The sequence below is a fragment of the Actinomadura fulvescens genome (assembly GCF_039533225.1).
GTDB classification, from domain to species: domain Bacteria; phylum Actinomycetota; class Actinomycetes; order Streptosporangiales; family Streptosporangiaceae; genus Spirillospora; species Spirillospora fulvescens.
The window spans coordinates 115,344-172,674 of record NZ_BAAATD010000012.1 but is presented as its reverse complement, the minus strand read 5'-3'; the positions used below and the strand labels follow the sequence as shown (position 1 = coordinate 172,674).

The 57,331-nt window shown below is 67.4% G+C and carries 50 protein-coding genes and 2 pseudogenes (1 of these 52 running past the window's edge); 22 read left to right on the top strand and 30 right to left on the bottom strand.

Going from position 1 to position 57,331, the window contains the following annotated elements; translation table 11 throughout:
- From ABD333_RS35975 to ABD333_RS35945, 7 genes are all read right to left on the bottom strand, one after another.
- Positions 1-409, bottom strand: partial view of a GMC oxidoreductase gene (locus ABD333_RS35975; RefSeq protein ID WP_344547042.1) — the beginning only. 1,127 nt of this gene lie to the left of the window's left edge; only the first 409 of its 1,536 coding nucleotides appear in the window; it begins with the start codon at positions 407-409; the stop codon falls past the left edge of the window.
- Positions 406-1,431 (bottom strand): sugar phosphate isomerase/epimerase family protein, encoded by a 1,026-nt coding sequence (locus ABD333_RS35970; protein WP_344547041.1) that lies wholly within the window; start codon positions 1,429-1,431, stop codon positions 406-408. Before ABD333_RS35970 ends, ABD333_RS35975 begins: the two co-directional genes overlap by 4 nt.
- Positions 1,428-1,886: a C-glycoside deglycosidase beta subunit domain-containing protein gene (locus ABD333_RS35965; RefSeq protein ID WP_344547040.1), complete on the bottom strand. Its 459-nt coding sequence runs from the start codon at positions 1,884-1,886 to the stop codon at positions 1,428-1,430. The genes ABD333_RS35970 and ABD333_RS35965 overlap by 4 nt, the downstream gene beginning before the upstream one ends.
- 86 nt (positions 1,887-1,972) lie before the next feature.
- On the bottom strand, positions 1,973-2,689 hold the full coding sequence (locus ABD333_RS35960; RefSeq protein WP_344547039.1) for an ABC transporter ATP-binding protein: 717 nt from the start codon (positions 2,687-2,689) through the stop codon (positions 1,973-1,975).
- The gene (locus ABD333_RS35955) at positions 2,682-3,581 is read right to left on the bottom strand and encodes an ABC transporter ATP-binding protein (RefSeq protein WP_344547038.1); all 900 of its coding nucleotides are present in this window, start codon (positions 3,579-3,581) and stop codon (positions 2,682-2,684) included. The genes ABD333_RS35960 and ABD333_RS35955 overlap by 8 nt, the downstream gene beginning before the upstream one ends.
- Entirely contained in the window at positions 3,578-5,617 is a 2,040-nt protein-coding gene (locus tag ABD333_RS35950) for an ABC transporter permease (RefSeq protein ID WP_344547037.1), read from the bottom strand. Before ABD333_RS35950 ends, ABD333_RS35955 begins: the two co-directional genes overlap by 4 nt.
- Positions 5,618-5,682: 65 nt before the next feature.
- A complete protein-coding gene (locus ABD333_RS35945; RefSeq protein ID WP_344547036.1) occupies positions 5,683-7,005 on the bottom strand; it encodes an ABC transporter substrate-binding protein in 1,323 nt (440 codons plus the stop codon).
- 282 nt (positions 7,006-7,287) lie between these two features.
- On the opposite strand from ABD333_RS35945, the gene ABD333_RS35940 reads away from it, so the two are divergent.
- The 6 genes from ABD333_RS35940 to ABD333_RS35915 all read left to right on the top strand — a co-directional run bounded on the left by ABD333_RS35940 (position 7,288) and on the right by ABD333_RS35915 (position 13,314).
- A complete protein-coding gene (locus ABD333_RS35940) occupies positions 7,288-8,577 on the top strand; it encodes an ROK family protein (protein WP_344547035.1) in 1,290 nt (429 codons plus the stop codon).
- 471 nt (positions 8,578-9,048) lie between these two features.
- The gene (locus ABD333_RS35935) at positions 9,049-10,104 is read left to right on the top strand and encodes a quinone oxidoreductase family protein (RefSeq protein ID WP_344547034.1); all 1,056 of its coding nucleotides are present in this window, start codon (positions 9,049-9,051) and stop codon (positions 10,102-10,104) included.
- Between the two features lie 346 nt (positions 10,105-10,450).
- Positions 10,451-11,305, top strand: coding sequence for an RNA polymerase sigma factor SigJ (gene sigJ, locus ABD333_RS35930; protein ID WP_344547033.1), 855 nt, complete (start codon positions 10,451-10,453; stop codon positions 11,303-11,305).
- Positions 11,306-11,372: 67 nt separating this feature from the next.
- Positions 11,373-12,536, top strand: coding sequence for an NAD(P)/FAD-dependent oxidoreductase (locus ABD333_RS35925; protein WP_344547032.1), 1,164 nt, complete (start codon positions 11,373-11,375; stop codon positions 12,534-12,536).
- Between the two features lie 88 nt (positions 12,537-12,624).
- Positions 12,625-12,876, top strand: a complete 252-nt coding sequence (locus ABD333_RS35920) for a DUF2568 domain-containing protein (RefSeq protein ID WP_344547031.1) — start codon at positions 12,625-12,627, stop codon at positions 12,874-12,876.
- Positions 12,877-13,113: 237 nt separating this feature from the next.
- Positions 13,114-13,314, top strand: coding sequence for a hypothetical protein (locus ABD333_RS35915; RefSeq protein WP_344547030.1), 201 nt, complete (start codon positions 13,114-13,116; stop codon positions 13,312-13,314).
- 613 nt (positions 13,315-13,927) lie between these two features.
- On the opposite strand, the gene ABD333_RS35910 is transcribed toward ABD333_RS35915, so the two are convergent.
- Complete coding sequence (locus ABD333_RS35910; RefSeq protein ID WP_344547029.1) at positions 13,928-14,359, bottom strand: hypothetical protein; 432 nt, start codon at positions 14,357-14,359, stop codon at positions 13,928-13,930.
- Between the two features lie 536 nt (positions 14,360-14,895).
- On the bottom strand, positions 14,896-16,317 hold the full coding sequence (locus ABD333_RS35905) for a hypothetical protein (protein WP_344547028.1): 1,422 nt from the start codon (positions 16,315-16,317) through the stop codon (positions 14,896-14,898).
- Positions 16,318-16,626: 309 nt separating this feature from the next.
- On the opposite strand from ABD333_RS35905, the gene ABD333_RS35900 reads away from it, so the two are divergent.
- From ABD333_RS35900 to ABD333_RS35890, 3 genes are all read left to right on the top strand, one after another.
- Entirely contained in the window at positions 16,627-16,851 is a 225-nt protein-coding gene (locus ABD333_RS35900; RefSeq protein ID WP_344547027.1) for a hypothetical protein, read from the top strand.
- Between the two features lie 410 nt (positions 16,852-17,261).
- The gene (locus ABD333_RS35895) at positions 17,262-17,561 is read left to right on the top strand and encodes a hypothetical protein (protein ID WP_344547026.1); all 300 of its coding nucleotides are present in this window, start codon (positions 17,262-17,264) and stop codon (positions 17,559-17,561) included.
- Between the two features lies 1 nt (position 17,562).
- A complete protein-coding gene (locus ABD333_RS35890) occupies positions 17,563-17,736 on the top strand; it encodes a hypothetical protein (protein WP_344547025.1) in 174 nt (57 codons plus the stop codon).
- Between the two features lie 164 nt (positions 17,737-17,900).
- Here the strand turns inward: ABD333_RS35890 and ABD333_RS35885 are convergent, their stop codons facing one another.
- Positions 17,901-19,343: a DEAD/DEAH box helicase gene (locus ABD333_RS35885; protein ID WP_344547024.1), complete on the bottom strand. Its 1,443-nt coding sequence runs from the start codon at positions 19,341-19,343 to the stop codon at positions 17,901-17,903.
- Positions 19,344-19,559: 216 nt separating this feature from the next.
- A complete protein-coding gene (locus tag ABD333_RS35880; RefSeq protein WP_344547023.1) occupies positions 19,560-19,763 on the bottom strand; it encodes a cold-shock protein in 204 nt (67 codons plus the stop codon).
- 266 nt (positions 19,764-20,029) lie between these two features.
- Between ABD333_RS35880 and ABD333_RS35875 the strand changes: the two genes are divergently transcribed.
- Positions 20,030-20,251, top strand: coding sequence for a hypothetical protein (locus tag ABD333_RS35875; protein ID WP_344547022.1), 222 nt, complete (start codon positions 20,030-20,032; stop codon positions 20,249-20,251).
- 221 nt (positions 20,252-20,472) lie between these two features.
- Here ABD333_RS35875 and ABD333_RS35870 read toward each other — a convergent pair whose 3' ends face one another.
- The 5 genes from ABD333_RS35870 to ABD333_RS47660 all read right to left on the bottom strand — a co-directional run bounded on the left by ABD333_RS35870 (position 20,473) and on the right by ABD333_RS47660 (position 24,953).
- Positions 20,473-22,161: an ABC transporter ATP-binding protein gene (locus ABD333_RS35870; RefSeq protein ID WP_344547021.1), complete on the bottom strand. Its 1,689-nt coding sequence runs from the start codon at positions 22,159-22,161 to the stop codon at positions 20,473-20,475.
- Positions 22,162-22,164: 3 nt separating this feature from the next.
- Positions 22,165-22,581: a lasso peptide biosynthesis B2 protein gene (locus ABD333_RS35865; RefSeq protein ID WP_344547020.1), complete on the bottom strand. Its 417-nt coding sequence runs from the start codon at positions 22,579-22,581 to the stop codon at positions 22,165-22,167.
- The gene (locus ABD333_RS35860) at positions 22,578-22,859 is read right to left on the bottom strand and encodes a lasso peptide biosynthesis PqqD family chaperone (RefSeq protein WP_344547019.1); all 282 of its coding nucleotides are present in this window, start codon (positions 22,857-22,859) and stop codon (positions 22,578-22,580) included. The genes ABD333_RS35865 and ABD333_RS35860 overlap by 4 nt, the downstream gene beginning before the upstream one ends.
- Positions 22,840-24,693, bottom strand: a complete 1,854-nt coding sequence (locus ABD333_RS35855) for an asparagine synthase-related protein (protein WP_344547018.1) — start codon at positions 24,691-24,693, stop codon at positions 22,840-22,842. Before ABD333_RS35855 ends, ABD333_RS35860 begins: the two co-directional genes overlap by 20 nt.
- A gap of 149 nt (positions 24,694-24,842) precedes the next feature.
- The gene (locus ABD333_RS47660; protein WP_410557084.1) at positions 24,843-24,953 is read right to left on the bottom strand and encodes a keywimysin-related RiPP; all 111 of its coding nucleotides are present in this window, start codon (positions 24,951-24,953) and stop codon (positions 24,843-24,845) included.
- Positions 24,954-26,709: 1,756 nt separating this feature from the next.
- Between ABD333_RS47660 and ABD333_RS35850 the strand changes: the two genes are divergently transcribed.
- Positions 26,710-26,994, top strand: coding sequence for a hypothetical protein (locus tag ABD333_RS35850; protein WP_344547017.1), 285 nt, complete (start codon positions 26,710-26,712; stop codon positions 26,992-26,994).
- On the opposite strand, the gene ABD333_RS35845 is transcribed toward ABD333_RS35850, so the two are convergent.
- Entirely contained in the window at positions 26,983-27,630 is a 648-nt protein-coding gene (locus ABD333_RS35845) for a class I SAM-dependent DNA methyltransferase (RefSeq protein WP_344547016.1), read from the bottom strand. The two genes, ABD333_RS35850 and ABD333_RS35845, sit on opposite strands and share 12 nt — an antisense overlap.
- A 213-nt stretch (positions 27,631-27,843) precedes the next feature.
- On the opposite strand from ABD333_RS35845, the gene ABD333_RS35840 reads away from it, so the two are divergent.
- Positions 27,844-28,683 carry a tyrosine-type recombinase/integrase gene (locus ABD333_RS35840; protein WP_344547015.1) on the top strand — a complete coding sequence of 280 codons (840 nt, stop codon included), beginning with the start codon at positions 27,844-27,846 and terminating at the stop codon, positions 28,681-28,683.
- A gap of 97 nt (positions 28,684-28,780) precedes the next feature.
- Here the strand turns inward: ABD333_RS35840 and ABD333_RS35835 are convergent, their stop codons facing one another.
- From ABD333_RS35835 to ABD333_RS35825, 3 genes are read right to left on the bottom strand one after another with little or no spacing between them, the layout of a single operon-like run.
- Complete coding sequence (locus tag ABD333_RS35835; protein ID WP_344547014.1) at positions 28,781-29,674, bottom strand: Crp/Fnr family transcriptional regulator; 894 nt, start codon at positions 29,672-29,674, stop codon at positions 28,781-28,783.
- Positions 29,667-30,188, bottom strand: a complete 522-nt coding sequence (locus ABD333_RS35830; protein ID WP_344547013.1) for an RNA polymerase sigma factor — start codon at positions 30,186-30,188, stop codon at positions 29,667-29,669. The genes ABD333_RS35835 and ABD333_RS35830 overlap by 8 nt, the downstream gene beginning before the upstream one ends.
- Positions 30,178-30,465: a hypothetical protein gene (locus ABD333_RS35825; protein WP_344547012.1), complete on the bottom strand. Its 288-nt coding sequence runs from the start codon at positions 30,463-30,465 to the stop codon at positions 30,178-30,180. The genes ABD333_RS35830 and ABD333_RS35825 overlap by 11 nt, the downstream gene beginning before the upstream one ends.
- 1,092 nt (positions 30,466-31,557) lie before the next feature.
- On the opposite strand from ABD333_RS35825, the gene ABD333_RS35820 reads away from it, so the two are divergent.
- Positions 31,558-33,198, top strand: coding sequence for an outer membrane protein assembly factor BamB family protein (locus ABD333_RS35820; RefSeq protein ID WP_344547011.1), 1,641 nt, complete (start codon positions 31,558-31,560; stop codon positions 33,196-33,198).
- A 919-nt stretch (positions 33,199-34,117) separates the two neighbouring features.
- Here ABD333_RS35820 and ABD333_RS35815 read toward each other — a convergent pair.
- Positions 34,118-35,311, bottom strand: a pseudogene (locus tag ABD333_RS35815) (IS256 family transposase); the annotation flags it as partial.
- A 661-nt stretch (positions 35,312-35,972) separates the two neighbouring features.
- Here ABD333_RS35815 and ABD333_RS35810 point away from each other — a divergent pair.
- The 6 genes and pseudogenes from ABD333_RS35810 (at position 35,973) to ABD333_RS35785 (ending at position 43,719) form a co-directional block, all read left to right on the top strand.
- Complete coding sequence (locus ABD333_RS35810; protein WP_344547010.1) at positions 35,973-36,314, top strand: hypothetical protein; 342 nt, start codon at positions 35,973-35,975, stop codon at positions 36,312-36,314.
- A 2-nt stretch (positions 36,315-36,316) separates the two neighbouring features.
- Positions 36,317-38,856 (top strand): annotated as a pseudogene (locus ABD333_RS35805) (caspase, EACC1-associated type).
- Between the two features lie 648 nt (positions 38,857-39,504).
- On the top strand, positions 39,505-40,704 hold the full coding sequence (locus tag ABD333_RS35800; protein ID WP_344547009.1) for a hypothetical protein: 1,200 nt from the start codon (positions 39,505-39,507) through the stop codon (positions 40,702-40,704).
- Between the two features lie 290 nt (positions 40,705-40,994).
- Entirely contained in the window at positions 40,995-41,291 is a 297-nt protein-coding gene (locus tag ABD333_RS35795; protein ID WP_344547008.1) for a tyrosine-type recombinase/integrase, read from the top strand.
- 901 nt (positions 41,292-42,192) lie between these two features.
- Entirely contained in the window at positions 42,193-42,840 is a 648-nt protein-coding gene (locus tag ABD333_RS35790) for a hypothetical protein (protein ID WP_344547007.1), read from the top strand.
- Positions 42,841-42,852: 12 nt separating this feature from the next.
- Complete coding sequence (locus tag ABD333_RS35785) at positions 42,853-43,719, top strand: shikimate dehydrogenase family protein (RefSeq protein WP_344547006.1); 867 nt, start codon at positions 42,853-42,855, stop codon at positions 43,717-43,719.
- A gap of 737 nt (positions 43,720-44,456) precedes the next feature.
- Here ABD333_RS35785 and ABD333_RS35780 read toward each other — a convergent pair.
- From ABD333_RS35780 to ABD333_RS35760, 4 genes are all read right to left on the bottom strand, one after another.
- On the bottom strand, positions 44,457-44,873 hold the full coding sequence (locus ABD333_RS35780) for a hypothetical protein (protein WP_344547005.1): 417 nt from the start codon (positions 44,871-44,873) through the stop codon (positions 44,457-44,459).
- Positions 44,874-45,530: 657 nt separating this feature from the next.
- A complete protein-coding gene (locus ABD333_RS35775) occupies positions 45,531-46,322 on the bottom strand; it encodes a lamin tail domain-containing protein (RefSeq protein WP_344547004.1) in 792 nt (263 codons plus the stop codon).
- Between the two features lie 215 nt (positions 46,323-46,537).
- Positions 46,538-46,765 (bottom strand): hypothetical protein, encoded by a 228-nt coding sequence (locus tag ABD333_RS35770; protein WP_344547003.1) that lies wholly within the window; start codon positions 46,763-46,765, stop codon positions 46,538-46,540.
- Positions 46,766-48,247: 1,482 nt separating this feature from the next.
- Positions 48,248-48,850: a hypothetical protein gene (locus ABD333_RS35760; protein ID WP_344547002.1), complete on the bottom strand. Its 603-nt coding sequence runs from the start codon at positions 48,848-48,850 to the stop codon at positions 48,248-48,250.
- 112 nt (positions 48,851-48,962) lie between these two features.
- Here ABD333_RS35760 and ABD333_RS35755 point away from each other — a divergent pair, with 112 nt between their 5' ends.
- The gene (locus ABD333_RS35755; RefSeq protein WP_344547001.1) at positions 48,963-49,424 is read left to right on the top strand and encodes an Lrp/AsnC family transcriptional regulator; all 462 of its coding nucleotides are present in this window, start codon (positions 48,963-48,965) and stop codon (positions 49,422-49,424) included.
- Positions 49,425-50,349: 925 nt separating this feature from the next.
- Here the strand turns inward: ABD333_RS35755 and ABD333_RS35750 are convergent.
- From ABD333_RS35750 to ABD333_RS35740, 3 genes are read right to left on the bottom strand one after another with little or no spacing between them, the layout of a single operon-like run.
- Complete coding sequence (locus ABD333_RS35750; protein WP_344547000.1) at positions 50,350-51,579, bottom strand: MFS transporter; 1,230 nt, start codon at positions 51,577-51,579, stop codon at positions 50,350-50,352.
- Positions 51,580-51,621: 42 nt separating this feature from the next.
- Positions 51,622-53,292, bottom strand: a complete 1,671-nt coding sequence (locus tag ABD333_RS35745) for an FAD-dependent oxidoreductase (protein ID WP_344546999.1) — start codon at positions 53,290-53,292, stop codon at positions 51,622-51,624.
- 49 nt (positions 53,293-53,341) lie between these two features.
- On the bottom strand, positions 53,342-53,500 hold the full coding sequence (locus ABD333_RS35740) for a hypothetical protein (RefSeq protein WP_344546998.1): 159 nt from the start codon (positions 53,498-53,500) through the stop codon (positions 53,342-53,344).
- A gap of 76 nt (positions 53,501-53,576) precedes the next feature.
- Here ABD333_RS35740 and ABD333_RS35735 point away from each other — a divergent pair, with 76 nt between their 5' ends.
- Complete coding sequence (locus ABD333_RS35735; protein WP_344546997.1) at positions 53,577-53,939, top strand: ArsR/SmtB family transcription factor; 363 nt, start codon at positions 53,577-53,579, stop codon at positions 53,937-53,939.
- 124 nt (positions 53,940-54,063) lie between these two features.
- Here the strand turns inward: ABD333_RS35735 and ABD333_RS35730 are convergent, their stop codons facing one another.
- Complete coding sequence (locus ABD333_RS35730; RefSeq protein ID WP_344546996.1) at positions 54,064-55,185, bottom strand: flavin-containing monooxygenase; 1,122 nt, start codon at positions 55,183-55,185, stop codon at positions 54,064-54,066.
- A 95-nt stretch (positions 55,186-55,280) separates the two neighbouring features.
- On the opposite strand from ABD333_RS35730, the gene ABD333_RS35725 reads away from it, so the two are divergent.
- Positions 55,281-55,664 carry an ArsR/SmtB family transcription factor gene (locus tag ABD333_RS35725; protein WP_344546995.1) on the top strand — a complete coding sequence of 128 codons (384 nt, stop codon included), beginning with the start codon at positions 55,281-55,283 and terminating at the stop codon, positions 55,662-55,664.
- 104 nt (positions 55,665-55,768) lie between these two features.
- On the opposite strand, the gene ABD333_RS35720 is transcribed toward ABD333_RS35725, so the two are convergent.
- The gene (locus ABD333_RS35720; protein WP_344546994.1) at positions 55,769-57,247 is read right to left on the bottom strand and encodes an alkaline phosphatase PhoX; all 1,479 of its coding nucleotides are present in this window, start codon (positions 57,245-57,247) and stop codon (positions 55,769-55,771) included.
- Positions 57,248-57,331 lie beyond the last annotated feature (84 nt).

Here is a 57,331-nt window from a genome sequence, read left to right as displayed (position 1 = left end):
CGGGGATGAAGGGGATGCGTTCGCTGCCGCCGGGAGGTGGGACCGCGCAGGTCCAGTGGGCGCCCATGCCGCCGACGTTGGCGGAGTAGGCGGCGGCGGGCATGCCGTTCTGGCCGTCGCCGCTGCCGTCGTCGGGAGTGAGCAGGACGGTGCCCGGCCGGGCGTGCAGGGGGCGGGCGCCGAACGGCCGGAATCCTTGGGGTTGGGGGCCGCTGACGCGGGCCTGCAGTTCGATGCGCTGGGACGGGGGCAGGTTGCGGATGTTGTGGCCGGGAGCGGCGGTCAGCCACGGGCCGGCCTCGACGATGAGGACGGTGGCGTCCGGGACGGTGTCCAGGGTGCGGCGGGCGAACGCCGCGCCCGCGGGGCCACTGCCGATCACCAGGAGATCCACGCGCGTGGCGGTCATGCTGCGCCCAGCGAGGCCAGGACGCGTTCGCTGAGACGGTGCTGGGCGGCGACCATCTCAAAGGGGTCGTCGGTGTCGTTCCAGTGCCAGCCCTCCCATTCGGTGGAGATGTAGCCGTGGTAGCCGGCCTGGACCAGGTCGCGCAGCAGGATGTCGTGCGGGACCGAGGGCTCGTTGCCGTCGGCGTCGATGTCGTAGAACTTGCCGTGGACGTGCACGACCCACGGCATGATCGTCTTCCAGTCGGCGGGGTCCATGTGTCCGAACAGCCCGACCGAGTTGGTGCCGATCCGGACCGAGACGTCGTCCCCGCCGTGTCGCTCGTTGATCTCGCGCATGCGCGCGAAGCGGGCGCCTTGCTCGGCGTCGTCACGGATGAGCGGCTCGCGGTGGAAGGCGTTCCACTGGTCGTCGAAGGCTTCCAGCAGTGCGGCGGGTACTCCCTTGGCACGGTAGGTCGCCAGCAGGCTGGGCGGCAGCCGGGTCAGTGAGGCGCCCCAGTCGGGGATGAACCCCAGGCGGGGTGAGTCCAGCTTTTCGTAGCGGTCCAGCAGGGCCTGCATCTTCGGGTGGTGCACGCTGTGCGGGCTGTGGATCTCCATGCCGAGGGTGAGACCGAGGCGTTCGGCGTGCGGCAGCAGCCGTTCCATCAGATCCGGCGTCACCGAGTGCTGGACGCGGACGACCGGGAATCCGAGCGTGTGGGCGGCCTCCATTTGGGCCAGCATGTACTCCACCAGCTCGTCCTCGGTGAGCAGCCGGTCCTGGCGCAGGGCCGCGTCGGCGTTGGCGCCCAGGCACGACAGCTCCAGTCCGGCGTCGTCGACCAGCCGACGGAAACCGGCGGCGAATCCGTCGGGGAGCTTGGGGAACCCCTTGATGCTCTGGAACCCGACGATCTCCAGGCCCGGTCCCAGGCCGCGGTCGCCGACGATGCGGACCAGGTCCTCGAAGCCGTAGTCGCGGGCATGGAAATACGGCGTGAAGCTGTACAGCGTGACGCCGAGTTTGGGCAGGCTCACTTCGCGGTCTCCTTGGACGGCTCGAAAGCGGATGCGGGGGCGACCACGGGTTCGGGGGCTTGCTGGAGGGCGGGCATGGTCTTGACGCAGCGTTCGGTCATGATCAGCGGCCGTCCGGCCACCGGCAGGTACGGGATGCGGACGCCGAGGGTCACCTCGATCTCGTGCCGGTCGCCGCTGAACGGCGTTCGCGGCGCCTCGACCCGGACGATCGCGTCGTCCAGCACGTACCAGACCTCGTCCCAGTCTTCGGCGGCGTCCTGCAGGGAGCGCTGGTGACCGTTGATGTCGATGGTGATGGCGTGCGCGGGCGCCGGTACGCCGTCGAGACCGATGTCCAGTTGCTCGATCGAGCTGACCGGCAGCGCCCGGTACCAGGGCAGCCGGACGGCCACCCGGTAGCCGGTCGCGGTGACGGCCAGCGAGCCGTCGACGATGATGCGTTCGCGGAACAAGTAGGGACGCTCCTTAGAGAACTGACTCGATAACCACTGCCTGGGCGGGGGCGGGGGCGGGGGCGGGGGGGGGAGGGGTGCGCGGGTCAGGGGGTGGCGGCGCCGAGATATGAGGAGACGAGCACGTCGCGGTCGGCCAGCAGGTTGGCGGCGGTGTCGTGCTCGACGAGTTCGCCGTGGGCCAGTACGTAGCCGCGGTCGGCGACCTGCAGGGCGAGCTGCACTTGCTGCTCGACCAGCAGGACACCCGCACCGGACTCGTCGGCGTAGCGGCGCACGACGGGGATGAGCCGCTCGACGATGACCGGCGCGAGACCTTTGCTGAGTTCGTCGATCATCAGTACGGCCGGGCGGCGGGCCAGCGCGCGAGCCAGACCGAGCATCTGTTGTTCGCCGCCTGACAGCAGCCCGGCGCGGCGGTACCGCAGCGCCTTGAGTTCGGGGAAGTAGCCGTAGCCGGTGGCCGGGTCGAGTTTGTGCAGGCGCAGGTGTTCCTCAACGGTGAGGCCGTAGAAGATGCCGCGGCGCTCGGACATGTGCACCAGCCCGGCGCGGGCGATGTCCTGCGGCCGGTGCCCGGTCACGTCCCTCCCATTGAGCGTGACTGTGCCGGTCATTGGGGTGAGGGTCCGCGATATCGCGCGCAGGGTCGTCGATTTCCCGGCACCGTTGGGGCCCAGCAGCGCCACGACCTCCCCTGGCCCGACGGTCAGGGTCAAATCACGCACCACCGCGGCGCCGAAGTAGCCCGCCGACAGCCCGCGAATGTCCAGCGACGGCGGGGCTGGAGTCTGGTCAGTCACGGTTGACCTCCGGTGACGCGGTGTCGGATTGGGCGGTGTCGAGTCCGGGAGTGTCGGGTTCGGGAGTGTCGGGTTGTGCTGTGGTGCCCAGGTAGGCGGCGACGACGTCGTCGTTGCGCTGGATCTGCTGGGGTGTGCCTTCGGCGAGAACCCGGCCGAAGTCGAGCACGACAATGCGGTCGCAGACGGTCAGGACCAGGCTCATGTCGTGGTCGACGAGCAGGACGCCGGTGCCGGCGTCGACGACGCCGCGCAGGCGCGTGGCCAACTGGCGGCTCTCGTCGGTGTTGAGCCCCGCGGCGGGTTCGTCGAGCAGGAGGATGTCGGGCCTGCCCGCGAGCGCGCGGGCGACGTCGACGAGCTTGCGCTGGCCGGAGGGCAGGCCGTCGCAGGGCCGGTCGAGCAGATGGGTGATGCCGAGCAGGTCGGCGACCTCAGCGTCGTGGTGGGCCCGGCCCCAGAAGACCTCCTTGAGGGTCTGCCGCCAGTTGGGGGTGTAGGCGCCGACGGTGAGGTTCTCGCGTACCGTCAGGTCGTCGTAGAGATCGGCGGCCTGCCAGGAGCGGCCGAGCCCGGCGCGTGCGCGTGCGCCGGCCGACAGTCCGGCCAGGGACCGGTCGCCCAGCCGGATCTGCCCGGTGGCTTTGGTGAATCCGCAGACCGCGTCGATGAGGGTGGTCTTGCCGGCGCCGTTGGGGCCGATCAGCCCGACCAGCTCGCCGGGATCGACGGTGAGGCTGACCTGGTTCAGGGCCGTCACGCCGCCGTACCGGACGGTGAGGTCGGTGATCGACAGCGCCGACCGTGATGGGGGCGCCGTCACCGCCGTCAGCGGCGTCACCGGCGTTGCCGCAGTGGCCTCCGTGGCGGAGGTGGTGTCCGGGGTCGTCATCGCGCCACCTCCACTACGGCCGCGCTGGTGCCGGGGGCGCCAGAGCCGCTGCCGGTGCCGCCACCGGTGTGGTCGGCGCTGGTGGGTGCCGGTTCGTCCTTGAGGCGTGTTCTGCGATGGGCCAGGGCGATGCCGCCGGGGGTGGTGGTGACGGTGAGGATCAGGGAGATGCCGGCGAACAGCAGGAGGTAGTCGGCGGGCAGGCCGATGTAGTCCTCCATGATCGTGGCGGCGACGCCGCCGGACATGAGCATGCCGCCGATCACTGCGCCCTTGATCACCGAGATGCCGCCCAGATAGGCCAGGGCGATCAGGACGAGGGTGTTGACGATGCCGAAGTTGGCGGGGTCGACCGACCCGAAGTTGTAGGCGGTCAGCACGCCGACGATGCCCATGATGAACGCCGACATGACAAACGCGGTCACCTTGATGCCCGGAACGGAGATGCCTGCGGCGGCCGCGGCTCGTTCGCTGGAGCGCACCGCGAGCATGCGCTGGCCCAGGCCGCTGCGCCGCAGGTTGGCCACGGCGACGCACATCAGCGCGGTGACCGCCAGGCACACCAGGCCGAACAATGCGCTGGGCGGATGGCCGCCGCCCAGCGGGAACGATCCGGACGGCCCGAGGTTGATCCCGAAGAAGACCGGTGGTGACACCGGCGACCCCAGGCCGCTGGCGCCCCAGGAGGGGTTGTGGAATCCGAAGTTCTGCAGCGCGACCGCGGCGGCCAGGGTGAGGATCGCCAGATGTACGCCACGTACGCGCATCGCGGGCAGCACGTCCACCAGCCCGAACAGCGCCGCCGCCGCGATGCCCAGCAGCGGCGCCCACGGCAACCCGAGGCCGAGGTGGATGCCGAGCTTGGACACCACCAGGCCCGACAGGCCGGCGAAGGCGAACTGGGCGAGCGACACCTGCCCGACATAACCGGTCAGCACGACCAGCGACAGGCAGGCGATCACCGCGATGAGGGTGTTGATGAAGCCTTGCCGCAGGTCGAACGGCAGCACCAGCAGGGCGACGACGCCGATCGCCACGCCGATCGCGGTGGGCCGGGCGATGCGTTGCGGCGCTGGTGCCGGTGGGAGCCGCGGTTCGATGTGGCTGCCGCGGTCGGGCAGGCTCTTGCCGCGCCACATCAGCGCGGCGGCGATGACGACGAAGAACAGCACGTCCGGCAGGCCCGGCATCGGCAGCCCCTTGGACTTGGGGAACCACTCCAGCGTCTGCAGGTACAGCGCCACCGACTGCAGGGCCCCCATGCCCAGCCCGGCGAACGCCGCGACCGTGAACGAGGTGAACCGGGCGATCAGCGCGGCGCCCAAAGCCGGGACGACGGCCAGCGCCAGGGTGATGGGGTCGAGCTGGGTCATCGGGGCGACCAGGATGCCGACCACGCCGGCCAGAGCGCTGGCGAAGGTGGTGTTGAGCAGCGACAGCCGCCGCGGCGACAGGCCCGACATCATCGCCTCGGCCTCGTCCTCCTGCGCCGCGCGGGTGGCCAGGCCGAACCGGGTGTAGCGGTAGGCCAGAGTGAGTGCCACCCCGGCCGCCACCGCGATGGCCATGACCTCCAGCCGCACGACCGGGACGGTGCCGCCGAAGACCTGGATGCTGCCGCCGGCCAGTACCGGCGGCGCGGTCTGTCCGGTGCCGCCGAACCGCAGCACGATCAGCGCCTGGATGGTCAGCAACAGGCCGACGCTGGCGACCAGCTTGGCCAGCGGCGCGGACTTGCGCAGCCACTTGAACACCGCGACGTCGATCAGCGCGCCCAGCGCCGCCGACAGCAGCACCGCCAGCACGAACGCCGGGGCGACGCCCAGTGGACCGCCCAGGTCGGGGTAGAAGAAGGGCAGCAGCAGATGCCCTTCGCGCAGCCCGTAGAAGGTGTAGGCGCCCCACATCGCCATGGCGCCGGCGCTGACGTTGATGATGCCTGAGCCGCGGTGGGTGAGCACCAGGCTCTGGGCGAGCCCGGCATACAGCGCGCCGGGCCCCAAACCCAGCAGGATGAACAGGATCAGTTGGTCCACGTGACTCCTCCGCTCATTGTTTCCGCTCTAGGAGGCCGCTCTAGGAGGCGTCCTAGGAGGCCGTCCTAGGAGGGGAGGTTGATCCAGCCCTGGGACACATCGACCCACTTGCCGTTGCCGTCGTAGCGGTAGTAGTGCGCGGACTGCGCGCCGAGCGTGGGCATCTGCGGGTTCATGCCGAACTTGAGCTTGGGCGGCCCCATGAGCAGCGGCCCGGTGTAGGCCTTGGCCGCTTTGGAGATCTTCTCGACCGACAGCTGGTCGGGCCCGGCCGCGTGCAGAACCTTGGCGGCGGCAAGGACGGCGGAGAATCCGGCCGGTGCGTTGATGCCCAGCTCGGCTCCCTTGGGCGCGTACTTGCCCATCACCGCGCGGTAGAACGCGACGTGCCCGGTCGGGTCGGGGGCGTGGATGTTGAGCAGCGACCCGCTGAAGATCCACTTGGGTAGGTCGCCGAGTCCCTTCTTCACGGCGCCGGAGGCGCACAGCCCTGAGGCGGCGAGGGGAATCTTGATGCCGCTCTGCTCGTAGGCCTTGGCCATCGCGATGCACGCGGTCGGGGTGACCGCGATCGGCATGATGACGTCGGCGTCGCCGGCACCGACGGCGGTCATCGGGCTCATCAGGTCGGCGCTGCCGGCCGGGTAGGTGGTCAGCTTGACCGTCATGCCGCGGGCCTCGATGCCCTCCTTGATGCTCTTGGCGATCTCCTGGTTGCCGGGGTTGTCGTCGGCGATCATCGCGACCGTCTTGGCCTTGAGCTTGGTGTCCAGGAAGATCGGCGTGGAGGCCTTGCCGGCCAGCGCACTGGCGTTGAGGGCGTAGGCGTTCTTGGCCGACACGTCGGGCCCAGGGTTGGCGACGGCGATCAGGTCGGGCTTCTTGCCGGCCAGGGTGGCGTGGAACGACTGCGTGCCGACGTTCAGCCCGCCCTGCACGATCAGCTTGATCTCCTCGTTGGCCAGCATCTGCTGCCCGCATCGCTGGCCCTGGGACTCGGCGGAGACGATGTTGCAGACCTCCAGCTTCAGCGGATGCCCGCCGACCCCGCCGAGCTCGGCGTTGAGATAGCCGACCGCGGCCTGCGCGGCGACGGTGAACTCGGGATTGGACACCGGCCCGCCCTGCTGGTTGATCAACCCGAGCGTGATCGGGGAACCGGTCGCCTTGCCCGAGCCGGCGCTGCCGCTGACCGCCTTCCCCAGGACGCCATCGATCTTTGTCGGCGTAACCTCCTGCTGTCCGGCGCCAGGTCCGCTGTCATCACTCGCGCAGCCCGTCAGGCTCCCGCCGATCAAACCCGCTGCCAGGGACATCGCGACGACGCCCGATTTCTTGGGGATGCCCGGCCTTGTGATGCCCGACGCCCGCGTGGGGATGGCGCTCATACTCAGCTCCTGCTCTGCCGCGGCTACCGGGGTGAGCGGTGGCCGGCCTGGGGGTGGGTGCGTCTCGGCTGGGTCAGCGTGCATACGGCGGACCTGCGTACATGCGGTCTGGCGCGACTGCCAGGTCTGTCATGCAGGCCGAGAGGGGTGGACGAGGAGGATGGGTGCTGATCACTCGGAACCGACTCTTACGCCGGAATGAGTTGAACTTTTATCGGATTGCGAGGAAACTAAGCGCACGGCGCAAACAAGTCAACCCTTTCGAGACGAAAGGAACCGTGGTTGAAACCCCCCACGATGGCCCGCGGAGCTGTGCCGCCCCCCTCGCCGCGGCCTCAGCGACCTGCATCAGCGGACCTGGCGGCGACGCTGGTGGACCTGGTCCGCTCACACGCCCTGACCACCACCAACGACCTGTGCGACGCGACCGGCATGGGACGCACGGTCGTCGCACAGCGCATCAGCCAGCTGGTACGGACCGGGCTCCTGGCCCACCGGGGCAAAGGCCGGTCGACCGGCGGTCGCGCCCCGCGTGAGCTGCGCTTCCGGCACGAGGCGGGCACCGTTCTGGGCGTGGAGGTCGGCGTCACCAGCCTGGCCGTGGCCCTGACCGACCTCAGCGGCGAACCGCTGCAGATCGATGAACGGCCCTGGCGCAGCACCAACGGCCCAGATGCCACCTTTGACGAACTCGAGCGGATGATCGACCAGATCCTGGCCGCGATGCCCGACCGGGCACCGCTGGTGGGTATCGGGGTCGGCCTTCCCTGCCCGGTCGAGTTCAGCAGCGGCCGCCCCGTCTCGCCGCCGATACTGTCGGGCTGGGACAACTACCCGGTCCGCGAACGCCTCACCGCCCGCTTCAACGTCAGCGTCTGGGTGGACAACGAGGTCAACGCGATGGCCCTCGGCGAACTGCGCACCGGCCTTGCCCAGGGCCGCGACGACTTCATCTACGTCAAGGTCGGGACCGGGATCGGTGCCGGGCTGGTGTCGGCGGGTCGCCTGCATCGCGGCGCCCAGGGCTGCGCGGGCGACATCGCCCACCTGTGCATCGATCCGCACTCCACCCGGACCTGCCGGTGCGGCAAGGTCGGCTGCCTGCAGAGCTACGCCAGCGGGATGGCGCTGGCCCGCGAAGCGGCCGCGCTCGCCGAAAGCGGCGAAAGCCCCGAGCTGGCGCGCCGCGCCGCTGAGGGCCGGCAGCTCACCGCAGCCGACATCAGCGAAGCCGCGGCCGCAGGCGACACCGCCGGCATCGAACTGCTGGCCTCCGCCGGTCACCACCTCGGGCACGCGCTGGCCAGCCTCGTCAACGTCTTCAACCCCTCCCTGATCGTCATCGGCGGCGGCGTCTCCCTGGCCGGTGACCTGCTGCTGCCCTCCCTGCGCAAGGTCGTCTACGAACGGTCATTGCCCCTGGCCACCCGCGACCTGGCGGTCGTGATCTCGGCACACGCCGACCGCGCCGGCATGGTCGGTGCCGCACTGACCGCCGTCGATGGGCTGCTGTCGGCCGATCACCTGGAGACCTGGAGTCACCTGCTGGAACCCCAGGTGGAGGACGCATGAGCCCATCCGCGGGCGGTGCCCCGCAGCGTGGCGCCCCCTGGCGGCTGCGCGCTGGGCTCGTCGGCGCCAGGACGCGCGGCGTGCGCCCCACTCGTCGGTGCATCGGGCGGCCTGCGCCTGATCCTCGGCGGCTGTCTGTGGGCCTGGCTGCTGAAACAGTACGACGACAACCAGCGGGTCGACGCGACCCTAGGCGGCGCCTCCCTGCGGGCGGCGGTTTGAGGCCTGCGCGCACGACGTCCACGCCGTGTGCGCGGTGTCGGCGGCGTGATGCCCACATTCGATGACGGTCTGGCCGCGGCCAGGCTTGCCGCCGCCCTCCTGCGATCCGCAGCGACAGGGGAGTGGCCCGAGACCTCGCCGACTGCCGCGTTCTAAACCATCTCGCGCTTCCACATTTCCCACTCTCCCGTCCCCTGCCTGCACATATGCAAAATACAGGACACATGTCCCTAATGTCAGGAGTAGTTCATGAGCGAGATGACGGCCGTGCGTATCTACGAGCACGGTGGCCCCGAGGTACTCAAAGTCGAGCGGGTGCCGGTGCCCGCCCCCGCAGTTGGCGAGGTCCTCGTCAGAGTCCGCGCCACCTCGGTCAACTGGTGGGACGCCGGCTACCGCAAAGGCATCGTCCAGCCCCGCCCGGGCGTGCCGGCGCTGCCGCTGCCCTTCCAGCTCGGCCGCGAGGCCGCCGGTGAGGTCGCCGCGATCGGCGACAACGTTGAGCACTTCGCCGTCGGTGACCGCGTCGTGGTGATGACTTGCCCGGCCTGCGGCCGCTGCGCCTCCTGCCGCCGTGGTGACGACAACCTGTGCCAGGACACCGAACTACCCGGCCACCAGCGCTTCGGCGGCTACGCCGAGTACGTCACCGCCCCGCAGCACGGCTTGCTGCAGGCGCCCGACGGCGTCGACTTCGAGACGCTGGCCTGCGTGCTGTGGTCCTACGGCACCGTTCTGCACATGGTCAACGCCCGCGCCAGAGTCCAGCCCGGTGACATCGTCCTGGTCACCGGAGCATCCGGCGGCATGGGCACCGCCGCGCTCCAACTGTCCAAACTGGCCGGAGCCCGGCAGATCATCGCCCTCACCGGCTCCCCCGGCAAACGTGACGCGCTTCTGGCCGCTGGCGCCGACATCGCGCTTAACTACAAAGACACCGACATCCTCGACAAGATCCGCACGCATACCGGCGGCGCCGGAGTCGATGTGGTCCTCGACAACGTCGGCGGCCCCATGGTCGCTCTGGCGATCAAAGCCGCCAGACTCGGTGGCCGGATCGTGCTGGCCGCGGTGATGGGCGGCCGGACCGCCGAAATCCACATCGGTGAGATCTTCGCCAAGCACCTCGACATCCTGGGCACCCGCGCCTCCACCCGCCGCGAGCAAGAACTCGTCCTGCAGTTCGCGGCCGGCAGGAAGATCGCCCCCGTCATCGGTGCGCGCTACCCGTTGACCGAAGCCGAGGCGGCACATAGAGCTCTGGACGCCGGCGAACACATCGGCAAGATCGTCCTCGTGCCCTGAATCCATCGCCTCCGGCCCCGCAGCTGATTCGGTCGAACGGTGAATTCCAACGCTGGCCACATCGCCTGGTCCTGCTCCGCAGGCCGATATCCCCGCCGTCCACCGCGTTACCGGCTCGGCGGGATGGGGGCGCGCTGGTCGGGTCCAGGCGCCCTGCCCGCCGACCCGGTGGCGGCCGATCGTGCAGGTCGCCGCTCTGCCCGAAGGAGCTGACGCCGAGGTGGGTGGCGCGGACACGGCGGACTCCCGCGGAAAGGCCAGCGTATGCGGGTGCCCGTCCGGGACTGAGTATTCGGTGATCGAAAAGGGTCATCCGGGTACGCGGAGTGCCGATAATGTCGTCGGCATGAGCGAGGCCGGGGAGTTCGGCGACCATCGCGGCCATCTGTGGGGCGTCGCGTACAGGATCCTCGGGACCGTCTCCGAGGCCGACGACGCGGTCCAGGAGGCGTGGCTGCGCTGGCGGGGGGTCGACCGGGAAGACGTCGACGACGCCCGTGCATACCTCACGACGATCGTGAGCCGGGTCTGCTACGACATGCTCTCCTCGGCGCGTTCGGCCCGGGAGTCCTACATCGGCGAGTGGCTCCCGGAGCCGGTGGTCCAGGAGCCGGGGCCGGAGGAACGGGCGACCATGGACGAGTCGGTCGGGCTCGCCCTCCTCGCCGTCATGGAACGGCTCTCGCCGGCCGAACGGACCTCGCTGGTCCTGCACGACGTCTTCGCGCTCACGTTCGAGGAGATCGCGGAGATCGTCGGCCGGACGCCCGGCGCGGTGCGGCAGCTCGCGTCGAAGGCCCGGCGGCGCGTGCAGGAGTACGCGCCGCGCCGTACGCTCGACCGTTCCGTGCAGGTGAAGGTGGTGGAGGCGTTCGCCACCGCCGCGACCACCGGTGATCTGCCGGCGCTGGTCTCGGTGCTCGACCCGGACGTGGTGTGGCGCGCGGACGGCGGCGGCGTGGTCACCGCGGCGCTCGTGCCCGTCCGCGGCGCCGGCAGGGTCGCCGCGCTCGTGCTGGGCATGGTCGAACGGTGGTTCGACGGGATGTCGGCGGAGTTCCGTGAGGTCAACGGCGCGCCCGGGGTCGTGATCCGCAACGCGGCCGGTGCCGTCGACAGCGTGCTGGGCTTCACCGTCTCCGACGGCCGGGTGACCGAGGTGGACGTCATCCGCAACCCCGACAAGCTCCGCCATTTGTGACGCACCTCACGCAGACACTTCGCCGCGCGGACCGGTCCTCCTTGTGACGACCGATCAGGAGGCGGACATGGACATCGTGGTCATCGGGGCCGGGTACGCGGGCATGACGACGGCACTGCGGCTCGACCGGCGGCATCGGGTCACCCTGATCAGCGCTGACGCGCACTTCACCCAGCGCATCAGGCTGCACGAGCTGGTGGCCGGGCGGCAGAGCGTGACGGTCCCGCTGGCCGAGCTGACCCGCGGCACCGGGATCACCACGGTCACCGCGCGGGTGACCGCCCTCGACCCTGCGACGAAGATCGTACGGACGGCCGACGGGCGCGAGTTCGGCTACGACACGCTGGTGTACGCCCTGGGCAGCCGCACCGATCTGAGCGTGCCCGGCGTGGCCGAACACGCGAGCACGGTCGAGCAGGCCGGGGAGTTGCGCGCGCGGCTGGCGTCCGGAAGCGGTGATGTGGCCGTCGTCGGCGGCGGGCTGACCGGCATCGAGCTGGCGACCGAGATCGCCGAGACGTACCCGGCATGGCGCGTCCGCCTGGTCAGCGGCACCGAACCCGGCGCCACCCTCTCCGCCAGGGCGCGCGCGCACATCGAGGAGGCGCTGACCAGGTTCGGCATCACCGCGCTCAACGGCGCCCGGGTCGAGGCCGTCCAGCCGGGCCTGCTGCGCACCGGCCGTGGGGAGGTCACCGCCGACGTGATCGTTTGGGCGGGCTCGTTCGCCGTGCCCCCGCTGGCCGCGAAGGCCGGGCTGGCCGTGGACGCCCGCGGCCGGATGCTGGTGGACGGCACGCTGCGGTCGGTGTCGCATCCCGACGTGTACGCCGTCGGCGACGCGGCGGCGGTCGACATCCCCGGCGCGGACGTCTCCCGCATGTCCTGCGCGGTCGGCATGCCGATCGCCGCGCACGCCGCCGACGTCATCAACGCCCGCGCCCGGGGCCGTACGGCCGAGGACTTCCGGTTCCGGTACTTCATCCAGTGCATCAGCCTGGGACGCCGCGACGGCGTCATCCAGGCCGTCCGATCCGACGACTCTCCCATCGAACTGATCCTGCCCGGCCGGCTCGGCGCTTTGGTCAAGGAACTGGTCTGCCGCTTCACCGTCGCGTCCCTGCGACTCGAACGCCGCTTCCCCGGCAGCTACGTGTGGCCGAAGGGCTCCAGGAAGTCCCGGGAAGCCGTCGTCACGCGCGTCGCCCGCCGGGAAGGATCCTCCCGATGATCGCCGGAGGGCTCTTCCTCAACCCCGCGATGCTGCTCCTGCGCTTCGCCTTCGAACTTCTCGCCCTGGCCGGGTACGCGCTCTGGGCATGGCGCAAGACTCCCGGCCACTGGCGCATCCTGACCGCCGTCGCGCCCCCGGCGACGAGTCACGCTCCGGCGAGACCGACGTCGACACCCCCGGCCCCGTGCGGCTCGTCCTCGAACTCGCCGTCTTCGGAGGCGGAGCGGCGGCCTTCTTCGCGGCCGGGTTCCGCCGCACGGCGATCACGTTCCTGGTCGCCCTCGCGGTCTACCACCTGGCCGCGTACGACCGCATCTGGTGGCTCCTCCACCACTGACCTCGACCGCGCGGCGATCGCTCTCCCTCCAGAGGCAGCTGACGGCGCAGCCCGCCTGTCCCGCGCTGGGAACGGATGCCACGGCTGGTGTCCATCTGCGGCCCTTGTGGGTCGGGGAGGCGTCGCTGGCTCCGCAGCCATCATCCGATTCGGCGAGGAAGCCGACTTGGCCAATTTCGGTGTCACCGACCACCAGGCGCGGGTTATGGCCCTCGGGCAGATCGACGCCGCGCCTTCGTGCCGGAGGAGGACACGCTGCTCCAAATCGAAACGGGCAGTTGGGAGCTACTCGGCCTCGTCACTGCGGACCCGCACCAGCTGATCGTGCAGGGGAGCCTCGAACCTGTTGAAATTCCCCTGGCCAGCGCGATGAACGTCGTGAAGGGGGCGCTCGCGCAGCTGGGCGCTGCACGGCCGGCCTCTGGAGGAGGAACCTAGCAACCCCAGAACCATCCCGGGTCGTCGAGCCTTGAGCGGGAAGGTCCGGCCGCCTCTCCACTCGCCCGGCCTAGCGGCTGGGCGCGCCCTCACCCGCGAGCGTTCATTCTGCGGTCATCGGCTCGGCCGACTGGCGGACGGCGGCGAAGTCTTTCCAGCTGTTGGTGATGGCCATGCCCGCACGCTACTCGCGACCACCGACGAGCGATCCTTAGCGTGAAACCTCGGGCGGATAGTCCCAGCGCCCCCTGGAGGCAGCGCGCACTCGCCTGGCTAACTTGGAGGGCGACGAACTCGCGGCCGGCCGCGCCATACGACGCCGCCCGCCACCACCTCCGCGCCCGTGCCAGCACCGGCCCCGGCGGCAGCGGGAGCCGAGCAGCAGATCCGCGCAGCCTACGCGCGGCTTGCCAGCCGCCCCAGAAGCGGGTCACGCTAAACCGCCCGGCAAGGGCGTAGCTCGGCGTATGGGTTCGTCGACCCGGTGACGTGCCGATGAAGCTGCGTTGGGACTCCTTGCGGGCGGCCGGTGTCGGACGTGTTCGCGTCGTGCGGGACGAGGGGCCACCGCCGGTTCGGTGATCCCTCGCCCCGTCGAATGCTCAGCCGTTCATCAGCGGCACTTGAGTCTGCGTTTCGGGCTGTCCTTGGGGGTGCCGGCCGGCCACGTCACCATGTGGACCCGGTAGGTGTAGGTAGAGCCCTTCTTGCATCCCCTGCTCAGGGACGCGGCTCCGCTGCCCCACCACCCCTCGGTATCGAGTTGCTGCCACCCGTACCAGCGCTTGCGCTGGAGCACCCCCGTGTATTTCGTTGAACGCTTGCAGCCGGATGACCAGGCGGTGGCGTTCACTGTGCGACCACTGATGTACGGGGGATTGGCTCCCCATTTGCACCTGGCTGCGGCTGTGGTGGAAGTGCTGGCATCGGCCGATGCCTTGGCAGGCCCCTCGGCGGAGGTGGCTGCGGCGGCCGCCGTCCCGCCGGTCAGGGCGACACCGCCGAGAACGGCCGCCGAGACGGCGACCGTGATGAGCTTCCTCATGTGATGACTCCGTTCTGGTTGATCGGATACGTACACGAGTCCACTACCGGGGCGTCATGGCGCCGTCCTAGGGCTGTCTCGGTGTCGTGACACCCACGCCCGTCAACCGACCCCCACCGGCTGGAAGGCGACGCCAGGAAGTGAGGGTCTCCTCGGCCCACGCGCACGACCCGTAGGGCAGCTGCCAACAGCGGCGCGTGCGCGTTCAGCGGCGCGCCGCTGTGGACCGGCAGTGGCGACCACTGCTCGACCGCATGCGAGCAGGCAGACAAGGGCTGAGGGTGGAACGCGCGGAGGTGGACGGGTATCCGTGAAACTCGTACTCTTCGATGCTCGTTCGCCATCCGCCCGGGCCGCTGCTGCGAGGACTGGGCAACCGGCCCAGTCCCATCGAGCGGCCGAGCCGGCGGATCGACCGGGCGACAGCAAGGTGCGCAGCCCCGGTCATGCTGTGCAGCGCCTCGATCGGCCGGACCGTCTGCACCAGCGGCGCCCCTGGTGGAGAAGGACCGGTGGGACAGGCCGCCATTGGAGCTTCACAGGTGCGGCCAGAGGTGGGCGAACTCCTGCTCGATGTCGTTGAGGGTGCGCGGTGCGTTGACCATCTGCTCGATCAGGGCGTAACGGCGGCGCCTGACCCAGCCGCCGACCAGGCTGCTGGCTACGGCCGCACCGGGGATGAGCGCTCCGATCATCGGCGAGCCGATACTGACCAGGTCTTTGGCCGCTCCCACCATCTGGTCCCGGGTCGTGCGGCCCTCGGCCAGCTCGCTCTCGAACCGGACGCCATAGGCCGACAGCTCCTGGCAGGCGCGGACGACGTCGGCCCGCTTGCCTTCGGCGATGGCGGCGTCGACGCGCGCGCAGTACTCGCGGAACCTGCGGGCCTGGCGGCTGTCTCTCGTCTCCAGAGTGATCTCCAGGACCTCGCCGGGCCGGCTGGCGCGGCCGAGCACGTACTTCAGGACGAGCGGGATCCGGACTTTGAACGCCTCGTAGCCGAGCATCCGGTTGATCTGGTGGTCGCCCTCGGCCTCGGCGTCGCCGACCAGCACCGCAACCCGTTCGGCGAACCCGGAGGACCTCCGGGGCTTGACCAACTCGGTGCGGAGCGCGTCCGCGCTATACGGACAGCCGAGCATGTCGGCCAGGAGTGAATACACCTGCGTGCGGTAGATCAGTTGCGCGGCGAACCGTTCAGGCGACTCGCCGGGCGACGTTACCTCCGTCCGGCTCCGTGTGAGAAGCAGGGTCGCGAAATTGCGGGGATAGTAATTGCGGTCGCGGGCGATCGCGTACATCTTGTGCGGGGACTGGACTGCCACGCGGGGGGTCAGGCGCTCGAGGGCGGCGAAGACCCGGTCTGGATCCAGCGGCAGGTCCAGAAGGACACTGACCGTGTCGACTTGGCTCTGGCCATTGAACGCGTTGATCTGCCCCTGGCCGCGGACGGCGGCCATGGAGGTCGCCCGGGCGAGTCCGAGCAGGGCGAGTACCTCGGGCCAGGCCATCTTCTCCGTGGCGACCTCGATGACGCCCGCGGCGTCTCCCAGTATCCGGGAGTAGGACCCTCTGGACACGCCGCCCGGCCCCACCTCCCGCGTGTACGAATTGGTGCCGGCTTCCGGGCCCGTCAGCACCTGTTCGTAGAGGACGAAGGCGTTCACCAGTTCCGCGACCGCGAGCATCATGAGCCGTGGCCGCGCAGGTTGCCCCTCGCCCGACGGTTGCGCGCCCGCGCTTTCGAAGTAGCACAGGGCGTGGTCGATCGTGGCGTTGTCGAGCAGAATGCTGGAGATTTTGGGGCGGTTTCCGCCGTTGGCGTCCACGCGCTGAACGACGGCTCTAGCTAGATCGGGGATCTCGAACAACGCCCGAGCGCCCCTCTCATTGAACCTGTTGCGCTCATGGTCTTGCCGGGGGTCATAAGCGTCGGCACCTGTCACGTCTTCCAGCATGCGGGTCGCGGCGGCGCTGCACACGGCAAACCTCCAGAGCCACCTGCACTGTTACAGAGCCAGCCCCGGGCCACTACCAAGGACACCGAACCGTCGCGACCACGCGCCGCAGACGCTGGTGGATATGCGGCGCCGTCCTTCGGGGCGCGGCCAGGCGGACCGCGTCGGCGGCCGGATGCCGCAGCGCCAGGGCGGGGCGGAAGGTCAGCCGCCGCACGTCGGTCAGGGGACGCACATACATGATCAGCCTCGGCGAGCACACCTACGCCGGTGCCGCCACCGGGACAGAATCGGCTGCCCCTGTCCGGCGTGGCCTGGCCGCGCGGCCACCGCCACCGCTACCGCCGCGCTGGCTCTCTGGCCGCGCTGGCCAGCCCGGCGCACGCCGCTCCGGCCGAACCGATCCCGGTGGTGAGCGATCTGTACGACGCTGCCACCGGCCGCTACGACGACAACGATGCGCTCGACCCGCTGCTGAACGAAGCGGAACTACAGGAAGTCTTCGCCCTCGCGGACCCGGCCCTGTGCGGGTAGGCGTGACCGGCCCCCACCGGCCGGGGCCCTGGCCACGCTGGTGGTCACGAGCCCGAATCGCCCGGCGGAGCGGTCAAGCCATGTGAGACGGTCAGCATCCGGAGCAGATCCTGCATGGTGGCGCGCAACGTGGCGCGGGCCGACTCCCCACACCGGCCGCGGACCGCCCTGGCCGCGGCAATGGGTTCGCAGCTGACCGCTTTCGTCTCCGCCCGGCGCGGCGGGCGGAGACATGGCGGCCCTTGAGGCTGGGGCACGGTGAGCGTGAGGGGGCTCGCTGGCCCCGGTCGGCTGTTCGTGCCACCGGAGCAGAGTGGGTTGAGGGAGGGATACAAGGGGTTCCCCCTCGACGTGTGCGGCCACACCGGCGTAGGGTGTGGCCACACCCTGGGAGGAGAGGTGCCGGCCCTATGAGGCTCGAACTCACCAACTACGAAGCCCTGCATGGGTGGGGCGTCGTCAACAACAGTGCCGGTTGGCATGCTCAGCACAACCGCAAGCCCCCCGCGGCCGAACAGGCAGTCGGAGACATCCTCTTCAGGGCTTACGACTGCCGGACCAGCACCACGACCACGGTTGAGCTCAGCGACGACGAGCGTACGAGTCTCGCCCAGCTGGTCAGCGAACACATCGCAGCATGGGTGAAGCGCGGCCAGGATAACGCCGCAACGCCTCATCTGCGTTCGCTGGTCGTGAAGCTGGGCGGCTGACATGCCTACAGCAGGCAGCCCACAACGGAAGTTTCGCCTCGCCGACGATGCCCTGTGGGCCGAGTACGGCCAGGCGTGCCGTGACGTCAACGGCAGCGCGGACCGCAGTGACGACATCCGCAAACACGTCCAGGCCGTCGTCGCCGAATGGAAGAAGCGACGCGAGCAGATCTGATCTCCGAAGTGCCGGCTCCTCCTCAGGGGCATCTCACTTCAGGGAGCTGTTCTGATCCAGTTTTACGAGGGTGGCCGTACGGCACCTGCGCGGGCCGAGGTGTGGACTCCGTCGCTGGGGTTCCCTGGAGGCCGTCAACGCTCGCGCAGGCGTGCCTGAGGGTGTCAGGTGTTCCGTGAGGGCGTTGCACGTCGTGCGGGACGTGCAGAGGAAGCGGGACGATGCCGTTCGACGCCCCTGCCGTGTGTGGCGGGCACCGCGGGGGTGGCGCGGCGTGTCCGCGGGCGGTCCGTCCTCGCGGGGGAGGTTCCGGCGGCGGTGTGGGAAGGGGTACGGGCGCCGGTGATGCGAGCCAGTTCGGTGTCGCCCGGGCGCACGCTGGTGGTGCGCGGAACGATGCCGGCCGTGGTCATCAGACGGTTCATGTCGTGACGCTGGGAGGGAAGAACCAGAGTGACCACGGTGCCGGGCCGTCCGGCGCGGGCGGTGCGGCCGCCGCGGTGAAGGTAGTCCTTGTGGTCGGCGGGCGGGTCGACATTGACGACGAGGTCGAGGTCGTCGATGTGGATGCCGCGGGCGGCGACGTCGGTGGCGACCAGGACATCGACCTCTCCAGTGCGGAAACCGTGCAGAACGCGGTTGCGCTGGGACTGGGACTTGCCGCCGTGCAGCGCGCCGGCGCGGACACCCTGGGATGCCAGCTTGCGGACGAGCCGGTCGGCGCCGTGCTTCATGGCGACGAACATGAGGACCCTGCCGTCGCGGGCGGCGATGTGCGCGGTGGTGTCGTGCTTGTCGGCGTCGGCGACGTGGAGCAGGTGGTGGTCCATGGTGGTGACCGCTCCGGCCGAGGGGTCGACCGAGTGGGTCACCGGGTCGTTGAGGAACCGGCGCACCAGGCGGTCGATGTTGCGGTCGAGCGTTGCGGAGAACATCATCTGTTGACCGCCGGGCGCGACCTGCTCGAGGAGAGCGGTGACCTGAGGCAGGAAGCCCATGTCGGCCATCTGATCGGCTTCGTCCAGCACGGTGATCGCCACCTTGTCGAGCCGGCAGTCACCGCGGTCGATCAGGTCCGCAAGGCGGCCCGGCGTGGCGATCAGGACCTCGGTGCCGCGTTTGAGCGCGTTCGCCTGCCGGGGCAGTGACATGCCCCCGACCACCGTGGTCAGCCGCAGTCCCACGGCTTCGGCATACGGGGTGAGGGCGTCGGTGACCTGCTGGGCGAGTTCCCGGGTCGGGACGAGGACCAAGGCGAGAGGGCGTCGCGGTTCAGCGCGGCTGCCCGCGGTGCGGGCGAGCAGCGGGAGGCCGAAGGCGAGGGTCTTGCCCGAGCCGGTGCGGCCGCGGCCGAGAACGTCCCGGCCGTTCAAGGTGTTCGGCAGTGTCGCGGCCTGGATGGGGAACGGAGTGGTCACCCCATGACGGGCCAGCGTCGTCAGCAGTGCCGAAGGCATGTCCAGATCACCGAACGCCGAGATCGGGGGCAGAGATGGTGTGGATGTCTTCGGAAGCGTGAACTCACCGCTCGGCCGAATCGGCGCCGTACGGTGATCGGTGGTTCGGGATGAACGGCCGCGTACGGGCCGTCGGGTGTTACGGGACATGTCTGTGGAACCTTCCTCGAATCGGCGCGTATCGAGGAGGGCCCCGGGTCACGAAGACGAGCGGAGATTTCTCAAGAACGAACCGGAAGACGGCGGGCGACAGGTATGCGCCCGGCCTGGTGAAATACGGCACCGATCGTGGTGCCGCCGCATTAGGCGACGTCCGCGACGGGGTGGTCCAATACCACGCCCGCCGCGACGCCGTCAGCGCGATGCTCAGGCGGGAACGATGTTCTCCGCCTGGGGGCCCTTCTGACCCTGGGTGACGTCGAACGTCACCTTCTGGCCTTCCTGGAGCTCACGGAAGCCCTGGGCCGCGATGTTGGAGAAGTGAGCGAAGACGTCGGCGCCGCCGCCGTCCTGCTCGATGAAGCCGAAGCCCTTTTCCGCGTTGAACCACTTGACGGTGCCGGTGGCCATGGTGATCTCCTTCTGGTCGGATCCCGGCCGTGCACCGTGCAGGACCGGGCGCCGCGATGGCCCATCCGGAAGATCCAGAACAACAAAAAGGCGCCTGAGGCAGGGACCGTCAGGCGCGCACAAAATGTCTATGGGAACCGCAACTGATCCCCAGCATAGCATGCGGGTGGCTGGAGGGGCGGGAATCGCCTGGTGAGCGGTGTGACTCCGCGAAAGACAGAGAGAATTTCGTCCCGACCGCCATCACGGGGCGCATACTGTGAGGGATGAGAACCTCCCGGGCCGCCACGCGGCGGCATCTGCCCACCAGCCCCTTCAAACGCCCGCCCGCCCCGGTCTTTGAGGAGTTCGCGTCGGGTGAGCTGGTAACCCATGACAAGTACGGCCTCGGGCGCGTCCTGAAGGTCGAGCACCAGGCGGTCGTCATCGACTTCGGTCCCCAGAAGATGCGGATCACCGAACCGTACGCCAGACTCTTCAAACTCTGAACTTTCCGCCGAGCCGTCGAACCGACCAGTCGAGCAGGCCGGTTGCAGCACTTGTGCGACAACGAGCCGCGGCGGTCGAAGTCGCCGAGGCCCGGGATGGTCACCGAGAGAATCCCGAGGAACCGAAAGACCGTCGCGGCGAGCAGGTTATTGAGTTTGCTGCGGCGGTGCCGGTCATGGTGACGGTCAATACGTTGCCCCTCCAACTGCGGTTTGGAGGGCTACGGCGTTCCTGTCTCCAGACGCCGCTGGGATCGAGGCGGGGTGTCCTGGGTGGAGATGGTGCCGCCGTCCAAGGTCAGGATGTGGTCCGCTTCGCGGATGGTGGCTGGGCGGTGGGCGATGACCAGCAGTGCGCATTCCCGGGTGATCTGGCGGAGGGTCCGGCTGAGGGCGGCTTCGTTCGCCGGGTCCAGGTGGGCGGTCGGCTCGTCGAGAAGCAGCAGGCTGGGTCGGGTGAGCAACGCGCGGGCGATCGCGATGCGCTGGCGCTCGCCGCCGGACAGGCGCCCGCCGTGTTCGCCGACCTGGGTGTCGAGCCCGTGGGGTAGCCGTTCCACCAGGTCGGTGAGGCTGGCCAGTGCAATGACCCGGTGCAGGTCGTCGTCGGTGGCTTCCGGGGCGGTGTAGGTGAGGTTATCGCGCAGCGTGCCGTGCAGGATCGGTGAGTGCTGTTCGACCAGCCCGATGCCGGTGCGGTAGTGGCCGCGGTCGAGGAGCCGTACGTCGTGGCCGTGGAAGAGGATTCGGCCGCGGTCGGGGTCGTAGAAGCGTTCTGCCAGCGCGAAGATGGTGGACTTGCCCGCGCCCGAACGGCCGATCAACGCGACGTGGCTGCGCTCAGGGACCGTGAATGACACGCCGCAGAGCACTGGCCGCCGCGAGTCGTAGCCGAACCAGACGTCCCGGAACTCCAGGACGGTGCCGTTGCTCGTGGCCGGGGGTTCGGCCGAGGGTGCTGACGGCTGCGGAGTCTCGCGTGGCAGTGCGAGCGCCTCGTCGATCCGGCGCAGCGCGCCGGTGCCCTGCTGGATCTCGCTGGCGGCCAGGAAGAGCGAGTTGACCGGCTCGATCAGGTAGATCATGTAGAGCAGGAAGGCGATGAGTTCGGCCACCGAGCTGCTGCCGTCGGCCACCCGGATGCCGCCGATGAGCAGGACCACCAGGAACGAGCCCTTGACGGCCAGCTCTCCGGCCGGCCCGACGACGGCGTCCATCTTGGCCATCTGCACCCGAGCCGAGTAGGCGGCGTTGGCCTGGACGGCGATGCGGGCAGACTCGCGTTGCTCTGCCCGGCTGGCGCGGACGGTACGGATCGCGCTGAGCGCGCGTTCCAGGTCGGCGGTCATCGCGCCGACGGACCGCTGGCTGTGCAGCGACACCGCGCGCATCGCGCGCAGCACCGGTGTGGCGATCAACCCGCCGAGCGTGACCAGTACGACGATGACCAGGACCAGGACCCAGTCCAGCCAGATCAGCATCGCGATGGCCCCGGTGGCGCCGATGGCTCCGATCACGGCGTGGGAGAAGCCCTCGGCGATCACCTGGCGCAGCGCGGCGCTGTCGGTGCCGGCGCGGGAGATCAGGTCGCCGATGCGGTGATCGTCGTAGGTGTGGATCCGGAGCCGCAGCAGGTGATCGATGAGGTTCAGCCGGATGCCGAGGATGATGCGTTCGCTGGTCCGGGCCAGCGCGTACCGGCCGGCGGCCTGGACGGCGGCCTGCACGGCGAACACGGCGACCAGCAGGCCCAATGCGGCCCACGGGACCGGCCCGGCGCCCGCCGCCTCGATCAGATGCTTGACCAGCAGCGGTTGCACCAGGCCGAGCGCCGAGGCGGCCAGCGCCAGAGTGATCGCGCCCAACAGCCGCCGCCGGTATCCGCGCAGCACCCGCAAGACATCGCGCATAGGTCAGGGGACGGTGAAAAAGGTACGGAAATAGTCGGATGGGAAGTCCTCGCCGACCATGGCGCCCTCGGCCTCGACCCAGGCGTGCGCGCCGAATGGGGCGATCCGGCGGACCCCCACGCACCAGGTGGGCCAGGTTCCGCGTACGCGGCACAGCAGAACCGTCGCAAGCGAGCGGGCCAGGCATCCCTTGGGGCCGGCGCAGGCCAGGCTCACGGCGACGACGTCGTTGCGGGCGGCGGCCGCCTCGTCGAAGGTGGCCGGGCGAGTACCGCGCCGCAGTAGGCCGAGTACCGCACGGATGCGGTGCGGACTCTGGCGGGCGAGCAACCTCGCCACGCCCACCGCGAGGCGAGTCATCGTCCGACGGCGCAGAGGCACCGCGTGAGGATGGTACTGAACGGCCTCGGGCATGCTCATCGGGCTTCTCCTTGTCGGCCGTCATCGTCGATGAGCCCTGCCGACTCCAGATCGTCGACCAGCTGCCGGACGTCTCCGGTCACGGTTTCGACGGCGATCGCGTACTGGTCGGCGAGGTGCCGGGCCGCCTGCTCGTAGGTCCCGCCGTCCAGCAGCGTGCTGAGGATGACCGAACCGGTGGGGTTCAGCGTCCAGTACTCCCCGCTCCTCTCGTCGAGCAGAGCGAACCCGTGCTCGACCTCGGCGACGGACACCCCGTCACGCAGTCTGACTGCCATCGGACCTCCCTGGACTGGAGATGAGAGACATGTGCGCGCGCAGCCACAGCTCGCACGCGACGGTCTGGTAGATCTCACCGACCTCTTCGAGGGGCTGCGGCCGGGTCGACGCCGTCCGGACAGCGGACGCGTCGATCAGACCCAGCCGGTGCAGCCGCGAGTCCTCCCACAGCTCCAGCAGCTCGGCGCGATGCCTGCGCAGGCCCGGATCCTCGTCGCAGGTGCCGGCGGCCTTGGTCTGGCGGACGCGGCTCTCCTCGGGGACGATGCCGCGCATCGCCTCAAGGATCAGTGGTTTGTAACGCCACGGCGATACGCGTTCCTGCGGGCGTACGGACAGCGCCGCCTCCAGCGCCCGATCGTCGTAGTACGGGGTGCCGTAGGCGATCCCGAAGTCGGCGACCATCTGGCCGAGCTGGCGGGCGATCCGCGAGACGAACCGGATCGATTCCAGTTCGCGGTGTTGCCCATGGGTGCCGGCCAAGGGCGGCGTTCCCCGGTGCGCCTCCTCGCGGATCAGCGCGCGTACGCTCGCGACGGTGTCCGGTGCTGTCCACGGCGGCAGCCGGGGCTCGAAGCCCCAGTCGAACAGCGGCTCGTCCACCCCGGGCTGTGGTTCGGTGAGCCTGTCGGCCACCCGGCCCAGCCATACGTGGTAGGCGCTGTTGTCGAGGAGTTGCCGGAGCACGCGGCCCCGTGGCCACCGGTACTTGGCGGAGAACCCCCGTAGGTGCCGCCAGGCGAGCCGTGGTTGGCGGCGCAGCATCGCATGCAAATGCGCCACCGAGCCGTACAGCATCTCGTCCCCGCCCAGGCCCGCCAGGTGCAGCCGGGAGCCCCGCTCAGCGGCCCGCCGGGCGATCACGAGGACCCTGTCACGATCTACCGCCAACGGGCAGGGCTCGTCGAGCCGGCCGTCCAGGTCCTCCCTGCCGAGCAGACCGTGGTAGACCAACGGCATCTCCTCCGCCGGAACGATGTGGTGCTCGACGTTGCCGAGCCCGGCCACCGTGATGTGTGACCAGTGCACGTCGTCGGCGTGTGGATCGATGCTCGCGGCCGTGTAGGCGACCAACGGGGCCTCACCGCGCGCGGCCAGGGAGCAAACCGCGGTGGAGTCCAACCCGCCCAGGTCACTGCTCACCAGGTCACGACCCCGCGTACGGGCCTCGACCGCGGTCGACAGGGCCTCGCGCAACGCCACCGCGCCCTGCGACATCGGCACCACCGGCTCGGGCACCTCCCACCAGCGGACCTGCCGGACCGGCTGGCTCCCCTCCAGGACCAGGTACCGGTCACCGGGAAGCACCTGCACGCCTCGCCACACCGGCCGCCCGGCGAGCGGGTACAGGATGTTGGGGTCCAGCAGATGCAGCGCGAGGGCCTCCTCGTCGATCTCCCCGCCGAGCAGCCCGCCGAGTACGTGGGCCTGGTCGGCGGCCACGGTGACGCCGTCGACCACGGCGTGGAACACCCGGCGAACGCTGCTGATCGTTCCCTGCACGCGACTCAAGCCCCCGGCCGAGACGAGCAGGTGCGACGCGCCTGTCAGCCTGCGCGCCAGCCGGTCGGCGTCGGAAACCGTACGGATGCGCCCGGCGGCACGGGTGAGGTCCTCGGCGGTGGCCGCGTGCTGACCGATCAGCACGACCCTGGTGGGCCCGGCCTGGCCTTCAGTCACCTCAGCTTCATCCCAGCAGCCCAGCAGCCACGCCCGGCCCGAGGCATGCGAGATCCGCCGGGCGGCCAGATCACCCAGCCTGCCCGCGACCTGCTCGGCCGAGCCATTGTCGGGCAGGACCACGAACCAGGAACGGGCAGGGGCGCCGTTCATGAGAGCCCTCCTTCGATCGTCGCCGTGCTTGTGGGCCGGGTCCCGGGTGGCGGCGGCCAGGCCGCCGCCACCCGGCCATTCCCGGCTTCGGCGTCTCGGCCGTCAACCGGACGTTCCCGAATCCGGGAACGTGGGCGCGCTATTCACCCTCAGAGGGCCTGCCGACCGCCCAGGGAGTCACGCGGCGGACGGCCCACAAGGCCGGTCTTCCGGAAGAATGAGCCGGCCGGGGTAAGGGTCGGGCGCTCGTAAGTGTGCATGACTTCACCTTTCTGAACTGATACCAGACGTCGAACAGGCGACTTCGTGCTGCCGATACCCGCCGACGTCACAGTCTTCTGCCGTGGTAGGCGCGCGTCCACGGCTGATGTCACCCAGGACTCCCAGGTGACCTGTCCATCACACGCCGTGCCTTTCGCCGACGCGCAAATCGCGACCAGGCAGGCGGGGAGCGCTCACTCCATCCATTGGTCATGAGGTGATCCACCTCGCTGCTCGACACACCTCTCCATATTCCTTCCAGTGAGGAATTTGTCCAGTCTTTGCTCGCCCCCGATGTGGCCGCACTGTGAACCTGGCCAGATTATTATTCGCATCAGCCGTCTTGCATCGCTCCAGTCTTGTATCTGAACCGTGCCGGACGAGTAACTGCCGACATATTCGGTGATGCGATCGTCCAAAGTCATCGGGATCGTTCATCGCGAAGTCGCCGAGGTGCCGTGAGCTACCCAATCACCGACAGGACCACTCTCCCTGTCACCCCTCAAGGACAGACCGTGACCGCAGATTGGTCCGCTGCACCACAAAGTGTCTGTGCCTAATGCTCTGTCGGGCTCATGCGGAGTCGGTGCAGGTGGCCGGGATATCTGGTGGTCCGGGGCAGGGCCCGGAAGCACGCGGTGCGTGATGCGCGGTCACTGGGGGGTTCGTCGCCGCGGGGAAGTATCGCTTCGCGGCGTGTGGGGATGCCAGCACATTGAGGGCGCAACGGGCTGCTGGGCTGGAGCAGCTGGCGGCAACGGTGATCTCGGGTGAGGGGACGGCGTGGTTGCGCAGCCCAGGCCGGTGGCGGGCGCGCTGGCGAGCGGCAGATTCGGCTGAGCTGAGTCAATGGATGCCGCCAGGAGCTGCTAGCGGCTCTGAGAATTGTCGTTCAAGTCGCCAGCGGACGGACAGATAACGCCCGGGGTGCTGCGCTGACACCCGCATCGCCCGACAGCAACGATCTCCCAACAATCGGAGGGAGGGGCCTTCCCGATGGGAAGCAGCCCCAGCAATACAACCCCGCCGATGGGCTGACCCGCTACTGGAGGATGCGCACTTGGTTGAAGCTTCCCAAGGCCGCGATCTGAATTATCTCAGTGGTTCCGTACCGGCGGACTAAGCAACTCTTAATGCTCCGGAGACCGCTACGACAGAGCGCCGGCAGGTAATCGGTGCATCATGTCTCGGGACCATGCTCATTGACGCGTTCGCAACCTCGGCAAACGCCACCGCCGATCCGGCAATGCCAACAAAAGCAAAGAAGCTCAAGGCGGGAGATCGCCGATCAGCCCTTCCGAGTCCCAGGCGAAAAGGTCATCAACAAGCACAGGTCTCGTACGACAACAACCGTCGCAGTGCGGGCCTTGCCGCGCCGGGCGTTCCAGATGCAGCACGAAGCGCCGGGTGCCCGTTCGCTCTTGGACGAGCTGGGCCACGTTCGGCAAGCGCCAGCCGAAACGCAATGTGATGTCTCATGAGGCGGTACGGCCACGATGAGGCGATATGGCGGGCGAGGGAAGCTGAGAAGACCTCTGTCGCTAGGACCTGTCTGTCGGTGTCTGCGGCGATAATCACGGCGTACAGCCGAATGACTTCCTCTACTGGCAGCGGGACGAGCAGTTCTTCGAGATCGAGCTTGCCGAGGCCCTCCGCAAGGTGCCGTTGAACGATGTCGAGGACTGAACGCGGCCTACGCGCTGACAAGGCTCGGGATCACCGAATTGCACGCACACCTCCAGGGGCACGACTGGCGTGGACGAGCTGAAGAACATCATCTTTACCTCCACCGCTAACAAGCTCCGAATCGTCCTGCGCGACGCGCTCAACAACCAGATCGACATCGTCGAGAACGAAGAGGTCTGCCTGGTCTATGACCGGCAGCTCACCCTCAGCGAGGGACTCACCTGGGGCGACATGATCGCCTGGTGGCGTGTGAGGGGAAAGTTCCCAAAGCGGTGGGAACGCACTCTCGTGCCGCCCGTCGGACGCGCTGATTGGCAGGCGGGCGAGCCCGGCTGGCGGGGGTTACCGGGGTGATGCCGCGGGCCGGCGGGCGAACAGGATTGCGCCCGGTTTGGCTTGGTCGGGATTCAGCAGGTGTTGTGCTTCTATGGTGAAGCCCGCCTCGCGCAGCCAGTCGGCTACGCGGGACGGTTGGCGGTGGTACACGTACATCTGTGTCGACTGGTCGCCGTCGCCGGTTGTTTCGAGTATTGATGCGTCGCCTACGTGGAATCCCACGGCCAGCACCCCGCCCGGCTGCAGCACCCGGTGGAACTGTCTGAGCACGTCTGGCACCGCTTCGTCGGGGATGTAGATCAGCGACCACCAGGCGAGCACACCGGCGAGAGAGTCGTCGGCGAGCTTCAGGTCGGTCATCGAACCGACCTCGAACCGCGCGTCGGGGTGCTCGCGGCGGGCGATCTCGATCATCGCGGGTGACAGGTCGATGCCGAACGCGTCCACGCCCAGATCCCGTAGAAGCGCGGTGGTGTGGCCCGGCCCGCAGCCCACGTCGGCGACGGGCCCGCCGTTGATCGCGCGGACCAGGTCGGCGAACAGCGCAACCCCTGCGCGAACGTGGAGCAACCTGTCGAGCAGGTCACGGGTCTCGTCGGCATAGCCGGCCGCGATGGCGTCGTAGGCGTTCCGGGTATCGCTCAACCAGGTCATCCAAGGACCGTAGCCCTTCAACCATCCGAGTCGTAGATGGAGCCGCTGAGTGAGCCGCGCACCATATCCGCGCATGCCGCGTGGTCGGTCTGGTGCTGCGCCTCATGCGGGCGCAGCGTCGCAGGTATGACTTCGTTCGATGAACTTCTGGGAGCAACAACCAGCGCCAGGAGTGCACGTCAGGATGTCCTGTGGTTGGCGACCATCGCCTACTTGGCTCGGTACCCGGGTGACTCGCGCATGCACACCGAGTCGGATCTGCGGATCTACCTGGCCTGGCGCGCCGAACAGCACCTGGACCCCTTGGCGGTACGGCGCGCGCATGTGGAGATGTACGTGCGATGGCTGCAGGAAGTCCGCCGGTTCCGGCCCTCAACCGTGTCCCGGCGGCTGTCGGTGGTGGCGGGTATCTACCGGACCTCCGTAATCGACGGAATCCTCGAACACTCACCGGCCGACCATGTCCGCCGCCCCAACGTCCCGCCCGAATCGCCCACGCTCGGACTGTCACATCTGCAGTTCGAAGCCCTGCTGTCTGCCGCACGCGCATCGGCCAACCCGAACGACTTCGCGCTGGTCGCGATGCTCGGCTTGCTCGGGCTGCGGATCTTCGAGGCCACTCAGGCCGACATCGACGACCTGGGCGAGGAACATGGCCACCGAGTCCTGCGCGTGGTCGGCAAGGGCACCCGGATCGTGCTGGTACCTCTGCCACCGGCGGTCGGCAGAGCGATCGACCGCGCCATCGGCGACCGGACCAGCGGGCCGATCCTGCTCAACACCCGCGGGGCTCGGATGGATCGGCATGCCGCCACCCGGCGGCTGCGGCGGCTGGCGACCCAATCCGTTGTCCGGTTGCCGCGGATGCACCCGCACATGCTCCGCCACACCTTTATCACCACGATGCTCGACGCCGGCGTCGACCTGCGCGACGTGCAGATCGCCGCCCGCCACGCAGACCCCCGCACCACCATGCGCTACGACCAAGCCCGCAACAACCTCGACCGACACCCCAACTACATCCTCACCGCCTACATGACCTCCGGCAGCTGAACCAAGGCATACAAGGCGGACCGCGCTGGTCTGCCGCTGAGCGGTGTTGAGACGTCGCATCGGCGTGGGTGTCCCACGCCGCCAGAGCTGGTCTGTCTCAGGTACGTCTCGCGAGCCGGTCCAGGACCGCTAGAGACCGCAGGCCTACGCTCTTCCGTGATATCGACAGGCTTCCGCGCACGCGGTCGTCGGCGAGGATCTGAGCGACCTTGCGACGGCCGACACCTGCCCAGCGCCCCAGATCCTGCTGACTCACTGGCAAGTCCACGACCGTCCCGTCGCCTTCGGGCGCGGGTGTGCCGAACCGCGCGAACAGCCGGAGCAGGCGCGTCCCCAGCCGCCGTTCGGCGTCGTTGGGGAAATGCGCTATCCGCAGCTCATTCGCGTCCCGCAACCGCTCGGCGAGAACCGCGGCCACCGCCCACACCCACTCCGGGTCGGCGTTGAGCACAGTACGGAACCGGTCCGCGGGTAGCACGATCGCTTGGACGGGCGTAAGCGCCTCCACATTTGCTTGCCGAGTACCACCATCGACGGCCTCCAACTCACCCACCAGGTCGCCAGGGCCCAGCACGTCGAGAATGACGATCTCCCCGTCCTGCTCGGCCCACACTTTTACCGCACCAGCCAGCAGCACGTAGACCTGGGACGACCGGTTGTGCTCGCGCATGAGGAACGCGCCCTGCCTGATCAGGATCGAGGTGCTGGCCTCCTCGACGGCCTTGCGCCCCGATCCGGGCAGCGCATCCCAGAACGTAGGAATGCCCTTCGATGCCGCTCGCCTCTCCAAGGAAGGAGGTTGTCTCGGGGAAGGGGGTTCCTCAACGGGCTCACCGACGGCGTGAGCAGCCATTTCCAGGATACGCTGATGCTCATCCCAGTTGGTCTCCAGGGCCTTGAGCCGGTCCTGGAAGGTTGCTAGCGCTCCATCGGTATCGGCCGGGGCGATCTCCGCGAGCGTCGCCAGGGCGGCCTTCAGGTCGTCATCCACGTGAGCGCCCCTCGTCCGAGTCGTTCACGTCAGCCATGATCGCGCGCAGGCGTGATAGCGCGTCGGATCTGCACCGCTTCACTGTCCCCTCCGCAATGGAAAGGATCTTCGCCGTCTCTTTGATGGTGAACCCGTAGGTGTAGCAGAGCAGGATGACCTGTCGTTGGCGAAGCGAGAGCCGTTCGAGAGCCTCCCGTATGGCGTCGGCCATCGTAATGGCATCAGCTCTGAAGGTGGCCGGGATGGGGGGTTCGGCGTGTGGCTCGGTCCGGAGGTACCGGTTCTTGGAGTACCTGCCGAGTTGCCGACTCGCGACCTTGTAGAGGTACGCCTCGGGCTTGTCGTAGTCGCGGACCTTTCCCCAGTAGAGCTTGGTCGCCAGGAAGGTGTCTTGCAGGATGTCGTCGACAAAGCTGGCGTCACCGCCAGCGTTGATGAGGTATCCGCGCAGCGTGTTCATATGTTGTCTGAAGAACGCGGCGAACTCGTCCGCCTCTGGGTCGTCACCGTTCATTTCTGGGGTTGGGCGGCTGCGTTTCGATCTGCAACACAGAGTGAGGGGCTGGTGGATGGTCGGTGGTGGATGGTACTCGAAGGAGGCGCATGCGCCCGCCGAGTTCGATTTCCAGCAACTCGCCTCCCGGGGGAAGAAGTTTCAGTGCCTGGGCGGTGCCAGCGTTGCGTTCGCGCTCCAGAGCAACTGCTGCGCGTCCACGGCTCCAGACCGCGAGAAATCGCCAGACTCCGAAACAGCCGGAGAAGGTGGTCGCGAGTACGCGGCCCAGCGCCATCGTGAGGCTCCTTTAGGTCGTCGTCGGTCGAGCCGGACGACACCTACAGGCGCCCCGAGGCCTCAATGGTTGGGGCCTAACACCTCTGGGCCGGCAGGATCGGCTTCGGTTCCAGCTGGCGGGCAGCGGCTCACTCCAGTCATACAACCGTCTTGAAGCTACCGGCGGGGCTGTGTGAGCGATCGCGCAAGTTCGGAGGCAAGGCGCCAGGCTGGACGCCGCTGCTCGGAAATCAACCCCGCTGATGATCCGCGGCCGCGATGGCGACGCCTTCCGCCCCGAGTGGTTCACCCCGCCGTCCCCGCCCTGCTCGAGACCCGGGTCAAGGTTCGCTCCTCGGCGACGGTCGCCCGCGAGATCGGCGACCCGCGCTTCCGCCTCCGCGCGACGCGCTCCGGCTTCGGGGTGGGCCCGCATGATGGCCAAGACCCGACGCCACCGTCCCCGCCGACACCGCCTGCATTCTCGGCCTGCCGTCAGCGCCCTCACCTCAATGACGCCCGCACCTCGACCTGATCGAGATCGACGGCGACGAGTCCGTCGTCCGCCCGTCTTCGCCGCCCGACAGGCCCCGGATGAGCGTGGCTTTCCCTGCACCAACTCGGATCCGCCCAAGTAGCCAGCGCGCCCTTGGGAACTTGCCTTGAGCCCACGACATCCTCATCTGCCGCCGACCGCGCGGCTCTGCCGATGACAGTGCGTAGCAGCTCAGAGGGGTCTTGCTTGTCGAAAGCATCTAGTGGCGTGGCACCGACCCTTGGCCGGGTAGCTGGGCGTTAGGTGGTCGGAGAGCGGTCGTTGATCTTGATGAGGGGTGATCCCTCCTCCTGCGGAGAGCGGGCTGCGGGAGTCAATCGTGAGGGCCAAGCGGCCTCGGTTGGTCGGGATGTCCTATGACCGCACTCCTTGGGTTGGGGCAGGTGGGTGGCCACCGGTCGACCTAGCGGGAGGTGATCACCTCAAGGAGATTGTCCGCTGGTTAGCCCGGTGATCCCGCTATCGACCCTGCACAGCGCCCGGGCCGGCGACCGGACCAGTCCGGTATCGGCCAACCCATCCCGCTATGCGTGGTCGGGAAATTACACTCTGCTAGTGGGCAACCAGCTGTACCGACGCACCGCTCAACTGGCCACAGTGATCGCCGTGTTGGGAGCGATCGGCTGCCAAAGCGTCCCGGGCAAGCCGGATAAGCCGATCGAGCCATGGGGGACAGCTCCGATCTGGTCAGTGCGCATCGACGCAAAAAATAGTTGGATAAATTTTAGAAGTTCGCCGAAGATCGTCGACGGTCGGCTCATCTATCTCGACGACTCTTTGCCAATCGTCCATGCTCGTGCACTGAAGGACGGCAAACTAATTTGGTCCTACAGGATGCAGGACGTCATGATTGACGGGCTTCAAGTCGAGGGTGAGAAGGTCGTCGTCACCTCCGTTGTCAATCAGCAGCCCGTTTCGCTGGACCTTGCCACAGGCCTGCCGCTCGCGGATGCGGCAGGGCCGAGCGATAGCCCTGCGATCAACGTTGATGGAGTACGTGTCACCAACTCCTCAGATGCTATTCAGGGTACCTCAGTGACGTCTGGCCAGGTGGTCTGGAAAAGAGGTGTTCCCTCGAACTGCCGCCTCGTTGACTCCGATCTATCAACTCACGGAGTTGGGTTGCTTAGCAACTGCTCCTCTCCTGTGACCCGCCTTGAAGTGCTTGATCCGAAGACCGGACGCCTGCGCTGGGACGCTCAGCTCGACACACCTTCTTCCCTGGAGGACGCTCCCATCGAGGTTGACATGAGATCGCGGCTGACGATCGTCCACACATCATACTTTCTTGCTGTATTCAACCACAAAGGAGAAGAGATATGGAAACGAGAGGGAAAGGGTGTTTGCACCTGTCAGTTCTCTGAGGAAGGTGAGACCGTTGCCATCGGGGTATTCTTGCCGCCTCCCTCCGGCAAGTCGCTGATCGTTGGACTCGATGCCGTCGAAGGCAAAATGCTATGGGAGAAGAGAGGAGCGGGATCAGCGATTGTCGGAAGTCCTACAGCCTTTTACGCTTTGACGAGTATACCCGGGGAGCATCATCTACCCGCGTTCGCGTACAGAATTGAGAAAAGGTCTGGAAAGACGATACTGATGTCTCTTCCATTTGCCCATAGAGGGATGTATTGGCTGGGCTACAAGGATGGCATTATGTACGCCCTTACCGCCGACGGTCCAACTGATCTGAAACGACTCACCGCCTATCGGCTGATCCCTAGTTCGGGGGTTCCTCAACTTGGCGGCGTACGGCCAGATTCGTGGCCTGATGCATGTTCCTTGATCTCGATCAACCACCTCAGGGCGAAGCTCGGCGATTCTTATCGCGCCCAGCCACGAGTCACCGATCTGCCGGACATCCGCTTCCCCAAGCCAGTTAGTTGCGACTATCTCCCCTACCGGGAGTCGAGTCCTGCGCTGCGAGTAACCGTCGCGTGGAGTTCTCGTGATGTCGACAGTTCATTGCGGCTCCTGTCAAGTCGCACCAGTGTGCATGACTTCAAGCAGCTAGCCGGCATCGGCGATGAAGCATTCGCGCTCCTCGATCGGGACCAGGAGTTGAGTACGGCCGGTATCGTCTTGCTTCGTGTCGGTCGCCATATCGTGCAAGTTGAGGCTGTAGCGGACTCCAGGCGGATAGAGGATAGGTCGGCTCGTCAGGTCGCGGAGCAGGTGGCCCTGACGCTCGCGGGGAAGTAACGCTATGCCCGGCCACTCCAGGAAGAGAGCCAATCTCAGATCTTCGACCGACGGTCAGCTTCGGCTAGCTCTGAGACGCCGCACGTCATCGAGAGCGGCGCCCACCGGGGGTGACCAGATGAGAGCGACAGGGCGTGGCGTCCTGCGCCGTACACTCGGGTGGTTTTCAGCGCTGATCACGCTGGTTGTTGGTGCCGTCGTGGTGGCTCAGGCGGTCAGCTTCATCGACGATGGTCCCGCGCGCATCGTCGGCGGTCCCCCTGTGGAGATCGACTTCATCAACATGGACCTGGACGATAATTCTGCAGTGGCTTTTTCGCAGCCAATGTCCAGAGTCGAAAAGCTGGCGCTACGGCGTGGTGAACTTTCGGCGGGCTGGCAGAGCTTCATGGCGGGCAAGCGGGGCTGGTACGTGGGAGAGATGCACCTGCAGATCGGTTTGAAGGGCCGCGGCCCAGGCGTCATAACCGTCCGGGACATCATCCCTAGGATAGTGGGCAGGCAGGACCTACCTCTCGAGGTGCTCGTGCACAATCCGCCCCAGGGGGCGACGACCATTATTCAGCTCAAGGCCAACCTCGATGATCACTATCCATTCTTTGCAAACAAATCCGGTCAGCCGTACCGGCGTGCGGAGACAATCGACCTCAAGCCGGGAGAGCGGCATACGGTATCACTCGAAGTCGTGTCTCGGAAGTTCGCATACGAATGGGATGTCGAGGTGGCGATTGTGGACCACAAGTCGATCTTTGTTCGCCGCGACGCCCGTATGGCGCCGTTCAGGCTTGCTGGTTGGGCCGCGGATCCGCAACTCTACAAGGATTTCTATAAGGCCCATGATTCCAGGTCGGGGTATTCTGTGGTCGCCGCAAACGAGCGCTGTGGCTACATTCCGCCACCCTTTAAGTCGAAGCATTGTTGAGTTAACGGCTCGCCCCCGAGCGAGGATTTCGGTGCCCATGTAGCGGCGTTGCTCGGTCCATTCGTCGTTCTGCTCGGCGAGCACAGCGCCGACCAGGCGGATGATGGCGGTGCGGTCGGGGAAGATGCCGACCACGTCGGTGCGGCGGCGGATCTCCTTGTTGAGTCGTTCTTGGGGGTTGTTGCTCCAGATTTGCCGCCAGACGGCCTTGGGGAACGCGGCGAAGGCCAGGATGTCCTCACGTGCGGCGTCCAGGTGCTCGGCGGCGGCCGGGAACTTGGCCTCCAGCGCCTGGACCACCTGGCGGTGCTGGGCGAGCACCGCGTCGCGGTCGGGCTGCTCGAAGATGGTGCGCACCAGCGTCGACACCCACGGCTGCGCCGACTTTGGAGTCCTGGTCAGCAAGTTGCGGTGGTAGTGGGTCCGGCACCGCTGCCAGGACGCGCCCGGCAGCGTCGAGGCGATCGCATCGACCAGCCCGGCATGGCAGTCCGACACCACCAACTTCACCCCCGACAGGCCACGGGCGACCAGACCGCGCAGGAACGCCAGCCAGCCCGCCCCGTCCTCCGCGCTGACCACGTCGACGCCGAGGATCTCGCGGTGCCCGTCGGCGTTCACGCCGGTGGCGATCAGCGCGTGCACCGTCACCGTGCGGCCGCCCTCCCGCACCTTCTGCGTCAACGCGTCGATCCAGCAGAACGTGTACGGGCCCTGATCCAGCGGCCGGTTGCGGAAGTCGGCGACCATCTCATCCAGCTCCCGCGCCATCACGCTGACCTGCGACTTGGACAGCTTGGTGACGCCCAGTTGCTCGGCCAGCCTCTCCACCCGCCGCGTGCTCACGCCCAGCAGATACGAAGTCGCCACCACCGACGCCAGCGCCCGCTCGGCCCGCCGTCGCCGCTCCAGCAGCCACTCGGGATAGTACGAGCCGGTCCGCAGTCGCGGCACCGCCAGCTCCACCGTCCCGGCCCGGGTGTCCCACTCCCGCCGCCGATACCCGTTCCGGGAGTTCACCCGCTGATCAGACACCTCGCCGTAGCCGGCACCGCAGACCTGCTCGACCTCGGCGTCCATCATCCGCTGCGCGAACTGCCGGATCATCTCCCGCAACAGGTCCGGCGACGCCTCAGCCAAGGTCTGGTCGAAGTCCTCGCTGGTAACGGGCAGAATGTCGTTCACGGCCATCTCGTTTCATCCTTCGTGCTCTTGGTCAACTCGAAGGATCACGAGGTGGCCGTCCTCATGTCACGCGGACACGCCCACCAGGACACGAACCGGGCAGAAGGTCGCACAGACCCCATACACCACTCCCGTGGACGTGAACAGCCTGGGGTGCCGGATCCAGGCCAGTCGGCACCACGCGGCACGGTTGCGGCCGTGGCTCCGTTGCTCGCCAGCTCCAGGTAAAGCGCCTTGAGCCCGGGCCTGCTCGCCACCGGAAGGGCGAGTTGACGGCGGCAGACGAAACGCACTCTTCTGCCGCAGAGCGCATGGCTAGGCCAATGAACGGACGTTCCAGCCTGGGGTCAGTGTCAACTAGGTCGGATCCCGGCTTCGACTCCATCAGGACCGGCTGCACCCCGCAAGCAACGGCGAATATATGGATTGATCCTGATCCCGGCGGTGGGGCTGCCCCCGTACGCCTCTCTGTCCTTGCGAAACTCGCGGCAGCCAGGCTGAACAGCGCCGCTGCTCAGCGTGATCGTGGTGGGCTGGGGCGGCGCCACCACTCACGGACATCCGAAATCAGGGAGAGCTGGGTTCCCGATCTCGGATTCTCTGTGGTGCCTCACGTGGATCTGCGACCCTGGTCAGATGTGCGGACATTACGGGTCTGGGGGACGAGGTGCACGTTCAGCTGATCGTGGATGAGCCTGATGAGGACTTCCAGTATCTGGTCGATGAGGTGTCCGAGCTCGATATCGAAAACCTTGAGAATGTCTCGGCGGGGCAGGCTCCCGAGGGAGCCCGTGCCGGGGAGCTGGCGGAGGCCGGCATGCTGGCCGTCACGCTCGCCGGGAGCCCTGTTCTGGGTGCGCTGGTCGATGTTGCCCGGGACTGGCTGCGCCGTCGGCGGTCCGGAACGATTCGCATGAAGATCGGTAACGACGTACTGGAGCTGGACGCCGTACCTCGGGACATGCAGCAGCAAGCGCTGGAAGCCTTCCTGTCCCGCCACACGGAGTAGACATGGCGGGCAAGCGGGCGCTCATCATCGCCAACCAGCACTACGACGATGCCCGGTTGTCAGAGCTCCCAAGCGCCGCCGCGGACGCCGAGCAACTCAGCGCCGTCCTCTCCGACAAGGCTATCGGCGGATTCGACGTCGACGCGCTCGTGGACGGGGGATGGGCCGAGACCGGGCGCCGGATCGAAGCGTTCTTCCGGACGGCCAAGCACGATGACCTACTGCTGCTCCATCTATCCTGCCACGGCCAGAAGGACATGAGAGGGCGGCTCTTCTTCGCCGTACGTGACACCAACCTCGATTTCCCGGCATCCTCAGGCATTCCTTCCGGCTTCATCAATGATCTGATCGAGGATTGCCGGTCCAAACGCATCGTGCTCATGCTCGACTGCTGTTATAGCGGTGCGTTCGCCAAGAACATGAGACACCGTGCCGGACCGGTCGAGATGGACGTGACCGAGCCGTTCTCCGGGCGGGGCCGCGTCGTCATCACCTCGTCGACGTCGCTGCAGTTCAGCTACGAGGGCGAGTTGCGCAGCCGGCGAACGGCCGAGCCCGCAGTGTTCACCGCCACCGTGATCAAGGGGCTGCGCGATGGCGCGGCGGACCTCAACGAGGACGGGCATGTCTCAGTGCGAGAGTTGTACGAGTACGTGCACGACGAGGTGACCCGGTTCCACCCGAGCCAGACCCCGACGATGACCGTCAACAGTGCCGAGGGCACCATCATCATCGCGCGTAATCCCCGAACTGTGCGGGGGCCGACGACGGGCGTCCCGGCCCAGATCTGGCGTGCCATCACTCACGGAGAGGTCTGGGAACGCCAAGGGGCATTGCATGAAGTCGCGCAGATGCTCGGCAGCCTTTATCCAGAACGCCGTGACGACGCCAGGAAGGCGCTTCTGACCCTCGCCGGAGACATCGATCGCGGGGTGGCCAGCCGGGCTCAGGCGGTGTGGCGCGACCGAGGATTCGGGGACCTGCCCGCCAACGCCGGCGCGTCCGCCAGTTCTGTCCGCCGTACGGTCCGTTCGTTCGGCATCGACCTCGGCACGACCAACTCCTCCATCGCCTACTACGACGGCACCGAAGTCCGGCTCATCCCCAACGCCGAGGGATCGGTGATCACGCCGAGCGTCGTCGCCTTCTCACCCTCAGGCGAACCGCTCGTCGGCGCCGCCGCCAAACGGCAGGCGGTCACCAACACCGACCTCACGGTCCACGAGGTGAAGCTCAAACTGGGCACCGACTGGGTCCTGAAGCGGGGAGACCTCACCTACTCGGCACAGGAGATCGCCGCCCTGCTGTTCAGGAAGCTCCGGCAGGACGCCGAGACCTACCTGGGGCAGGAGGTCACCGCGGCAGTGCTGACCGTGCCCGCCTACTTCACCCACGCCCAGCGGCACGCCTTGGTCGAAGCGGCGAGACTCGCCGGGATCCAGGCCACGCGAACGTTGAACGAGCCCACCGCAGCCTCACTCGTCTATGAGGCCCACCGCAGCAGCGAAGTGCTGACCATCCTCGTCTTCGACCTCGGCGGCGGGACGTTCGATATTTCACTGCTGGAGATCGGTGACGGAGTCTGCGAGGTCAAGGCCACTGCCGGGGACAACCATCTGGGCGGGCGTGATGGGACGACTGCATCTTCGATCACCTGGTGAGCCAGTTCAGGAGTCGGCATGGCATCGATCTGAGGCAGGAACCGGTGGCCGTGCAGCGACTCAGGGAAGCCGCCGAGATGGCCAAGATAGACCTGTCTTCGGCGAGGTCTACCACGATCCACCTGCCATACATCACCGCGGAGGCGAGGGGACCACTGGATCTCACCGCCGAACTTACCCGGGAAGAATTCGAACACCTGAGCAGAGAGACCCTCGGACGCTGCGACGGCCCTATCCGACAGGTCCTCGAAGACTCCGGCATTGCCGCTGCCGACATCGACCTGGCTGTCCTGGTGGGCGGAGCGACTCGCATGCCCGCCATCGACGGCCTCGTCCACCAATTCATCAAAGGGCAGCATGTCTATCGCGGGCTCATCCCAGACGGGGTGGTCAAGGGGGCCACGCTCCAGTCCGCCATCCTGCAGGGCGAGCGCAAAGACACCCTTCTCCTCGACGTCACTCCGCTCTCCCTCGGGATAGAAACCAAGGGCGGCATCTTCACGAAGATCATCGAACGGAACACCACACTTCCGACGAAGCGCTCGGAGACGTTCAACGCGCAGGAAGGCCAGCGGTTCCAACTCATCCGCATCTCCCAAGGCGAACGCGAAGTCGCAGCTTACAACAGGCTGCTCGGCGTGTTCCGGCTGGAACTCCATCCGGAAGCGGCGGAGACTCCGCAGATCGAAGTCACCTTCGACATCGACGCGAACGCGGTGGTCCACGTCTCCGCCAAAGAACTCGAGACCGGCCGAGAAAGCGACCTCACCATCGGCGCAGCACCAACCGAACAGCCCGAATACAGCAACTCTCAGCTTCCCCTTGTGCCCCCGGTCCCCCCACCCTCAGAGGCACCGACGTCCGACATACCTGTTACGTGAAGCGGTGATCATCGGGACGCAGTCGCCGGTCGGCCAGATGGTCGGCCGGGAAATTCCCGCTGCGGACGCGTGGTCTGGCCGACGGCCTGCAGTGTTCGCGTGATCGCATGGCCCAACAGCGAAACGTCACGCAGAGCTGACAGGCCGACCACTCACACGCCGTCGGGGAAGTCGTCCTGGAGTTCTCGGGCGGCCTCCAGCACCACGCGCGTCTTGCCGACCCCGCCGACGCCCGTCACCGTCACCATGCGCCCAGGCGGCACAACCGCCTGAGCCCCTTCAGTTCAGCCTGCCAGCCTGCCAGCCTGCCAGACCGGACGACCGGAGGGTCAGATCGCCCCTCCGACGCGCAGCGAACTCGACCACGATCGCCTCAACTCCCCACCAGCGGCTCCGACTATGCGAAGCCCTCGGGACCCGAACTTCAACCGAGTGATCTGGGCCAATGCGGATTTGTTGTAGCCACAAGCGGTCCAGCCCGGCCGCTGACGCGAGACGTGCTCTCATGCCGCCGAGCGCGCCTCCGGGCTCGTCGTGCCGAGCGGTCCAGGTATGCCGCGGCCAATCCGTCAGAGTCTCGCGGTGAGGTCGTCCAGGTCAGCCGCTGTCCGCGTGGTCGGCCCTGGGGTTCGGCGGTAGGTTGGCTCGGTGGATCGAGAGGTGTTCGCCGCGCGGTTCGCCGCATCGGCGCGCGCCGCACAGGAGTTCGCTCAAACATTGGTCTCCGAAGAGCTGCCTGAGCCGTTGGTGTTTCGGGTACGGCTCAACCAATCCTACGATGGGCACGCTCCGAAACTCGGTGAGTTGAGGTTCCCGGAAGACGGCACCCAGCGGCGGGCTGTCGCATTGAGCAGGTGTGACGCGGAAACCGTCGTGGCTGAATTGTGGCGCGACCATTACATTCCCGAATGGGTGAATGTCGCGGTGGTCGGCGAGACGGGCGTGGCGACGGTTGTCGAGGTTGTCTGTTGCGGGCGTTTCACGAATGATGATTCTCGGCTCTATCACCGCGAAGAAGGGGCGCCGCCCTTCCACGTTCTGGGTCCGGCCCTGCCGCCTGGGCACGACGGGACCCCGTTCAGCATCCACACCCGTACCGAATGCTGGGATCGGTCCGGCTGGGAACACCTGGCGAGCGTCTCCAACAGGGTGTGGTCGTTCTCCCTGATGACCGAAGAGTTCGACGGCGGTCTGCTGTCGGCGTTGCCGGACATGCCAGGTGTCGAGATCTTCGAACATCGAGCTTGTTCCCTCGGAGCCGCGGCCCTGTCGGCGTTCCTCCGCTTCCCCAGGCTCCGGGTCTTGCGCCTGCACCTCACACAGCCGAGCGTCTTCCACGCCGGCGCCCTTGGCGGGACACTCAATGCCCTCACCGATCTGACGATCACTGATCTTCCACCGCGTCCGTGGGGCCAGGAAACACTGCCCGAAGTCGCTCCCCAGCTCACGCACGTGCGCCTCAGCGCGCCGGAAGCTCTCTGGCTGGACGCCGCCTTCTCTCCGTCCCTGTCCACCGTGAGCCTTACCGCGGCCAACGTCGCCGGTTCGACGAGGCTGCCGGCAAAGCTCGACAGCCTGACCATCCGACTGACATCCGCCACCGATGAGGACCTGGCAAAGCTCATCGACGGCGTCACGCACGTCAGATCGCTCAGCCTCCGCGGGACACCGGTCACCGATGCGATCATTCCACTGCTCGAAAGATACGACCTCGACCACCTCGACCTGGTCGATACCGAGGTGACGGCCACAACCCTGTCCCGATTCCACGCCGACCATCCCAAGACGAGCGTGCTTCCACGACCCGACCCTTCCAGCCGAGGACCGGACGACCCCCGCTACCGGTAGACCAGGCCCGAACATCCGCTCATGCCGCTGGCCGAGATCAGTTGCGGGCCGGGACATGCCCTGTCAGGTCGACCACGGAGTGCTACCTGACGACTGGTGAATCGGCCCCGTTGTGCGACCGGTCCCCGGCGCCGACCGATAGCGAAGACCTGCTTCGTCGGGCCGAGCCGGCCGCTGACGCTGAGGCAGCACGGTCACCAAGTCCTACGCGTGGTCGGCAGCGGCATCCACCCGGGTCGTGCTGGTACCTCCTCCACGGGCGGTCGGCAGAGGCATCGACCGCGTCGTCGGTGACTGAACCGGCGGGCCGATCCTGTTCAACGCCCGTGGAGCCAGAATGGCATGCCGCAAGCCGGTTGCGCGGACTCGCGGCCCAGTCTGTCGCCCAGCTCCCGCGGATGCATCCGCACATGCTCCGGTACACCTTCTTGATCACCATGCTTGACGCCGTGGTCGACCTGCGCGATATGCGGATCGCCGCACGCCACGCAGACCCACGCACCACCATGCGCTATGACCGAGCCCGCAACAACCTCGACCGACACCCCGACTACATCCTCGCCGCCTACATTGCCTCCGGCACCTGAACCAAGAGCCAAGCCGGAACACGGTGGTCTGCCGATGAGCGGATCTTTGTGATCAACACCTGCGCCAACCGGCGCCAGATAATCTGGGCTACACCAAAGCGGCGGTTTCCACCCGGTGACCGGCCTGGCGAACCAGGCGAGCCTGCAGTCGCTGAGGGGCGACCCGATGCCTGTATAGAGCGCCGACAGCCTCAGACGAGCATGGATGGATGATCTCGGGGAACCCACGCGCTGGCCTATGTCTCGATCACGGTGCCCGACGCCGGCGTTGCCCTTCGAGTCAGACTGGGTCTCCTCGCGATGATGGCGCTGATCTTGATTTCTGACTTACCGGGGGGATTCATGGTCTTCAGCTTCTTCGCAGAGGGACGAAGCCCGGACGAGTTGCCTCCACTTATTCGGTGGCGATGAGTGTCTTGAGGCCATGATCGACATAACTCTGAGGGCTGCGATTCACGGCGTAGTATGAAGCGGCGCCAGTGTGGTCCGGAACATTTAGCCGGTGAGGTCTTCGGTAGATCGTCCTCAACAGTGATGAGCCGTTGATCCGAAGAAAGATCCACAGCCAACCGGAGGCTGCATGGCCACATAGGGTCAGTGACACGTACGATCTTGACCATTGCCGATCGCGCAGTAGAATCGGCGCCACGCGGCACCATTATGTTGAAAGTAACAACATATCAATCCCGCAACGCAAAAAGAGAGAGCGAGTGAAATAAAGTGCGTGCGGGTATGCTGAGCCTCTCCGAGGGCGATGGAGAGCGGATGCATGATGTTGAGTTCATTTGCATCACTGGTGTTGGGCGTTTTGGGTGCTATTCCCATCGTGATCTCGGCAGCGTATGTAGTGAGCCGTTGGCGAAAAGTGCGGCGAGTTCTTAGATTTCAACCTGCCGGAAGAGTGGATCTTGTTCTCACAACCTCTCTTCGGCAGTTGAAGCCGCAAGGGGGTAGGGTTGCGGTCGTCCGTCACCTCGCTCCCGAGGGAGACATACTGGCGATTGCTGCGGCCGCTGCCGCGATCTCCAAGAACTATAGGTCTAAGAAGATAGTCACCCATGTCAGTGAGCGGGTCCGTGGGCCCCTTGACGACGATCTCATCATCTTTGGAAGCTCGGCCAGTAATCGCTACTGCACCGATTTCTTCGAGCGGTTCACGCTAGTCCAATCACTAGATCTAAAGTTCGATATTCCGAACGGAAGTATTTCGATAGACCAGCCGGCCGGCGGCCCAAGATTCGAAGTCGACGCCTTCGATATTAGAAAAGAGAGAGATGGCCTTCCGCGTCGCGACCTTCTTTTCATTGCCACTGCCGCGAATCCGTACAACGCCGACCGGCGGGCCGTGGTATGTGCCGGATTTACGACCTATGGGACCGGGGCCGCTGGCGAGATATTGTTCACTCATATCTTGGGTGAAGCTGACTCTCGATGTCGGGATCTACGGCGAGTCATCGAATGCGACTCCTCGTTTCTGATTATTGAGTGTGGGCTTGAGTTTGGAAAACTGGTTCACTGGGAAGTCTTGTACTTGGTCGATAGCTCCTGAAAGGTTAAGTTAATGGGATACGCCGCCCTGATAGGAGATCCCATCAAGCACAGCGTGGCCCCTCTCATGCATCAACATTTCGCAGAACTGTCACATATGGATTTTCAGTACCTTAAAATTCGCGTGAGTGTCGACGATCTCGCATCGTCGGTAGCTGCAATGCGACTGCTTGGATTTTCTGGATGCAACATTACTCTCCCTCATAAGGAGGATGTAGCTCGATTCGTCGATCGCTTGGAGGAGCCCGCGCTGCTCTGCGGCGCGGTAAACACGATCGTGTTCAAGGGTAATGAGACAGTCGGTTTTAATACCGACTGGATCGGCATTGTGAAGGCTCTAATATTCCTGGGTTTCCCTGAAAAGGCGGCACGTGGGCGGGCGGTGATTCTGGGGAGCGGCGGGGCGGCTCGGGCCGCGATATATGCGTTGCAGCAACTCAAGTATGAGTGGATAACTGTACTCTATGTTGACCCGCCGGATCGAAAGACAGCCCGGCTGCTTGGCCAGTCGAAGCAACTGGGTGTCGATATGCGGACTTACGACTATCTTGAGCGGGTGATCGACACGGCCGAACTCGTTTGCAATATGACGTCAGCCGGTATGGCAGGAATGAGCCCTTCACCATTTGTGTTGACTCGCCTTGATGGGATAAACCTCGAACAGAAGTTCTTTCTCGATGCTGTATTCAATCCCGTGCAAACTCCAATGGTTCAATACTTTGAACAACGAGGGTCGGTCATTGTAGATGGAGTTTGGATGACGATCTTTCAGGGAATTCCGGCGTTCGAGGCCTGGAACGGGAAGGAGCTAGAACTGTCCAGGGTCCAGATAAATGAGCTCTATATGCTCATGGTAAACGCCATAGGCATTCAGGCATAGGAAGGGTGTCATAGGTCATACGCGCGCTCCAGCTTTGACGCATGCGACGAGCATGAAAAGTGTAGGCCTGCCTTGGTGTTGCCTTGCTCCAGCTCGGCCGTATGTCACCGGCGGCGAGATTCCAGATCTGAATCCCGCGCTCGAAGCGCCGGTGATAACAACGGGACGACCGGCCCCAACGTGCAGACCACCTGTTCCAGAATTTCTCTGACCCTTTTGAGCATGCGGATCCTATGCCCGGCGGACAGATCCCAGGCCCCCGTGATCGTCGATTACGCTGACGGCGACGGTACGTCCGTCCAGAGACACACTGGCGATCCGGGCGACGAGGCCGGAAGCCAGGGAGTCAGACTCACGACGGGCGGAAACCTCCGCTCATGCCGCGGAGCGCGCTTCCCGTTTGAGTGGCCGGTAGATCCGCAGCCGGGTGCATACGTCCGCCTGCAGGCATTGGCTCTTGGGCCAAGGCCTCCAGCCTCTGGCGAGCGATGGAGCGCAGGCTGTGTTCAGCTGCGTGGATGCGGGGTGACTTGGGTCCGGTCGGCGAACCGGAGTGATCGCTTCTTGGATGCGGCGAGGGGGATGGGTTCTGGGCGTCCGTGGCTTTGGGGCGCCTCTACCCGCTGGGGTGGCACCTGCACGTCGCTGGCGGAAGACCCGGTGTCTGGAGCTCGCGGTTTCGCAAAGCCAGGGTGTTGTTAGCCAGCAACGGCCACTGTTCCTGCTCAAGCACTGGCTTAGTCGTTGACGCTGGGGTCGTCCTGGTCAGCTTGGATGGCGGTGGATCGAGCGCGTTCGACGTTCACCAGCGTCTCGACCCGGGCCTGGGCGTGTTTCACCGCCTCGGCGAGGTTGCGTTTCTCCCTGCGGATGCCCGCGGGATCGACAAGCGAGATGAGGCCGGCGTCGAGGCCTGCCGACCGGGCGAACGAACGGGCCCAACCGCGGATCTCCGAGTGGTCGATCGGGAACTCGTAGGCGGGAACCGAGCAGAGGGCGCGTTTGAGGTTCTCGGTGTGGAAGGAGATGAGGGATAGGTCCTTGATCAGCTCGTGGGGAAAGTCGAGATCGAGGTCGTAGATGCGGTGGTGAGCTCGGTCGACGGCGCGGAGGCGGGCGAGGACGCGACGGGCGGCGCGGCGGCGGGTGTGCATGAGCGCGATGGCGTGGGTGCGCTTGCGCAGGGCCCGGTCGAGGACGGGGTCGAGGCAAGCGACCTTGTGGGCGATGTCGGTGAGGATGCAGGCCAGTTCACCAAGAGCGGCGCTTCGGCCGGTGGGAGCGGCGTTCAGCGGTACCTCCTCAGCACACGCTGGGTGGTCGGGACGTCACCGCGATGCTCCCACGTGGCCGGCACCGTTTTCAGTTCCCCTGCGCCGGGCCCCCGTGATCCACCAGCCCGCCCATCAACCTCACCCAGCTGTAGCCGGTGCTCCGGCCTTCGGCGGCGGTGGTGACCTCGTATCAGCTGGGCGTGGGACTGGTGGCGGGAGCGGGCCGCGGCCGACGAACCAGCCAGCAGGACGGCGGCGGCCGCAGCGACAGCGGGAGCGCGCATCCGGGGGCCTCTTGTCGGGAGGCTGAGGCGGGACGGTCTGGCACAGCGTCTTGCCGACTGGTCGCGACCCGATAGCCAGCCGGTGAACTCAGCAGATGGTGATAGCAGCCTCCCCACCAAGGCCGGGCAGACGATGGCGTCGACCACCCGGCAGCCCTCGCCCACCTCGGACGGGGCGGGCACGGGCGATGTGACAGCGGCCAGCTAACAGCCGCCCACCACGGCGTGACACCGGCGGCCAGATAGCTCCCCGCTAACTGGCCGCTGACACGATACGGATCAGCAATACTGCTGGCGTCCATGGATTCCCAGGAGCAAGTGTCGGCGGCCTCGCTGCTGGGGTAGCGCAGGTAGGCGGTGTCGCCGGTGTTGTTCCATACATATGCCCGGCGGCCCAGTACCGGTTGGCGGCGGTGTTGCCCCGGCCCTTCAGGACGAAGGAGCCGAAGGTGTAGGTGTAGCCGGTCTTGTCGCGCAGCCGGTCGCCCTTGAGTTGCCGCGCGGTACGCGACTTGTTGATCAGGCGCACCCACTCGTCGTTCAGCGAGGCGTTGGAGCGGGTGTCCTTGCTCGGCGATTCGTGCCACAGGCGTAGATCTGAACGGCCGACGCCGTCGGCAGCCCCACATCCGCGATCGACATGACCGCAGCCGCTCCGTTGAGAGAACCGCGTTAACTCCGGTGTCCCTTCCGTCGATGAAGCCCCAGAAGTATCAGGCACCAGCCGACCACAGTGAGTGATGGTCACAGGTGGACGTCCGGTGAATCCGGTCCCACCAGCGGCGTCGCGGCAAGGCACGTCACGGGACGGCGAGCCCGGGTGCACCTGGCCACGTCCACAGCACGCTGCGCCGAACACGGTCATGGAGCATCGAAGACGATCTTCGTTGATCGACGCCAGCACGAGGGGCCGATTGATGCGGTGGATCCGCCGGAAATACGCTGGCAAGGGCCGTTCAGCATGACCGAGTTCAAGCGTCGCTGCTGCGGCCGGGGCCGGAGGATTGCCCACCAGGGCATTGCCTTCACCGGCGTCCAAGGTCAAGATCGAACGCTACCGCGGCAGCAATATCCCGATCCCCTGGACCACCGAACGCGCAGGCACGTGGAGCGCCCGGTGTGTGTGGAGATGCGCACGCCGGGTGCGGCGGGCGGGCCGGGAAACAAACCCACTGTGAGGCATCACGGCAGGGCGCCTTGGTCCGACCCGAGCCCAGCGCACCTATTCGCCGAAGCGCGCACGTCAACGTGGCAGGGCGGCTAACCGCCGCCGAAGACATGGTTGATGGCCTGGCCGGCGCCCTCGCCGGCGCCCTGAACGGTTCCGCCGACGCCGCCTAGGCCGATCCCTCCGAGGCCCTGACCGACGCCCTGCGCCGCCGATCCGATGATGTCGCCGATACCGTTTTGCGCATGGGCGGGGGCGGTGAGGGTCAGCATCGGCGTGGCGGTCAAGAGGATGACGGTGAGCCGAGCGGGATTGCGCACGAGTGGTCCTCTCAGGTTGGCGCTGAATGGCCGTCGAGCCACATCGCTTCCTGTTTCCGTCCGTGAGCATGATCATGCGGTGAGTAACCGAAGGCTGGCCGGGGTCGCTAAGGTCCGAGGTCTCGGGCCGCGACCAAGGGCGACGGTCGTCCTTGCGCCAGGCGGCAGCCACGTGCGTGCTGGCGGCCAGTTCGATGCGGCGGAATGCGACGCTGCTGAACCGGGGTCCGCTGGATGCTTGCTGGCACGCCCAGTCCGGCTTCGAGCATTGCCCAAACGATCTGGCATTTCACTGCGTGGTGTGTCACCTGCGGTTTGAAGCGCGCGGCGTGGCACAGCACGACGATCCGGTCGTGCAGCCGCGGCAGCAGTACGAAGGGTGAGCCGTCTAGTTCGGCGGTCTTGACGGTCGGCCGTGCCGCGAGGGCGGGCGGCGTGGGTCAAGCTGTCGGCCTGCAGGTTCATGGACCGCTGCCGCCCGGTCTTCACCTTCGCGGCAGGTCCATCGGCTCGGACCGGGGTGCTCCGCCAGGATCGGCGCGGGCGTGAGCCGCTGCACGAAGCACGTGGCCCGCCTGAGACCCGCCGAGGGCATCGACGGGATCGCCCAACTCCAGTAGCTGATCGCCGGGCACCTGCCCGAGGACGCCGCTGCGGCCGATGTGGTCATCGGTATCGAGACTGATCGCGGGCCTGGGTGACGGCAGGGGTCGCCGCCGGTTATCAGATGTTCGCGATCAACCGATGCAGGTCGCCCGTTACCGGGAACGGCACTCGACCGCAGGAGCCAAATCAGATCAGGGTGATGCGCACACCCTGGCCAAACTTTGTCCGACTGGATCGTCCGCATCATCGGCCGGTCGCGGGCGACAGCGACCTGACCGACGTGGATCTGATCCCACGTGGGCAGCGCCTGCGTGAAAGCGCTCTGGACTGCGTCCCGGGCCTTGTACAGCAGCCGCACCCCCATGACGAACCCCACGAGCGTCTTGAACTCGGCCTTGTAGAACGCCTCCAGGTACTCCATGGGCGCCGGTGTCTCGGCGGCGGGTCTGTACCTTCCGGCCAGTTCGGTCCAGAAGACAACGCTGCGGAGGAGACTTGTTCATCGGCCACCGTCGGCGAGAGTTCGAACTCCACGATGAGCATTCGGATCACGCGGCGGGGGCCGCTCTGGTTCCGGAGCGCTTGAAGCATCCACTTCGTCGGGTGAGCGTCTCGAGAACGGCCGGAATGAATGTCCCCACCGTCTCCGATTCGTTCGTGGCCATCACTCGCGTCCGTTGGAGGGTCTCGGGTAAGACGGGACACTCGGGGATTTGCGGGGGCAGAACTCCTGCGCGCCCTCAAAGTTTCTGGATGGGCTTTCTGGACGGCGTCGGCCCTGTGTCACTACGCGTGTCCAGAGAAGCGGATGTGTTCGGACGCGATGGTGCCGGGTCTGTCCTGCCAAGGAGCCTGGGCGTGGACTCGGCGACGTTCTTAGGAACGGACGCCTTCACCGGTCGGTTGTCCGGTGCTGTGGGCGCGGATGAGCATGAGGATGCTGGCGGCTACCCCTGTGAAGCCGAGGACGATCAGGCGCGGGTCGGACTTGTGCAGTCCATACAAGCCCCAGCACAGGAGTTCGGCGAGGACGAGCGTCCACGTTCCGCGTGAGATGCCGGTAGGCCGATGGGTGCGGTAGGCAGTCCATACCGACGGCGCGACCTGCAGGATGAATGACACCGTCAGTCCGGTACCCAGGCCGGCTCGGCCGGTGAGGAGCGCGGCGACGGTGAGGATGGCGGCCCAGCCCGCGGCGATCGCGGCGGGGCGCAGCGGGAAGCCTGCCTGGCGGCCGAGCAGGACGGCAAGGGCGCCGGCAAGGACGGTCGCCGCGATGGCGGGCACCAGCGCGGTCCACAACCGCGACAGCGCGAAGTAGGCGATCCAGCCGGCGTTGTTGATGCTGGTCAGCGCGGCCCAGGACCACGACACTCCGGCCCGGTTGCCGGTGCGCCACACCACGGTGAGTTGCGGCAGAAATTGCGGGACCGCGAACACCGTCGCGACGACTGGCATCAGGTCCAGGATCGGGTCCATGTATGCAGATTCACCTCTCGATGCATGTATGGCAGCGAGGTTATGACGGACGGCCTGGGGTTTTCTGTCAACTTCATGCTCATAAGGCGGTGGTGGTGAAAGAATCCGTGGAGTGGACGCGATTGATCGACAGATCCTTGCCGAGCTTCAGAACGAAGGGCGGCTGACCGTCACCGAACTCGCCGATCGGGTCCGGCTCAGCGCGGGCCCGTGCCACCGTCGCCTGCGCGAGTTGGAGCGGACAGGAGTCATCACGGGGTATCGGGCGGTCGTCGACCCGGCCGCGGTCGGCCTGGGGTTCGAGGTCCTGGTCAGCGTGACTATGGACCGCGAGGACTCCACCACCATCGCCGCGTTCGAGGACGCGCTGGCCGGTCTTCCCCAGGTACGGCAGGCGGAACGACTGTTCGGCGACCCGGACTACTTGCTGCGCATCACCACCACCGATATGGAGGGATACGCGAAGTTCCGCGATGACAAGCTCGCCGCCCTGCCCGGGGTTCAGCGGCTCACCTCGACCATCGTGATGAAACGGGTTGTCAAGGACCGGCCGCTGCCCATCGCATCGCGCTGACACCCCACGGCACGTCTCTTAACGGGACTCCTTGGAACCCGAGAACGGCCCACAAAACACGATGGTCCCGGCAGCGTGCAGAAGCCGCCGGAGCTTCATGCCGTCCAGGGGCGCCCGGCCAGTAGGTGAGCCGAGTTGGGAAGCGGTGGCTGGCAGTTGCCGGTCGGCTCGGGTGGCGGATGGGATCATCAACCGGAGCCTCCGGACCAGGAAGACGCGCTTGACCTTGCCGTCCGCCGGCAACCTTCCAGCGCGCCTGATGGGCGGGACGCTGCTATCCCCGGCCATGCAACAGGAGTTCACCAAGCCCGTGTCCGCCGGTGACGGGACTTACGGCTGGGGACCTGGCCTCGGGTGATTCCAGACGTCCTGCGGCCGGAACTGGGGAAAGAGTAGCGGCATCAACGGCTACCAGACCGGGGTCTACAACCGGGACAATGAGGGGGAAGCGGGTCGCTTTCGCCGCTACTGTCTCTGGCGGCTACGCGACCAGCGGACAGGCCCAGCCGAAGCGCGCAACAAGGCCGTCTGCGCCCTGTCCGGGCAGAGAAGTGAGAAGCTGGGTCACCGCTAGTAGACCCTTGGTCAGAGCCCCGATTTCGGTACGTCAGAGCCCTCTGGAAAGTTAGGTTTCAGGGTCGGCTTCTCTCCAGCCCTGCGGGCCGAGATGGATCAGGCCGGGGTGAGGTCGCCCCTTGACGCTGCTAAGAGCGGACTGCAGACGGATGTGGTCACCGGTGCCGTACCCGCGTTCCTTCCCGGAAGACTTTGACTTGTCGGCTCCCGTTCTTCGGAGAAACCTCCGTCGCGGAGGTGGCGTGGCGCAGGGTCAGGCCAAGATGCTGGTGATCGGCCTCGACGTGGACACTCCATCGATCTGAGCCTCGTCTCCGCCGTCTGGCGCCCGTTCATGACTTGGCGGTTCTTACTTCAACGGGTGGTGGGCTGGTGTGCTGCCGGTGGCTAGGAGTGCGGACAGGGCGGCGGTGGCGGTGAGGGCAGTGAACAGTGCGGGGTAGCCGCCCAGGGTGGAGGCGAGGGCTGCGCCAGCCCAGGGGGCGATGGCTGCGGCGATGGTGATGGGGGCGGCCAGCACTCCGGACAGGGTGGCGTAGGAGGTGGTACCCCAACGGTCGGTGACGGCGGTGGCTTGTAGGAGGGTGGCGATGCCGCGGGTGGTTCCGGCCAGGACGGCGACGGCGATGAGGAGTGCGACGGGTCCGGGCAGGGCGGCGAGTGCGCCGGTGGTGGCTGCTGACAGGGCCAGGATCCACACGGTGCGGGTGCGGACGCTGGTGTGGCGGACCAGCAGGCCGTAGCCGAGGCGCCCGGCGACTTGGCCGATGCCGCCGAGCCCTAGGGCCCAGGCGGCGGTTGTAGGGCTGGCGCCGCGCGTGGTGAGCAGGCCGATGAGGTTGGTCAACACCGCGTACATCGCAAAGCCCGACAGGGTAAGGGCGGCTGCCAATAGGACAAAGGCGCGGCTTCGTACGACTGCGGCGACCGCCTCGCTTGGATTGTTCGCGGCGGTGGTGGTGTGGGCGGGCCAGGGGCGGCGCAGCGCGATGGCGTGCAGCGGGATGGTGATGGCGGCGAGCACTGCCGCTAGTGCCAGGTAGGTGTGCCGCCAGCTCAGGTGGGTTGCCAGGGCGTCGGTGAGGGGCGCGAAGACGGTGCTGGCCAGCCCTGCGACCAGGGTGAGGGTGGTGAGCGCGGCCAGGTGGCGGGGGGCGTAGTAGCGGGTGAGGGCGGCGAACGCGGGCTGGTAGAGCACCGCCGACATCGCGATTCCGGCCAGCAGCCAGGCGAGGGTGAACCAGGCCAGGTTGGGAGCGGCGGCCAGGACCAGCAGCGAGATGGTGGCCAGTACCGAACCGCCGGTCATCAATGCGCGAGGGCCACGCTGGTCCAGCAGGCGTCCGACCGGGATGCCGATCAGGGCGGCGACCACCAGTGCGGCGGAGAACGCGGCGGTGATGGCGGGGGTGGACCAGCCGGTGTCGGTGGTGATGGCGGGGGCCAGGACCGGGAAGGCGTAGTACAGCACGCCCCAGCTGGTGATTTCGGTGACGCACAGCGCGATCAGCGGGACGTTGCCGGTGCCGGCGGCGGGGGTGTCGGCCGTCGGCACCGGCGCGGGGATGGCTCGGCTCATGGAGGCGATGTCATCGTGAGGATTCGATGCAGTCCGGGCTGGTCAGGCGTCGCCGGAGTAGCCGTGCGCCCGGCCGGTGGCGAACCCGACGCGGGCGGGTGCGCCAGCGCCGATGGTGACCGGCTCAGGCGCGGCCTCGACGGCGCCACCGCAGCATGAGGACTCGGCCTGTTGGACCGCGACGGTCGCGACTGCGGGCGCGGTGGAGCAGGACGTGCCGCAACCGCCTTGCTCGTCGGTCTCGGCGGAGGCGCCGGGCAGCAGGTCTTCGGTGACCAGGTCGGTGGAGCAGACGCCCGTTTCGGGCAGGTCGAGCTGGACGGTGTCGGCGGCGGCGCGGTCTCCGGCCAGGGCAGCGACCACGGAACGGACCTGCTCGTAGCCGGTGGCCATCAGGAAGGTGGGGGCGCGGCCGTAGCTCTTCATCCCGACGATGTAGAAGCCGGTTTCGGGGTGGGCCAGGTCGCGTTCACCGTGCGGCGGGACGGTGCCGCAGGAGTGGAAGTTGGGGTCGATCATCGGCGCGAGCCTGACCGGTGCCTCGGTGGCCGGGTCCAGCTCGACGCGGACTTCGCGGAGCATGTCCAGGTCGGGCCGGAAGCCGGTGGCGGCCACGACGGCGTCGGCGGTGAGGGTGCGGTCGCCATCGGGCGTGTTGCCGGTGACGGCGACCGGGCCGGTGGCGGGATCGCCGTCGGATGCGGTGAAGCCGGTGATGGTGAAGCTGCGGACCAGGTCGATCGCGCCGGCCTGGACGGCCTGCTTGAGCCGGGTGCCCAGGGCGCCGCGTGCGGGCAGGCCGTCGGCGTCGCCACCGCCGTACAGGCGGGCCACCGAGTCGCTGCGGACGGCCCAGGTGATGCGGGTGCCGGGGGCCTGCTGGGCGAGTTCGGCCAGGGAGAGCAGGGTGTTGGCGGCCGAGTGGCCCATTCCGACTACCAGGGTGTGCTTGCCGGCGAAGCGTTCGCGGTCGCGGCCCAGTACATCGGGCAGCGGGCCGGTGAGGTAGGGCGCGGCGGTGTCTTCGCCGATGGCGGGCAGGCCGGAGTGGCCGAGCGGGTTGGCGTTGCCCCAGGTGCCGGAGGCGTCGATGACGGCGCGGGCGGTGATGTCGCGGACGGTGCCGCCGGTGTCGAGGGTGCGGACCAGCAGGGGACGCTCCTCGCGTCCCACCGTACGGGTGGCGTCGACGCCTTGGCGGGAGACGGCGATGACGCGGGTGCCGGTGTGGATGTGGTCAGCGAGCTCGGGCGTCTTGGCGAGAGGGAGGAGGTAGTCGGTGACCAGCTCGGCGCCGGTGGGGAGGTGGCCTGGGTCGGGTGCGGTCCAGCCGGTGGGCGCCAGCAGGCGGCGGGCGGCGGCGTCGGTGTCGTAACGCCAGGGGGAGAACAGCCGGACGTGGCCCCATTCGCTGATCGACGCGCCGACGGTGTCCCCGGCCTCCAGCACGGTGAACGGCAGGCCGCGTTCGGCCAGGTGGGAGGCGGCGGCCAGGCCGATCGGGCCCGCACCGATCACCACGACCGGCAGGTCCTGGTCAGCGCTGGAGCCAGAGACGCAGCCGCAGCCGGCGCCGGTCTTGGCCTCCAGCACGCTCACCGCGGGGTCCTGGGATCGCTCGGCGTCGGTGCAGCAGCCGTCCACGCCGCAACACCCGTCGGCCGCCTGCGGCTCCTCGTTCTGGTTACCGGTGTTCGGGACGCTGTCGTTCATGGGGTCTTCTCCTTACCTGAGGCAAATCGAGGTCGTGGGCGGCGAAGCGTCAGAGGCGGTTGCGGTAGGCGCCGGTGCGGACGCGATCGGCGTGCGCGGCCGAACGGCACGAGCGCGTGCAGACCTGGCCGGTGGATTCGTGGAGCTCTACACCGCCGGCGATGACCGTGGAGGGGCGGGCGGTGATCTCGCTGAGGAGCTTCTGCATCTCGGCCCCTTGTTTCGAAATTCGTCTAAGTAGGGCTCAGCTTGCATGCTGGATAGATCAATGTCAAATTAGATGCATGTCAAAGTTGGGGGCATTGGACGACGTCACCGCACCGGGGTGCTGTGCGCCGCTGAGCGGCCCGCTCATGGCCGCCGACGAAGCCGCTGAGCTGTCCAAGGTGTTCAAGGCGCTGTCCGACCCGGTCCGGCTCCGGCTGTTGAACCTGATCGCCGCGCACGAGGGCGGCGAGGCGTGCGTATGCGACCTGACCGGCCCGTTCGAACTGACCGCCCCGACCATCTCCCACCACCTGAAGGTGCTGCGCCAGGCCGGGCTGATCGAGGGCGAGCGGCGCGGGACGTGGGTGTACTACCGGGCCGTACCCGAGGCCCTCACCCGCTTGTCGGGTCTGTTCGCCCTGCCCGCACTCACCGCCTGACCTGGCATCCCACGCCGGGTCTCCCGGGCTGGCGCTCCGGCTCGACCACCGACCACCGGCCACCGGCCACCAGCCGTCAGCGGCCACCGCCCACCGGCCACCAGTCGTCAGCGGCCGCCAGCTGTCAGCGGTGGCTCGACGGCAGCGGCTGGTCGGCGGCCTGCCCTTGCGTGCGTGCCTGTTTCGCCAGCGAGCGAAGGACGTGGCGGGCGTCGGCGCCGACCCCGCGCAAGGTGGCCGAGGCGAATGAACGCTGCCACTCCAGCCCGACATACCCCAGTCCCGGATGGGTGGTGGAGACGCCGCCACGGTGGCGCGGCTGCCCATCGCCGTCGAGCGCGCCGAGGTCGTTCAGATAGCTGAGCTCGGGGCGGAATCCGGTGGCCAGAAGCACCACATCCACGTCTTCGCGGGTGCCGTTGGCCCACACCACTCCAGTGGCGTCCAGGCGGGTGAACATCGGCCGCCGGTCGGGGCGGCCCTGGGCGATGGCGGCCCGGTAGGTGCCGGTGTCCAGTACCGGGGTGCCCTTGCCGCCGGTCAGCAGTGGCCGCGCCCATCCGGCGCGATCCAGTCCGGTCCACTTGAACCACAAGTGCATGTCACGGCCCAGCAGCCGCTGGGGCAGGAACCGGAGCGGATGCCGGGTGGCCAGGGTGACGTTCGCGTACTCGGCCAGCTCGATGCCGATCTGCACCGCCGAGTTCCCGCCGCCGACGATCACCACCCGCTGCCCGGCCAGCGGCTCGGGTCGCCGGTACTGCGAGGAGTGCAGCACCGTCCCGCCGAACTCCTCCAACCCTGGTAGCTGAGGGCGGTAGGGGCGGCCAAACCCGCCCGAGGCGGCGATCACCTGCCGCGCTTGGAAGACCTGCCCGTTCTCACAGCGCACCTCGAACCCGGCATCCGCGCCGCCTGCGGCCGGGCTCGCCGCACTGACGCGGCTGACCTTGTGGTCGGTACGGATGTCGGCGTTCAGGCGTTCGGCGTAGCCGGCCAGATAAGCGACGACCTCATCACGGGTCGGATAATCCCCGGGGGCGCTGGGGAAGCTGGATCCGGGCAGGGCGCTGCGGGCGGCCGGGGAGAACAGGGCGAGACTGTCGTAGTAGTGCGGCCAGGACCCGGACACCGACGGCGATGCCTCCAGCAGCAACGGCGCGAGACCTAGGGTGCGGGCGGTGTGGGCGGTGGCCAGTCCGGCCTGGCCACCGCCGATGATGACCAGCGGTGCGGTGGTAGTCATGCGGCTCAACGTATCAACACTTCATAAAATGTCAATATGATGATGTGTGACTTAGAGTGAGGCACAGGCCCGGCGACACAGGAGGAATCGCAGCCATGACCGAACCGGTGACCCGCGCGGCGGCCGCGTCGAGCGCCACCGCCGACGGTGCGGCCGCGTGCGGCCCGGCCGACGCCGCGCCGCTGGACTCCAAGGCGCAGGACTTCCTCAAGGCGCTGGCCAGCGAGCAGCGGCAGCAGATGCTGGAGCTGTTCGCCGGCAGCGTCGAGCTGACCGTCGGCACCGTTGCCGAACGCCTCGGTGTCGGGCAGTCCAATGCCTCCCAGCAGCTGGCTCTGCTGCGCCGCGGCGGCCTCCTCGTCTCCCGCAAGGACGGCAAGCAGGTCTATTACCGGGTGGACGTGGCCACGGTGGAGAAATCCCTGGACGACCTACGTGACTATCTGCGCCGCTGCTGCCCGCCCAAGGATGGCTGCTAGCGGCCCACTCCTCCTCCTGGATCGGCGTGCCTGTTACCTGCTTACCTGGCGTGGTCGCCGGAGCCGGCGTTCATGGTGTCGCTGACTAGCTGGCCGATCGGGGCCTAGAGCGGGCCGCGGCGCCAGGGGCCGCGGATGGCGTACGTGCGGCCTGGGGGAGTGACGGCCACGGTGTCGCCGAGGTTGTTGGCGAAGAGGGTCGAGCCGTCCGGGCTGAAGCAGGCTCCGGCGAATTCGCTGTCGTCGGTGATGTTGACGGCGAACTCGAAGGGGGCGCCGCCGGGGTCGAGGCCGATGAGCCGGTTCACGTTCTCCAGTCCGGGAGCGAGCGGGTGGGGATCGGCGTCGGCGGACGAGGAGTCGTCTTCGCACAGGATGATGCCGCCGCGCGGCGTGAAGGTCAGGTTGTCGGGTGAGTCCAGGGCCTTGCGTCCGGGCGATTCGTAGACCAGGACGAGTGTGCCTTCGCCGCGGTGGCGGCTGGGGATGTAGCGCCACACCTGGCCGTAGCCTTCGCGGTAGCCGTCGGCGTTAGGGGCGTCGCCGTTCTTGGCGTCGCCACCGCTGGTGGAGTTGAAGTAGATGCTGCCCTCCCCGTACCAGCAGCCTTCCAGCCGGTTGAACTTCGCGCCGCCACCGGCCAGGCCCTGCTGGGTGCAGGTGGCCGCGCCGTTCTCCAGGTCGGGGTCGGGGTCCTCAATGCGGACCCATTCGACCGGCAGGCGGGCGCCCATGCGCTGGCCTTCGCGCGTGTCATGGCCGGGCCGGCCCTTGATCTTGAGCATCTCCAGTACGCCGCCCGCGGCAAGGTCGCGTGGGTTGCGGGGGCGGAACCGGTAGAAGCCGTCGGGCTTGCCGGAGTCGTCCTCGGTCTCGTAGACGTAGCCGGTACGGGGGTCGACGGCGACGGCCTCATGGGAAAAACGCCCCATCGCCTTGAGCGGCTGAGAGGAGGCCGGCTCGCCGGGACGGGGACCGCGCAGCGGCACCTCGTAGACGTAGCCGTGTTTCTGTTTCCACCCCTGCTTGGGCCCGGCGATGGTTTCCTCGCACGTCAACCATCCTTGGTGGCGGTACATGATGCCGCCGGCGCAGTTGACGATGGTTCCGTTGAGGCTGACGAAGCTCTGGAGCACCCGTCCGGTGTGCGGGTCGACGTCGAGTGTGGTGGTACCGGCGACGCCGAGTTCGTCGTAGCGCGCCGAACCCGGGACGTAGACCCGTCCGGTGGGGTTGCCCGGGGTGGTGCGCACCTCGTGGTTGCGGATCAGCCGGACGGCGCCGCGTCGTGGGCTGGCGAAGGCGGCCATCCCGTCATGGGCGATCGGCGTGGCCACGCCATCGTCCATGGTCGAGCCCGTGGTTCCGAAGACGGTGTAGGAGAACCCGGCGGGCAGCGCCAGCAGCTCTTCGCCGGTGTTCTTGGCACGGGTGCGGCGGAGCGGTCCATAGCCGACGCGGTCATGGTGGGGACGCCCGGCGGCGGCCCAGGCGGCGTGCGAGCCCAGGGTCTGCGTCGCCAGACCCGCGGCGACGGTTCCGCCTGCGGTCGCCAGGAATCCCCTGCGGTCAAGTTGCGTCATCGCGAACGTGCCTCTCGGATGGATCGGGGTGGGACAGGCGTCGATCGTCGAACGTATAGATGTACGTCAATGTCTGACGTGGGT

What these genes read in the sequence shown, in the direction of transcription:
- ABD333_RS35935 (WP_344547034.1), top strand. Translation starts at nt 9,049, where the DNA reads ATGAGCGAGATGACGGCCGTGCGTATCTACGAGCACGGTGGCCCCGAG.
- ABD333_RS35865 (WP_344547020.1), bottom strand. Translation starts at nt 22,581, where the DNA reads ATGAGCATGCCCGAGGCCGTTCAGTACCATCCTCACGCGGTGCCTCTG.
- ABD333_RS35750 (WP_344547000.1), bottom strand. Translation starts at nt 51,579, where the DNA reads ATGAGCCGAGCCATCCCCGCGCCGGTGCCGACGGCCGACACCCCCGCC.
- ABD333_RS35780 (WP_344547005.1), bottom strand. Translation starts at nt 44,873, where the DNA reads ATGCACACCCGCCGCCGCGCCGCCCGTCGCGTCCTCGCCCGCCTCCGC.
- sigJ (WP_344547033.1), top strand. Translation starts at nt 10,451, where the DNA reads ATGAGCGAGGCCGGGGAGTTCGGCGACCATCGCGGCCATCTGTGGGGC.
- ABD333_RS35730 (WP_344546996.1), bottom strand. Translation starts at nt 55,185, where the DNA reads ATGACTACCACCGCACCGCTGGTCATCATCGGCGGTGGCCAGGCCGGA.
- ABD333_RS35740 (WP_344546998.1), bottom strand. Translation starts at nt 53,500, where the DNA reads ATGCAGAAGCTCCTCAGCGAGATCACCGCCCGCCCCTCCACGGTCATC.
- ABD333_RS35870 (WP_344547021.1), bottom strand. Translation starts at nt 22,161, where the DNA reads ATGCGCGATGTCTTGCGGGTGCTGCGCGGATACCGGCGGCGGCTGTTG.
- ABD333_RS35945 (WP_344547036.1), bottom strand. Translation starts at nt 7,005, where the DNA reads ATGAGCGCCATCCCCACGCGGGCGTCGGGCATCACAAGGCCGGGCATC.
- ABD333_RS35825 (WP_344547012.1), bottom strand. Translation starts at nt 30,465, where the DNA reads ATGGCGCTGGGCCGCGTACTCGCGACCACCTTCTCCGGCTGTTTCGGA.
- ABD333_RS35725 (WP_344546995.1), top strand. Translation starts at nt 55,281, where the DNA reads ATGACCGAACCGGTGACCCGCGCGGCGGCCGCGTCGAGCGCCACCGCC.
- ABD333_RS35745 (WP_344546999.1), bottom strand. Translation starts at nt 53,292, where the DNA reads ATGAACGACAGCGTCCCGAACACCGGTAACCAGAACGAGGAGCCGCAG.
- ABD333_RS35920 (WP_344547031.1), top strand. Translation starts at nt 12,625, where the DNA reads ATGGCGCAAGACTCCCGGCCACTGGCGCATCCTGACCGCCGTCGCGCC.
- ABD333_RS35720 (WP_344546994.1), bottom strand. Translation starts at nt 57,247, where the DNA reads ATGACGCAACTTGACCGCAGGGGATTCCTGGCGACCGCAGGCGGAACC.
- ABD333_RS35875 (WP_344547022.1), top strand. Translation starts at nt 20,030, where the DNA reads ATGAGAACCTCCCGGGCCGCCACGCGGCGGCATCTGCCCACCAGCCCC.
- ABD333_RS35910 (WP_344547029.1), bottom strand. Translation starts at nt 14,359, where the DNA reads ATGAGGAAGCTCATCACGGTCGCCGTCTCGGCGGCCGTTCTCGGCGGT.
- ABD333_RS35785 (WP_344547006.1), top strand. Translation starts at nt 42,853, where the DNA reads ATGGGATACGCCGCCCTGATAGGAGATCCCATCAAGCACAGCGTGGCC.
- ABD333_RS35885 (WP_344547024.1), bottom strand. Translation starts at nt 19,343, where the DNA reads ATGTCCCGTAACACCCGACGGCCCGTACGCGGCCGTTCATCCCGAACC.
- ABD333_RS35880 (WP_344547023.1), bottom strand. Translation starts at nt 19,763, where the DNA reads ATGGCCACCGGCACCGTCAAGTGGTTCAACGCGGAAAAGGGCTTCGGC.
- ABD333_RS35760 (WP_344547002.1), bottom strand. Translation starts at nt 48,850, where the DNA reads ATGGACCCGATCCTGGACCTGATGCCAGTCGTCGCGACGGTGTTCGCG.
- ABD333_RS35895 (WP_344547026.1), top strand. Translation starts at nt 17,262, where the DNA reads ATGAGGCTCGAACTCACCAACTACGAAGCCCTGCATGGGTGGGGCGTC.
- ABD333_RS35845 (WP_344547016.1), bottom strand. Translation starts at nt 27,630, where the DNA reads ATGACCTGGTTGAGCGATACCCGGAACGCCTACGACGCCATCGCGGCC.
- ABD333_RS35860 (WP_344547019.1), bottom strand. Translation starts at nt 22,859, where the DNA reads ATGGCAGTCAGACTGCGTGACGGGGTGTCCGTCGCCGAGGTCGAGCAC.
- ABD333_RS35890 (WP_344547025.1), top strand. Translation starts at nt 17,563, where the DNA reads ATGCCTACAGCAGGCAGCCCACAACGGAAGTTTCGCCTCGCCGACGAT.
- ABD333_RS47660 (WP_410557084.1), bottom strand. Translation starts at nt 24,953, where the DNA reads ATGCACACTTACGAGCGCCCGACCCTTACCCCGGCCGGCTCATTCTTC.
- ABD333_RS35855 (WP_344547018.1), bottom strand. Translation starts at nt 24,693, where the DNA reads ATGAACGGCGCCCCTGCCCGTTCCTGGTTCGTGGTCCTGCCCGACAAT.
- ABD333_RS35735 (WP_344546997.1), top strand. Translation starts at nt 53,577, where the DNA reads ATGTCAAAGTTGGGGGCATTGGACGACGTCACCGCACCGGGGTGCTGT.
- ABD333_RS35905 (WP_344547028.1), bottom strand. Translation starts at nt 16,317, where the DNA reads ATGCTGGAAGACGTGACAGGTGCCGACGCTTATGACCCCCGGCAAGAC.
- ABD333_RS35955 (WP_344547038.1), bottom strand. Translation starts at nt 3,581, where the DNA reads ATGACGACCCCGGACACCACCTCCGCCACGGAGGCCACTGCGGCAACG.
- ABD333_RS35830 (WP_344547013.1), bottom strand. Translation starts at nt 30,188, where the DNA reads ATGAACGGTGACGACCCAGAGGCGGACGAGTTCGCCGCGTTCTTCAGA.
- ABD333_RS35925 (WP_344547032.1), top strand. Translation starts at nt 11,373, where the DNA reads ATGGACATCGTGGTCATCGGGGCCGGGTACGCGGGCATGACGACGGCA.